We start from the raw sequence: 57,671 nt of genomic DNA on the forward strand, positions 1-57,671 counted from the left end.
CATCGCTGATAGGTTAAACTAGTTAGTATTAACAAAATAGATAGGTTGATGATTTATGGATTAAGAAAAGGAAAGTAATTTACCTTTCGGCAATGATTTATATTATTGATTTTGTAGAGATAGTTTAGATTTCTTTTGACTGCTGACTTGCGGGGGTAAACTGGTAGCGTTTGTTGGGAGAATCGGTTTAGGAAAGCCCCCGATTAAAGACGTCGGGGACGACATAGAGTTTTATATTAGGGTCTGTTGACCTTTTGCGATTAAATTTTGCACGACCAGAAGCCATTTAATCAAGGCGAGGGACTTGCCGCCTAGTCATCTAAGCAAGAGTCGCTCAACGAAGAGTAAATGGCTTCTGGACGAGCCCTTCTTGCCGAGCCCTTCGGGTAGCGCTTTGTTGGGCATTTCTACCGCGTTATTCACTTTTCATGTGGAACCACCACACCTAAAAGCGACTGCCTTGTATTAATACCCAACAAATCGCTACAAAAATAACCTCAAAAGGTCAACAGGCCCTAGTGTATATCACTGTGATTCAGGCTATCCCGCCGCAAACAAAAGCTCACGTAGATACTGTGCAACTGGCCCTCTGCTAGCACTTTCTTTCCAAACCAAGTCGACACCAAATGAACCACCGGTTTTCATGAATTCTGGGGTAAACTCAATTAATGTACCTAACGCTACCCTTTCCTCTAGCATGATTTTTGGCAACACGGCCCACCCTATTCCCTGTTCTACCATACGTATCATGTCATCTTGATCATGTGCCAACCAGATAGATTGAGACATGGTACTCACTGCTCCTAAAACTTTGTGTTCATAGAGACTGGTACAAATTATTTGCCTGTCTGTTGTTAGTAGCTCATTACTGACTACCCCTAAGTCAGCAAACTCACTATCCGGACTGCACACACTTGTCCACTCAAGCATATGGATACAAGCAAACTCATAATAATCTGGAATTGCTTCTTCTGTAAGGTAAAGCACAAAGTCGACATTATCCTCATCCAATTGCTCGAGCAAGGAGTTGCCTTTTTCTTTAACAATTTTGATCTGAGTAAACGGAAACTTCTGAGAGATTTTTTCTAAAGCGGTTTCAATCAATGAAAAGGGAACCAAAGGATCCAGTCCAATGACCAAGGAGTTTTCCACCTGGTCCCTGAGACCTGAAGTGTAATTCGTGATTCGATCGGCTTGCCTCATCAACACTTTAGCTTGTTGATATAGACGTTCGCCCTCTTGAGTCAAAACTGGATATTTGCCAGTACGATCAAATAAAGAAACACCAAGATCTAACTCTAAATTACTAACACTGACACTAATTGTACTTTGGCTTTTGCCTATATGCCTTCCTGCAGCAGAGAATGAGCCTTTATCGGCAGCAGTCACAAATGCAAGTAAGTAGTCAAGATTAATCATTTCTATAACCTATTATTTAATTCGATACTTACCAATTTAATCTATTTATGGCAAAGTGCAAAACTATCTCCGAAATAAACCTGATTCAAACCTTAATTTGGAGATATTGAAATGAAAAAGTTATTAATTGGACTGGCAATCGCCGGAGCATGCGGTGGCGCGATAGCCAATGAGCAAGATGCAGAACAAGTTAACTATGGCGATCCTACCGCGAGCTTTAGCTCTCTTGGTGTGAGTGCAAGTGAAGACAGCACCCAACTTAATGGTATGATTGGTCTCGGTAGCAACATATTCCAATTAGACCTCGGCGTTGATAACAAGTCCGGCGATATGAATTATCGTGGTCGATACTTCCATGTTACTGATGGATTAGGCTACTCAGTCGATGTTCTTGGAGATAAAGACAACACGACAGCTCTTGCTGGTGCTATCTATAAATTCCAAGTAACCGACAACATTATGCTATTTCCAATGGCTTCTGTAGGTTACACCACTTCCGACGCAGTAGAAGGAGAAGGAGAAAGAAAAGCCAAATCTGAATCTGCACTTGGCCAGCTTGGCCTCTACGGTATGTATGGGTTTGACGCTGGGCACTGGATTTATGCCAACCCTAAGGCGACCTACCACGAGCAAAGCAAAGAGTGGATACCACAAATAGAAGTTGGTGGTGGCTACATGATTCTCGACAACGCTTCAATTGGTGCAAAGGTTGAATATACCGGGGAATCTTCGAAAAAGAATTTGGTGAAGAAGGAAGACACCGTTGCCTGGCTACAAGCAAGCTACTATTTCTAAGACTATAGATTTAAAGCCAATACCACTGAGGGGATTGGCTTTTTAATTCAGATGAGTATTCACTCTTCCGACCTATTAAATGATTCTATACATCCTCATTTATCAGATTATCTTTCGTCATGCACAATGCCTATTTTTAGGTGATTAAATTATGAGAAAGATATTTAAAACTAGATTTTTTAACAAACTCAAAGCTGACAAGTTTCTTTTAGATTCAGGGTATCGCTACGATGGAAGCCATGGTTTTATAAAAACCTTTCATCGCTATATAGGTATTCAATCTTTGCCTGCCCTTAACAAAAACAACACTAAAACAAATAAAATAGTTTTGGAAAAATTTGAAGCACGGCTATTTGTTGATGGGACCTTATCTATACTTGTATCATCTCGCTCCCCACTGTTAGGTATCTCTCATATTCCCAGCCCAGTAAACACAAAAGCACCTGACTTCACAAAATGGAAGGTATGGTTACCTGTTAACAAGCTTTTACATCAATATAGTTGCTAACTGCTTTTGTCCTTGGTGGCTTTCGTGCCTACTTCAGCATAAAGCGAAGCCACCTAAAATGCTCCACTCTCATTCACTGCACCTGGTTTCCTGTATATCGAACATCATAGTCTTATCTAAGATTTCCAACATGATGGCAGTTTCGTATACCTACCTCATATAACTCCTCTTTCTAAGTGATACGGCGAAAAGCTCGAATCAAGTCTTCACATGGGGTATTACTTACCGACCTTCAAAGGTTCGAGGCCAGCATTATTATCTCTACTTCATAAAGGACATCTATAGCCGAAAAATCGTTGGCTATGAGGTATATGAACGTGAGTGTGGAGAGCGAGAGTCACAACGCCTGCAACGAACGTGAATACAAGAGCAGTGATTCAATCAACCGTGGTTCTTCATTCAGATAACGGTGCGCCTATGAAATCGCTGTGGTTCAAAGCGAAGATGGATGAGTTAGGTATTATCTCATCGTATCGCCGCCCGAGAGTCAGTGATGGTAACCCGTATGTTGAGTCACTGTTCCGCAGGGTCAAGTACATGCTTAGTTGGCCCATAAAGGGCTGTGAAGCTCTCGACAGTAGTCGAATTTAGGTTGAAGGCTTCGTACATTGGTACAACACCGAGCACAAGTATAATAAGCTCAATTGCATGACGCATTCAGAGCGTCACAATGGAAAAGATAGAGGGATATTGAAACGCCGTGCAGAGGTATTGCTCGCTGCAAAACAGCGAAAATCTGAGTGTTGGCCTGGTGATATCAGGAACTGAACCTATTGATGAAGTTCACTTAGTTCCAGAAAGAGAAGCAGCTTAATAAGCAAGCAAATGACGACAACTACCTTGAACAACGCCGATAGTACGATTTATCATTTCGTATCTAATGTGCAAGATTGACTTATTTTCAAAAAATAGAGGCGGAAATTCCGCCTTTATTTTGCTCACCCTAAGCAAAGTGGATTGTAATAAAGACTACTGGTTTGAGCACTGAGCTAAGGGTACGTTTTTCATTGTTTAACTTAATTATAATGGTTTCACTTTATCGCTTTATCATTCATCTTTCACTGGCGCTGCAAAGCGATTAGCTTCCTCAAACTTTTCATGAAATGCGTGAAAACCATAGTCACTCCACAATTGTGCAGTTTGTTCGTCATATGATGGATGATTGACATCGAACTCACCTTGTTCGTTAAATACCAGCATGCCTGAAACATCCACAACCGAACTACCACCACTGTCTTTACATTCTAGTCTACCTGTACCGCCACGTTTCTTATCTCGAAAACGCTCGAAATTCCCTTGGATTACCAAAGCTGTGAATTCTAGACTAGCCCGATAGCTGCATTCTGTCGCACCAAGTATTATTGCTGGCTCTGGGACAGGTGCGTGTTCAACAATGACAAACATGCTCATTGGCCATGTTTCTGCACCATCGTCATAGATCGCTTGGCGATAAGTGCTAAATACCGCGTGACCATCGAAATGTCTTGGATGTCCTTCCTCTGTATATTGGGTTACGCCACTGAAATATTGCAGCTCATATCCATTAGACTCATTAGGGTCTACACCTTCTTTTGGAATCGAAACGGATGAGTAAACAACGTTATTACAGTTATTAACCGTCATAGTCGAATAATATTTTTCGACAGATGGCATACCTTTATGCCAATCATGATATTTGTTCTTAGTACTACAATGCTCAACTGGCCCAACAGGAGGGTTTGGCTTTGTCGGTGGAGTTGGCTTTGATGGAATCAACGGAGTCAATGGTTTACCACCACTATCTGGCGCGGTCACACATTTCCCTTGTTGTGAATTCCAAGCTGTACCTGCCTTACATTGATTGGTTTTTGAATTGGATTTACCGCCACAGCCTACTAGCAGTACTGTCACTACGGCAACAGCAATCAATCTTTTCATTAGAGCTTCATCCATAGTTGGTGAGTTAAATTGTTTACTCGATCAGAGAAGCGGAAGTATCGGGGATTGATTGGCTGTGCAGCATTGCGCAGTCGAAGAATAAAAAACATGTGGATCACCTCAAGGTTATCAACCGTCCTTGGTCTATTAGCCATTACCTCAGTCCAAGGTAAAAGCAGTTATTTAATTTATATAATTTGGATAAAAACCACGCGTATTTATGCGCGTGGTTACACATAATCAATAAATGTTGGATAGTGTCTCCATTAACTCTTTCGAGTAATAAAAACTAAAAGCAAATTTTCTGGTATTCATTCCACTCAGATACGCCTGCAGCCATATCCATGCAACCTTCTACCGTATCCAAAACGACAGTATTTACTGTAATGAAATCACTTCCATATGCTGCAGTTTGAGCAATTGGCTTCTGACTGAATATGTACTTCATCGCATCCACACTCGACTCTGGGTTATGTTTTAAGAAGGTATCTGCTGCTTCCTGACGCCAAAAAGAAAATGCACCATTTTTGTTTTGTTCAACCAGAGTCTGACCTAGCTGTTTACGCATAGCTTCTTCGCCACCTTCTCTCAAACTATGATTTGCATGCGCAACGCCATTCTCACCACGCTTAATCAACAGACCATCATGGCTCATTTCAACTGAAGCGGCTGCGCCATATTTGTCCGCTATGGTGAGGTTAATACCTACGATGGTTCGATGCTCTTCAACCAACTTAAGTGCTGCTTCGACATTCTCTGTTTTCGCTACAGCATCGACTAAAGCTCCCATATCGGTTGCTAACGTACTTTGCTTATCAACACCTTCTGTATCGTGACCAATGAAGTTAATTACGACTCCAACATTTTTACCTAATGTCTGTCCTGCTGGCGCAAATCCCGTCATAGCGACAATGGAGTCCTCTTTTTTCAGCACGATTAGAGCACCACCGTCCAAACTGGCTAAATCGTTAGTCTGTCCAACAATACCTGTATCATTGAATGCCATTGACGTGCATCCGCCATTCTTAACATCGGTCTCACCACCTTTCTTAAGAAGTTGCACAACAGCGTAGTCTGTCTGTCCAAGCGCAAATAGCTCTTTGGGATCCATATCGACTTCTTGAGCGATTGATTCTAACGTACCAATGAATTCAGGGTTTAGTGCCTTTGAGTTGTTATAAGTAACCGTCAACTCCTGTGCCAGCACCTTACTGTCTAGGCCTATTACTTCGAATTTTCGACGCGCATTCTTAATAAATAATTCAATCTTATCGCTAGCAACGTCCATTATTGCCTTACCATGGTTTTTTGCATCAATACCCTGTAAGTCAATCACAGGAATGTTTTCTTGCTGAACAAAAACTTCTGGGGAGTAAAAAGGTTGTCCAGTATTAAGCCCCGGAACTGCCTCAATTGATGCAGCACTTGCACCCATAGTTGTGGCAAGTGATACCGCTATAGCGATTGCTTTAAGAGTGTTTTTCATAACGTCGACCTCTGAGTCTGGTTAGTTAAAAATATTTAAGTGTTTGTTTGAATCCTTTCCAGAAGGTCGTGTTCAACATACTTAAAGTGCATACCGTCATCACATACCTGCTAGCTAATAAGGTCCCTTCTTATTGAAATCAAGCTCATTATCTATCATTATTTAAATAGTGGTTAATAGGTTACCTATTGAAAAATGATAGGATTAATTGGTATAGGAACGATTATGATTAAGCCCGATCTCTTAAAATGCTTTATAGCAGCGGCTGACACTGGCTCGTTTAGCGCAGCTGGAAGATTGCTAGGCAAGCACCTAGCCACCGTTAGTGGAAACGTTGCTCGATTAGAGGACGAATTAGGCGTGCAACTTTTCAATAGAGAAGGAAAATACCCTCAGCTGACTGAAGCTGGGTTAAATCTTTATGACGGTGCAAAAGTCGTGGTTGACAGTGTGGAACGTTTTACGCGCAATGCCGTTCATTTATCCGAAGGAGTTCCTGCTCGCTTTACCTTTGCCGTTCACGAAGATATCGACTTTCAAGTGTTTGCCCCCTTAGTCAAACAGGCGCAACAACGATGGCCACACATGCGAATCCAGATTAGCCAACAAAGTGCTAGTGCTATTTTTAACGCAGTTCGAGAACATGAAGTTGATTTGGCGTTTACGCCAAGTTTGGAAGGAAATAGTCAGTTCTATGAGTTTCAAGCAATAGGGCACTGCGATGTGCATGTTGTTTGTGGAAAACAACACCCTCTCGCGCGCAAACAATCGGTGAGTAATGATGACTTAATGTCTCATACGCAGGTGCTAAGCGCCGACATGAATCAACAAGATGCCCTTTATAAATCTAGTGTTATGTCACCATCTTTGTGCTGCGTAAATGGCCACACAAATTTAGTGCAACTGGTGAAAGCAGGTGTTGGTTGGGCGATGGTGAGTTCGGTGAATCAAGAAGTTGATAGCAATTTGAAGATTCTATCTCCTGACTTTGTTCAAACGAGTCTAACCGTGCAATACGATTTAATTTGGCAGAAGAATCAGCCGCTCAATGAGGTCCAACAATTCTTCCAAAGCAATATCAAACGACTTATCAATAACTAGAAAAGTTAAGAGGTGGAACTTCACATAAAGAAACAACCGTTAAACTTCAAGTTTAAGACACTCTCGCTCTACAGTTAATCGATATAATGGTGATGGGAGACTAAATAGGCTATTTTGATAGGATATAAGCGCCCTCTTCCTGTATGACGCTACTTTGCAACTAAGGTTCTATATTCTAGCTATAACAGACGCCCCTATCAGCAACCATGACAACATGCTGGTAAAAAGTAGAGATCTCACATACCGAGATAGCTTTTTCATTACATTTCCTCTTTATAAATTTAGGTTAGTTAGATTGATATGCTATTTGCACATCAGGACTTTGGGTGCGAAATCGCTCCCTGATAGATTGAAAAATCACGAATAAAACACAAGCGGCAATACCACCTAGAAAAGTTGCAGTTACAATGCCACCAAATGACGCCCAACCTAAAGCTTGCTGAGCACCACTACCAATAGCGTTAGCCAGCATTAATGGCACTAAACCAACAGCAAACGAAAACGCCGTCATAAATACAGCTCGTGCTCGTAATCTCATCGCCTCTACCGCGGCTTTCTTAATTGGCATGGCATGTATTTCACGTAATTCCTTGGCATATTCCACAATTAGAATAGCATTGCGAACGGCCATCCCAACAAGCAGTACTCCAGCCAATTGCGTAAATATAGTGATCTCACCACCCAATAGCTCAACACCAGCAATGATGCCTATAACCGCCGTAGGAACCATGGTCATGATAGCAATAGGAATCAGCCAGCTTTCATATTGTGCTACGAGCACCAAATAAGTAATCAGCAGCGCTAACCCTAAAATAATTGTTGCTTGACTACCTGCTTCAATTTCTTCTTTTGCTGTTCCTGTAAATTCAATAGAGTACCCTTCAGGTAGGTTCAATTGTTGTAGTGTGGTAATTACAGCGCCCGTCGATTCAGACGGAAGCACATCTATAGAAACAGACTGCATACCATTGTAACGATTGAGGAAGTTAGGGACGTTAATCGGTTCCACACTAAACAGCTTACTTGCTGGCTGACTTCTTCCATTATCGTAATTAATGTGCACATTTCTGAGGGCATTTTCATCCAATCGATATTCAGGTGCATTTTGCATCATTACTTTATAGTTGCGACCATCTAAGTTAAATGTGTTCACATACTGACCACCAAAATGAGCCTGCATTCCATCAACAAGATCAGCGTAACTAATGCCGTATTCCAGCATTCTATTACGATTAATATTCAACTTTATAGAGGGCTTATTAACCGCAAATTGCGTCATTGCTATTGAGATAGACTCTTGGTCATTTAACTGGTTGATAATATCCTGAGTATCCTTACCTAGTTCAGTAGGAGAACGAGATAGATGGTCAATCAAAACAAAATTGACACCATCAACCATTCCAAGCTCGGGTATAACAGGTGGCTTAAAGGCAAACCCTTCTATTGCCATATCCTGCAGTATTTGATTTGCTTGTTCGGCAATCTGATCATCAGATAGATCTCGTTGAACAATATCTTCAAGGTTAAGCAAGATAAGAAAACTACTCATGTCTGCAGTGCTATTAAGAAGATTAAACCCAGAAGCTGCAATAGAGTTTTTGACACCTGGTATTTTTTGCAACTCACTAACCACCTCAAGAGCATGCCCGTCAGTAATATTTAGTGCCGTTCCCGGTTCAAAGCCGCCAACCACAAATACTGCACTGGTATCTTCGGCAGGAAGCATACCCTGAGGTAACTCTTTACCTTGTACCATGGCAAACCATACGGCACCTCCAAGTAAAACAATGGAGATAAGCGGAAAACGGACAAAACCCTTGGTTATACCTGTAAATGCACTAATTTTTAAACCAATAACACGCTCGACTTGACGGGCAATAACACCTTTTTTAGGTGGCTTCATAAATAATGCACAAAGTGCTGGAGTTAGACTAAGTGCGACAACGGTTGACACCAATACTGATACACTCAGTACAATACCGAATTCACTGTAGATAATGCCGGTCATTCCACTCATAAAAATGGTGGGAGCAAATACGGATAACAAAACCAAAGCTGAGGCAATTATTGGCGACACTACTTTATCTAGTGCGATACCCACCGCTTCGGGTACTGTGAGTTCAGGGTTGTGATGTAACTCATGCTCTGCCGCCTCAATCACTATAATGGCGGCATCAACGACAATACCTATCGCCATCACCAAACCCAGCATAGAGATAATATTGATATCTATACCTAGTGCATACATGAAGGCAAACGTTCCAATCAATGAGACTGGTATTGCTGTAACCGTAATTAAGGTCAAACGTAATGACTGCATAAAAATTAAGGTGACTAAGCCTACAATCACTACTGCGAGCAACAGAGTTTCAACAACATTATCTACGGCGCCACGCACAAAGTTTGTCGCATCATAGACATACTCGATCTGGTAGTCTGACTTCATGGTTTCTAGCAAATGGCTGACCGCTGAGCCAACTTCAACCGCATTTGCATCGGGCGATTTATAAATGAATACAACCGAACCACTGTTTACTCCAGCATAAGCATTAGCCGTATAGACTTCAGCCCCTAACTCTATTCTTGCGACATCTTTAAGAAACACTTTTCTATGCAGTGCTCCGCCACGAATAACTATATTTTCAAACTGTTGTTTGTTGGTTAACCCACCGTCTACGGTTATCGGATATTCCAACAACTCTCCAACTAAAGATCCTGCTGGGCTAATCTTATTTTGAGTTGCGATTGCATTTTGAATAGCAGCAACGTCAACAGAAAATTGGCGCATCTTATTTGGGTCTAGCCATACACGCATTGCATATTTCTTCTCCCCTAAGACATCAACTTTAGAAATGCCAGGAATACGCTGCAGAGCCTCTTTAAGCGAACCACCAGCAAAAGAGCTAATTTGTGTATCTTTAGCTTCACCACTAGGATCTTGGATAGATAAACCAATAAGCATGCCATTCGACATTTTCTCCACCTTGACACCATTTCGCATCACATCCCCTGGTAACTCAGGAAGCGCAAGGTTTACTCTATTTTGTACTAAGGTAACGGCACTATCCGCATCTGTATCATTGGCGAAAACCACCTCCAATGAATAAGAGCCATCAGAGCTAGAAGTCGACTTCATATACTGCATTCCTGCAACGCCATTAACTTGTTTTTCAAGTTCCGGAGCTATGGTCTTAGTAATGACCTCTGCCGTAGCTCCGTCCATCCAAGTGTCAACTGTAATCGTTAATGGTGCGACGTCTGGATAACGACCCATAGGCGATAAGTAGGCAGAAACAAGCCCTGCCACTGAAATGAATATAGATATTACGATTGCCAGTTTTGGTCTTTTGATAAAAAACTTAAACATTTGGACTTCCCACGATACACATTTAATGCGCGCACAATAAACAAAGACACACGACACACCAACTTAGTTACTATTAAGATTTCTAATAGGTCGACGGTGACTGTGATCAGATACTAAAAACGGTTCGCAACACTGAAGACTACGGATTGAGACTTAACATCAATTTTTTGGCTGTTCCAGTGAGCATCATTATGTTGATACTTCACACTGATATCCCATTCTTCGTTTAGGTCATATCGAACACCAGCCTCAGCTAAGAGCACATGGTCACGCTTTAGATGTTGATATTCCACATGAGCAAATGAATGAAGGTCTTCTACCATCTCATAATCAAGATGCGTATTGATTGCAGGCAACAAACGCAGTGCTGAAGATTTAACGTGTTGACCGCCCTCAGTTTTATCCAATTCAAACTCAAGCAGATAACCCGCTGCGCCAGCACCAATACTGGCGGTAAAATCATCGGTAAGCTCATATGTTTTATTGTAAGAGCCGCCAATAGACCATTGACGAAATGCTAAGTAAATGTCAGTTCCACTTCCATAACTCTCGCCCAAGTAAGAAGCACTCTCGTTCAACTCTCCGTAGCGGCGCGTTTCATTTGGTGAAACATAAAACTCTAGAAATGAATCTTCATCTAACTGGTAGCTATAATTCACCGAAGCAAAAGGTTGAGCTTCATCAACAAGTTTGTCTCCTGGTAGTCCCGCTTTGTTTAAGCTATCCGTCATATTAAAACCGATATCCAGCTCAAATCGATGGTTCAAGGGCTTTGATATGCGTTCCTCATAAGCACTTCTTGATTGCTTCGAGAAAAAATCATTAGCAAGACTGACACCAAATGAAACCCCGTCTTTAGTAGGAGTAGCGGAAAAAGCCATATTTTTAGGTTGATAAGGTGCGATTAAGTATTGGTTAACCAAGAATGAAATACCCGCTGCAGCCAGTACATCATCGGCAAAATGACGATTGCCATGCATACGACTTGCCCCAACAAACGCAGCCGCTGCGTACGCAGGTACCCCCCACGCTGCACCATATCGACTTTGCAAAAACGCAGCACCCGAAAAAGCAGCAGCTGTATGACCAGAAGGAAATGAGTTATAACTGTTACTGTTAGGACGAGCACGCCCAACTAGATTCTTTGTACCATGTACAATTACCTGTGTGGCGCCAACCGAAAGCGCTAATTGCTTTGCACCTTCAGGATCATCATGCAACCAAGTAGCAAACAAACCCGTTAAAGGAATCAAGATCTGTAGATTGTCACCAGCAACAACATAATCATCATTGACGGATGTGTTTATCGCGTTGTTTCCAGCAAACGCAGGAGCGATTGCTGATAGGCTAAGAAGTGTCGTGATTAATTTCGCTTTCATTTGATTGGCCTCAGAGTTTGTAACAAGTTATTTCTGAGGCAACAATAAAGGGATCGGATAAATAGGTTAAATTACTATCTATTTGATATATCGATAGGTGGGCGCAATCTGGGCTGTTAGAGGCGAAGCGAAAACGTGCTTGGGCTAGGTCATTGGGTCTTCTGTGCCATCATGGTTGAAGAAATCAATAGGTAAGTCATGAACAGAAAAACTAATACCTCAGGCAAGACCCAACCGGGTACTAAAAGAAGTGGCCCCAATGCGGCTCCGAACGTTTGCGCAGCTAAAGCAAAACGAATAACGACGTGACCATAACGACCACTCGCCATCGTTCCCATGACAAGAGGAACAATGAGATTCCATAGAAGCTGAAAGATACATGTCGCTACAATAAAGCTGTACATGTCATCGCCCGTCAACATAGTTGAGACCACTAAGCACTGAAGCACAAGAGCAATAGTGAGTATCAAGGCTTTCCTTTGATGAGCCACAGGGAATGTCGCCAACATAGCACCAGCAACACTAAACAAGGTGCCAACGGCAAACAACAAGCCTTGGTTCTGTATTTCTATATGATGCGTACTTGCATAGGCGGAAAGCGTGGACCAAACCGCTGAGTGCGTCAGCATGACCATAGCCATTGCACTCAAGCTGATAAACACCACACCAAAGTCGATATCACCCGATAATTTATCATTTTGTTGAAAAGGAGCAGATAAGGGCTTTAGCAATAAAGCCAAGCCAACGAGAATACCCAAAGTAATAAAAAAAACACTAGGGTCATAGAGGTTAACCATCGCAGGCAATACCATAAACAGGACCGCAGTGGTCAGCATCTGAATAGCAATAGCCTTACCAAAGGCCGCATCTGGGTTTTCTTCAGCCCCCAGAATTTCATAACAACGCACTATGACCAGTCCCGCACTGATTCCAGCCAATCCTCTGAGTACAAAAAATAAAGCAAGGTTTGAAGTGAATCCGCTCGCTAAGTGACAGAGGCACAGTAGGGCCAATCCAACTTTGTCATTAAACCTAAAACCACTCCTTGAGAAAAAGAAACTCAGTGCGCAAGCAATGGCAAACCCCATTAACTCTAAGGTCGCTAAATAACTCAACGATGTCGCGGATATCACTAAATGGTGCTCTACAGCGGTCAAATAGGATGGCAAAATTGAAAACACACTCACTGAAATCGCAAGCTTGATACTGGCTGACAGCCAAGTAGGAATATTACCCAAGATAAAAGTAACCTCAAAGATACATATCGTTAACAATACATCACTGCATGCTCTTTCGAAAGTAACTTTTCTTCTTGAAGATGAACTTAATTCAAGGCTTCAGAATTCAAGAATATTCATTACCCGTTAGGTTACAGCCCATGTTCAAATGGCGGGATATGCCTCAATAGAGCTAAGTACTAATCATCGCAAATCAAAGAGGCTGCATGGTCGGTTCATTAAAAATGATAGGCGGCACAAGAAATGATGTTCTCAACGGTATTGACGCATACTCGATCTCACACATTAACTTCAAAATCACGACTGGATCGTACTGGCCAACTGCTTGTTGATCACAGCTGGCTATACCCATATTAAGCTCAAGATTGGATCATAATGAGTTTCGAAAAATCGAATATGAGCGACTCATGGATAACTATAGGTATGGAAAGTCGCTTAGCTTAGTGTTCAGTTTTACTGGAGCAGATCAGAAGAGGAGTCGAGGTTAGATTGTACCGAGTAAATGGGGAGGGCTGTGCTATGTCAATACTCAAGGTGTCAATTTTCCGGTGTATCAGTAAAAAGAAAAAAAGTTCAAACTTTAATTCCTTTAAATATCAGGCAGTTGAAATATAGATGCCAATTAATTCGTAATTAGTACCAAAAAAACACTTGCATACCGTACGGCAGACGCTTAATATGCGCTCCAACGAACAGGGAGAAGGCAAACACCTGAACCTGTTTTTTTTTAACCTCAATTGGTACCCAGTATGAATTGAGAGCATATTCCCAACTTTGCAGGACTTGTCCTGCTTTTTAATAAAACTAAAAAGTACTAAGTACATATTTATAGGTAATGATATGAAATTTACTAAAACTGCTCTAACGTTGGCTCTAGTAGCTGCTTCTGGTTCTGTAATGGCTGAAAATGCTGAATTGCCAGTTCTTCCAAAAGGTCAACAAATTGTTGAAGCTTTCAATAACAACACTGAAACTACCGGTTACGAAATCGTAGTTACAGAAAATGGTTATATGCAAATCCAAAAAGATGGTGTGAATCAAGGTGCGATTGCTATGTTTGATGAAGCTACTGGCGAGTGGGTTCAAGGTACAAATCAAGAAGCTAATGCGTTGGTTATGAAGAAAGAGATTGTTAAGCACAAACTTGCTGGTGGCCCATCTGTACCAACTAATCCGAATAACCCTACCATGCCAATCGAAGAAGACGACACAATTATCATTGACCCAATTGATCCTGGTTTTGGTGTTGGTCCTGTGCCAACTGAGCGTATCTCTGAGGTAGCAAAGCGTGTCGATCATGCAGCGGATTCAGCTAAATCTCATGTCGAAGATATCATTGCGGACATGACTGGCGCGGATATGCTTGCTGAAGTAACTAAACGAGCCAATGAACATGGCTATGATGTTGCTTACAATGAAGAGTCTGGTGAACTAACGTTTTCTACTGTTACTACAGATGGTGGTAAAGAAGTAGTAATTGATAAAAATACATTTCACACAAAAGTAGATAATCGTCGTGAAGAAATGGCTGAGAAATCTGCAGAGCGTAATACTCGTCGTGAAGAAGCTAAGACTCCGGTAGGCGCCCCGACCCCAATCGAAGGTGAGAAGCCAGTTCCATCTGAAGGTCAAGAAATCGTTCAAGGTCTAAAAGAAGCTCGTGCAATCATCGCTCAAACTTACACCGGTGAGCAAGCAAATGACGCATACAATGCGACTCAAGCACAAATGGATGAAATCTACGCTCAGGGTCAAGCTAACAGTCAAGATATCGAGACTCTATTCGGTGAAGTAGACCGCCTAGACGAGCGTATCGACGGTGTTATGGCTTCTGCTCAAGCAGTAACAGCAGCGCGTCCTTACCTATCAACTAACCAAACTAACTCTGTAGGTGTTGGTGTAGGTTACGCTGGAGATGTAGCAGCAGTAGCAGTAGGTTACGCACACCGCATCAACCCGAACTGGACTGCAAACGCGAACGTTTCAGCAACAACGGGTAACGATGTAGATGTATCTGCAGGTGCTGGTGTTTCATACGCTTGGTAATCAATTACCTATAAAACTCTAAGTTTTAGCCCCTCCTCGGAGGGGTTTTTCCGTTTTAGCATGCAGAACTAGACTGGGTTTAATGAGCTAATTCAGGCTCCTCTAACCACAATTGATGTCCAGTACTTTAGTGACTGACTAATATTAGCCCTTCACTTAGAGTAATTGTCTGGCTACGTTTTTTTTAGTTACTTTAAGTAAGCCAAATTATGCTTCGTTAAACCTCAAGACCATCGGCTGCAATTCGTTTTGGGGCGTACCATCTAAATAATGAGTGAAAACAACCTACCCGATCTGATTAAACCTTGAATCGAAAAGTGACGGATTGCGTCCTAGCTAATCCATCTCAACATAGAATACAGATACTTTATCTCTCGATTTGTCTGGATTGCTATGGGGGGCCTCCCTTCCCTCCTAGCAAAATAGGATTTAGCCCCAGGCTTCTTCTGAAATTTCTTCTGCAATTACATCTTCGATTATGTCCTCGACGATAGCGTCATCTACGGCCCTATCGATTTCATCATCCCAGTAATCACTTTCAAGATCTTGCATGTCTCGTCGACAACGTTCACGCTTCTCTACGCCATCTACCAAACCATCCAATGCTCCTACAGCTGCGCCGATGGCTGCGCCACGCGTTGCCCCCTCTTTACCATCTGCAATAGCACCTATGCCGGCTCCGGCGACGCCACCAACAAGCCCCCCCTCAATACTGTCTTCAACCACTTCATCGCAGTAGTCATCGTAGTGACTATTGGCTTGAACTTGACAACCAAAAAGACCTAAGCAGGACACAAGAATAGGTACAACAGCCTTCATTACTCTCTCCAAAAACAAACGTCGATGATGTAATTTGTCAGTTAGTGAGTGAAAATGGTAATTAGCTTCTATTGGCTATATCGATAGGTAGCACCAAAACTATAATTCAAAGCTCATTTCCTTGATTGTTACTCACACTTTCCCTCCTGAAGCTAATAAATCGAAAGTAACTTAAGGCCTGAATATTTCACGCCTTTTTAATAATTGACGCACAGAGAACTCAGTCAAACTGATGTATAGTTAGTATTCATTTTCGCATTCCAAGGTAAACACGCATGGATTCAACTCTAATTACTATCGTCATATTCATTGCCCTCGCAGTCATTGTTATATTTGCCGGAATCAAAACAGTTCCTCAGGGTAGCAACTGGACAGTTGAACGTTTTGGTCGTTACACCAAAACCTTACACCCAGGTCTAAACTTAATTATTCCATTCATCGATACGGTTGGTAATAAAATCAACATGATGGAACGCGTTCTTGATATTCCAGCACAAGAAGTGATATCAAAAGACAACGCTAACGTAACTATTGATGCAGTCTGTTTTGTACAGGTGTTTGATGCACCAAAAGCAGCGTATGAAGTAACAGAGCTTGAGCATGCCATTCGCAACCTAACCCTAACCAATATTCGTACTGTTTTAGGGTCTATGGAATTGGACGAAATGCTGAGTCAACGAGACATGATCAATACACGCCTGCTTTCTATCGTTGACGAAGCGACCAACCCTTGGGGTGTTAAGGTAACTCGTATTGAAATCAAAGACGTTCAGCCACCAGCCGACCTAACGGCCGCCATGAACGCTCAGATGAAAGCGGAACGTAACAAGCGTGCAGATATTCTTGAAGCTGAAGGCGTGAAACAAGCTGAGATTTTACGAGCGCAGGGCCATAAACAATCTGAGATTCTAAAGGCTGAGGGGGAAAAGCAATCCGTTATTCTGCAAGCTGAAGCTCGCGAAAGAGCTGCTGAGGCTGAAGCGAAGGCAACTCAAATGGTATCGGATGCCATCGCTCAAGGCGACATGAAAGCCGTGAACTACTTTATAGCGCAAGGCTATACCGATGCGTTGAAATCCATAGGTCAGGCTGAGAACGGAAAAATCATTATGCTTCCTCTCGAAGCAACAGGCTTGATGGGTTCGGTTGCCGGTATCGCTGAAATGTTTAAAGAATCAGGTAACAAGGACAAGGTTTGATAGAACTTCTACAGCAAGTTAATCATTGGCACTGGCTGGCATTTGGTCTTGCACTGCTGTGCTTTGAGATATTAGGGACCGCAGGTTATTTTTTGTGGTTGGGTATCTCCGCCTTAATCGTCGGCGCCTTATTGAGTTTGCTCCCAATAGGTTGGCAAATGCAATGGATGAGCTTCGCTACTTTCAGTCTCATCACTACTTGGCTTTGGTGGCGATTTCAAAGAAACAAAGACCGCAAAGACGATAAGGTCACCACATTGAATAAGCGATCCAACCAACTCATTGGGCAATTTACGACTCTCGATAGTGATTTCCCTGTTGGACGTGGAAGGATCGCTCTAGGAGACACCACCTGGTCAGCGGTCAGTGAAGAAAGCTTCGAAATTGGCACTGTTGTAGAAGTGTATAAAGTGGAAGGTATCGTTTTATTCATCCGAGCTAAACAATAGAAACCACTTTTCATAAGCAGATGAAAGCTTATTGGGGCCTTGCTACGAGATAATGTTAGACGTAATCATTCGCCTAACCATCTAGAGACTAGGCTCCGAATATCATATTCAGAGCCTTTTATGTCTTACAAACCGTGCTGTTGCATCAACAAGATCAAGCCAGTCTCGTCTTGAATCTCAATGCCTAGGTCTTGCGCTTTTGCGAGCTTGGAGCCTGCCGCTTCACCAGCAAACAAGATGTCGGTCTTTTTCGACACACTTCCCGTTACCTTAGCGCCTAGGTTTTGCAGTGCAGCCTTAGCATCTGAGCGCGTGAGCTGGGATAGTGAGCCCGTTAGCACGACCGTTTTACCCGCTAAAGGTAATTCTTGAGCATTTGCCACTTCCTTAATCTCAGCCCAAGTAATGCCGCTTTCGATAAGCTCGGCAATCACCGCTTGATTTCGCTCTTGAGCAAAGAATGCCTTAATGTGCTCAGCCACAACGGCTCCAACATCAGGCACTTCCAGTAATGCCTCAACGCTTGCTTGTTCAATGTGCTCAAGGGTCTTAAAGTGCTGCGCTAAGTTGGCTGCGGTTGCCTCGCCTACTTCTCGAATGCCTAAAGAATATAAGAATCGAGGTAGGGTCGTTTGTTTTGATTTTTCTAGAGCGTCTACTACATTTTGCGCCGACTTGGGTCCCATCCGCTCAAGAACCGTAATTCGACCTGCACTGAGCTTGAAAAGATCGGCTGGTGTTTGCACCATCTCTTTTTCTACCAACTGCTCTACAACCTTATCACCTAGCCCATCCACATCCATCGCTTTGCGCGATACAAAGTGCTTTAATGCTTGCTTACGTTGCGCTGAGCATACTAGGCCCCCCGTACAACGAGTCACCGCTTCACCTTCGGTACGTTCAGCATCAGAGCCACACACTGGGCATACCACAGGGTAGATAATCACTTTTGCATCATCAGGGCGTCTATCTAGTACCACGCCAGTGATCTGAGGAATCACATCACCCGCACGGCGGATAATAACCGTATCTCCCACCATCACGCCTAAACGCTGGATCTCATCGGCGTTGTGCAAGGTGGCATTGCTGACCGTCACACCCCCAACAAATACCGGCTCAAGCTTAGCTACAGGAGTAATCGCGCCAGTGCGTCCGACCTGAAACTCAACATCATTCAGTGTCGTCAACTCTTCTTGTGCAGGAAACTTATAGGCAATAGCCCAACGCGGAGCACGTGCGACAAAGCCAAGCTGCTCTTGCTTTGCAATTTCATCAAGCTTGATCACTACGCCATCTATCTCGTAATCAAGGTCATCGCGCGTCTCAAGAATGTATTGGTAGTACGCAATCACATCATTCAGATTTTCAACCTTACGCACCACAGGGCACATAGGTAGCCCCCACTCTTTGAGCTGCAAGAAGCGTTGATAATGGCTGTTTGCCAGTTCACCCCCTTCAATGACGCCCACGCTATAGGCGTAAAAACCCAAAGGACGTTTTGCCGTAATGCGCGAATCTAACTGGCGTAAACTGCCCGCCGCTGCGTTTCGTGGATTGGCAAACGGCTTTTCGCCCTTCGCTATCGCCTGCTCGTTAAAACGGTCAAAACCCGCCTTTGGCATAAATACTTCACCGCGCACTTCTAGTCGGGTTGGGTATCCCTCGCCCTGCAGTTTTAAAGGGATAGCGCTAATGGTGCGAACGTTCTGAGTAATGTTTTCACCCGTCGTTCCATCACCACGAGTCGCAGCTTGAACTAACACACCATTTTCATACATCAAGCTCACCGCTAAGCCGTCTAGCTTAGGCTCGCAACTGAACGCACCAAGCTCACTGCTATTCAGTCTATCTTGCATGCGTTTATGAAACGCCTTGAGCTCCGAATCATCAAAGGCATTATCTAGAGATAACATTGGCACTTGATGGGTGACTTGGGTAAAGCCTGACAATGGCGCTCCGCCTACCCTTTGCGAGGGTGAATCCACCGTCACTAATTCAGGGTTACCTTCTTCTAATTCAATGAGTTGACGCATCAAGCGGTCGTATTCTGCATCAGGGATCTCAGGGCTATCCTCAACATAGTAGCGCACCGCATGATAATGCAGTGCTTCAGATAGCTTAGCGTGTTGTTGTTGAATAGAATCTGACATAGGGATTTCTCAAAAATAGGGAAAAGAAAAGGCTCTATGGAGAGCCCTTTAAGTAATCTTGTTTATAAACCAAAGAGTTAGACTATGTTGCTGGTCTCTTTTTGTTTTTGTCTTTGTACAAACTCCTGAATCTGACGCTTAAAGGCATCAATGCGATCGCGAGTCATCAATGAACGCTTGTCATCTAGTACATGTCCACCTAGGTCATCAGCAATCATTTGTGCGGTATGCAGCATGATCTTAAAGTTCTGCTCTGGGTCGCCGTAACTTGGCAAGGTCATAAAGAACGAAATACCCTCTGTAGTGAAGGTTGCAGGGTCATCATGAGATAATGTGCCCGGTTTCAGCATATTCGCCACACTGAATAGTACCTTGCCCGTGCCCGACATATCCGCATGGCGGTGATAAATGTCCATAGGTCCGAAGTGCAGACCGTTTTGTTCCATGCTGACAAACAAGTCACTACCGACAAAAATCTGGTTTGGCAAAGCCTTAACGTGCAAAACCAATACTTCTAGTTCTGGTTCTTCAGGCTCAGCGGCAGCAGCAACTGGCGTACTTTCCGAATCAACGGTTGTCACCTCAGGCTCAAGCTCCACACTCTGTTCTATCTGCGGCTCTTTAGCTACAAAGGCAGAGGATGACTCGTCTTCATGCTTAGAATAAGCATCAGAGCTAATAGTGATCGTTGGTAATTCATCCGTATTAACCGCGACGGTCGGTCTGATTGCCTCAACATCATTGTGGTCATGATCGTCTAACAGTGGATCACCGATATCATCATCGAAGCTAGAAAAGCTTGGCTCTTTCTTACCACTCTTTTTCTTCACTTTTACCACGTCGAAATCATCTTCAACCACCGGTGTCTCTGTTGCTGGACTCTTAGGAGCCACAACGTCAGACTCAGTTGAGAAATCACTTGAGAGATCTGTTGAAGACTCGTTGGCTAATTTACTTAATGGTTTATCCGAAAACTTACCACTTTGTTCGCGTTTATTCGTCCATAAACCATGAAAAAGTAGACCCGCTATCGCTAGCACACCTACAACTATCAGTACGATTCGCAATTCCTGCATTTTTTGCTCTCTGCTTTACCCTGGTGAGACACCGAGATTGAGTTACTTAAACTACTTTAACAAAACTCTCCTAGAGAGTTGAATCTTTTAATAAAATCTATTCACTTTATGCTGTGATTTTGAGCACGCTTTTCTTATATTAGGCATAATTCGCGACAATCTCCGTCATAGGAAGACAAAATGCATCATAATTTGAACCCAATGTCAGGCTTCGGTTACTTTTTCTCCGGATTTAAATTGGCATTGCAACCTGGTTTACGCCGCTATGTGTTTATGCCACTACTGATCAACATCCTTTTGGTCGGTGGCGCACTTTTCTATCTCTTTAGCAATCTCAATCAATGGATTGAGCAATGGCTTGGCGCTTTACCTGAGTTTTTAGATTGGCTTCGTTATCTACTATGGCCACTGCTTGCTATTACTATCCTAGCAACCTTTTCTTACTTCTTTAGTACTCTAGCAAACTTTATTGCCGCTCCGTTCAACGGATTATTAGCGGAGAAGGTAGAACAAAAGCTCAGTCCCGAAGGAATGATTGACCAAAGTGTGGCCGACCTTATTAAGGATGTACCTCGAATATTAGGGCGTGAATGGCGCAAGCTTGTTTATCTTATGCCGAAAGCACTAGGTTTGTTCTTGCTACTACTCATTCCAGCCTTTGGTCAAACTATTGCTCCCTTTGTATGGTTTATCTTTACCTCATGGATGCTGGCCATTCAGTATTGCGACTACCCATTTGATAATCATAAGGTCGACTTCAACGCTATGCGACTTGCGCTAAAACAAAAGCAAGGTAAAGCCTATGGTTACGGCTCCATGGTGGCGTTGTTTACCTCCATCCCTCTCTTAAACCTGGTTATCATGCCTGTTGCCGTGTGTGGTGCTACATTAATGTGGGTAACAGAATTCAAACAACATCAAAAAGTTAGCTATTAGTTATAACCTTTTATTCCTTTATAACAAGATAGTTGCATCTTATTCTAGGATTGTAGAAGCAATTTGCTCGAGTCATCAACAGTGTATGGCTCGACCTCAATGACATAGCGCGTCAACGCACAAGGAAGCAAGCATGAGCAAAATTTACGATGACAATTCACTAACTATAGGTAACACGCCTCTCGTTCGTTTAAATCGCGTCAGCAACGGCAACGTTCTCGCTAAAATTGAAGCACGCAACCCTAGCTTTAGTGTTAAGTGTCGTATTGGCGCCAATATGATTTGGGAAGCAGAAAAAGCAGGCACGCTAACCAAAGGCATTGAGCTTGTAGAGCCAACCAGTGGTAATACGGGTGTTGCACTTGCCTTTGTTGCAGCAGCACGTGGCTACAAATTGACGCTAACCATGCCGGAGTCAATGAGTCTTGAGCGTCGTAAGCTACTTAAAGCACTAGGTGCAAACCTTGTTCTTACGGAAGCGGCTAAAGGTATGAAGGGCGCTATCGCTAAAGCAGAAGAGATTGTGGCTGAAAGCCCAGAAACCACTCTGCTTCTTCAACAGTTCAACAACCCAGCAAACCCTGCAATTCATGAACAAACAACAGGCCCTGAGCTTTGGGAAGCCACTGATGGCGAGATTGATGTATTGGTTTCTGGTGTCGGTACTGGTGGTACAATTACAGGTACTAGCCGTTACATTAAGCAAACTAAAGGCAAAGCAATCACTTCTGTAGCCGTTGAGCCAGCGGAATCTCCGGTCATCAGCCAAGTGCTTGCAGGTGAAGATGTACAACCTGCTCCACACAAAATTCAAGGTATCGGTGCTGGTTTTATCCCTGGTAACCTAGATCTAGAGCTAGTAGACAAGGTTGTGACTGTCACTTCAGATGAAGCTATCGATATGGCACGTCGTTTGATGGAAGAAGAAGGTATTTTAGCCGGAATCTCTTCAGGCGCAGCGGTTGTTGCTGCTAACAAAATTGCGGAACTCCCTGAATTTGCTGGGAAAACTATCGTAACCGTACTACCAAGCTCTGGTGAACGTTACCTCAGTACTGCATTGTTTGCTGGTATATTCACAGAGAAAGAGAATCAGCAATAAGCACAAAAAAAGTGTGCCCAAATCAAGTTTTCAACCAAAAAAGCCCCTTTTAGGGGCTTTTTTATTGATTCGCGGTCAGCATTTGGTAATATTTCTAGGCTTTATTTTTCGCTTCAAAATAAAAGAAGCACGAATTTAGGCTACACATAAAAGTCATAAGAACTTACGTAGTCAAAGTCATGAGCCAGTTTAAACAATAAATAGGCGGCTCAGACTTCAAAACATAATCTAATATCAACGGGGTATATCACATGTATGAGAAGCAAGTAGAAATCACTGCAGAAAACGGTCTTCACACTCGTCCAGCGGCGCAGTTTGTTAAAGAAGCAAAATCATTTGATGCAGATATCACTGTGACTTCTAACGGCAAAAGCGCTAGCGCGAAAAGCCTATTCAAGCTTCAAACTCTAGGTCTAGTTAAAGGCACTATGGTTACTATCTCAGCTGAAGGTCCACAAGCTACTGAAGCTGTTGACCATCTAGTAGCTCTAATGGATGAGCTACACTAAGAGACTACTGTTTCAAAAACTAAAGCCACTTCGTTGTTAACAACCAAGTGGCTTTGTTGAAATAGCGTCTATGTAAGCTAAAAATTAGTAATCCGCCCACTTATAGACCAGTTTAAGGTAAAGCTATGATCTCAGGTATTCTAGCGTCTCCAGGTATTGCTTTTGGTAAAGCACTACTTCTTCAAGAAGATGAAATCGTTCTAAACACACAAAAAATTTCTGCCGACCAAGTCGATGCAGAAGTTCAGCGTTTTTATGACGCTCGCAACAAATCAGCAGCCCAACTTGAAATCATCAAGCAAAAAGCCCTTGAGACTTTTGGCGAAGAGAAAGAAGCGATCTTTGAAGGTCACATCATGCTTCTTGAAGATGAAGAACTAGAAGAAGAAATTCTTGCTCTTATTAAAGGCGAGAAACTGACTGCAGATCATGCGATCCATTCAATCATCGAAGAGCAAGCCGTTGCGCTTGAGTCTCTAGATGACGAATACCTAAAAGAGCGTGCTACGGACATCCGTGACATCGGCACTCGCTTTGTTAAAAACGCACTAGGTATCAACATCGTTTCACTAAGCGACATCGATGAAGAAGTTCTTCTTGTTGCTTACGACCTAACGCCATCAGAAACAGCACAAATCAACCTGGATTACGTTCTAGGCTTTGCTTGTGACATTGGCGGTCGTACGTCTCATACCTCTATCATGGCTCGCTCTCTTGAGCTTCCAGCGATTGTTGGTACTAACGACATCACGAAACAAGTGAAAAACGGCGACATGCTAATTCTGGACGCGATGAACAACAAGATCATCATTAATCCAACTGAAGCTCAGCTAAACGAAGCGAAACAGGTTCGTGATACTTTCCAAGCGGAAAAAGCTGAGTTAGCAAAACTAAAAGATCTACCAGCAATCACTCTTGATGGCCATCAAGTAGAAGTGTGCGGTAACATCGGTACAGTTAAAGACTGTGACGGCATCAACCGCAACGGCGGTGAAGGTGTTGGTCTGTACCGTACAGAATTCCTATTCATGGACCGTACTGCTCTTCCTACTGAAGACGAGCAATACCAAGCCTACAAAGAAGTTGCTGAAGCAGCGAACGGCCACTCTGTGATCATCCGTACTATGGATATCGGTGGTGACAAAGACCTACCGTACATGGATCTTCCTGAAGAAATGAACCCATTCTTAGGATGGCGTGCAATTCGTATCAGTCTAGACCGTCGTGAAATCCTTCGTGATCAAGTTCGCGGCATTTTACGTGCATCAGCACACGGTAAGCTTCGCATCATGTTCCCTATGATTATCTCTGTTGAGGAAATCCGTGAACTGAAAGCAGCGCTCGAAGAATACAAAGCAGAACTTCGCTCTGAAGGCCTAGCGTTTGACGAAAACATCGAGATTGGTGTTATGGTTGAAACTCCGGCTGCAGCGGCAATTGCTCACCACCTAGCGAAAGAAGTTTCTTTCTTTAGTATTGGTACAAACGATTTAACTCAGTATACTCTAGCAGTAGACCGTGGTAATGAGCTTATTTCTCACCTATACAACCCACTATCACCGGCTGTTCTAACTGTGATCAAGCAGGTGATTGACGCTTCTCACAAGGAAGGTAAGTGGACTGGAATGTGTGGCGAACTAGCAGGCGACGAGCGTGCAACACTTCTTCTACTAGGTATGGGCCTAGATGAGTTCTCTATGAGCGGCATCTCTATCCCTGCAGTGAAGAAAGTGATTCGCAACGCAAACTTTGCGGAAGTAAAAGCAATGGCAGAAGAAGCTCTTCAAATGCCAACTGCCGCAGAAATCGAAGCGCACGTTGAGAAATTTATCGCGGACAAAACAAACTAATAATATAATTTAATAGAAATTAATTGCTTAGGAGCATGTAATGGGTCTGTTTGACAAACTTAAGAAGCTGGTATCGGACGAAGGCAACGCTGCAGGTTCAATCGAAATCATTTCACCTCTTTCTGGTGAGATCGTTAACATTGAAGATGTGCCAGATGTAGTTTTCGCTGAAAAAATCGTTGGTGATGGCATCGCTATCAAACCAACTGGCAACAAAATCGTTGCACCAGTGAATGGTACTATCGGTAAGATCTTTGAGACAAACCATGCGTTCTCTATTGAATCAACTGACGGTATCGAGCTATTCGTTCACTTCGGTATCGACACTGTTGAACTGAAAGGTGAAGGCTTCACTCGCATCGGTTCAGAAGGTCAAGAAGTTAAAGCTGGTGATACTATCATCGAGTTTGACCTTGCATTCCTAGAAGAGAAAGCGAAATCTACTTTGACTCCAGTTGTTATCTCTAACATGGATGAAATCAAAGAGCTGAACAAGCTTTCTGGCGCTGTAACTGTGGGTGAAACTCCAGTTCTACGCGTAACTAAGTAACTTCTACTTAGATTCAAGTGAATAAAAACGCAGCCAATGGCTGCGTTTTTTTATGCTTATCAATCAGAAAACAGCCCAACTCGCGTTTGCGGTTAGGCATGAATCGGTTAAGACAAAACCAGTTGCTTCAGCATCGTCTGACTCGGCGCAAAGAAGTACGCACCTGTGACTGCTTTAGTATAATCCAGTAGCGCATCTGTCGTGCCATCGACTTGCCCATACATGCTCTCAAGCATATCTGTAAAGTTACTTAGCGTATTACAGTAAGCTATAAAGAGTAATCCGTGATCACCGGACACAGAGCCATACGGCAAGCTGTGACGGACTATCTTCAAGCCCTTACCTTCTTTTTTGATATCCACACGTCCTACGTGAGATTCAGCCGGCACATCTTCAAGCTCTATCGAATCTTCTTTCGTTCGACCAATCTTTTGTTCTTGTTGACTGACAGACAGGGCATTCCATGCGGGTAGGTTATGCTCAAAGCGTTGCACCATTACATAGCTGCCGCCTTCAAAAGGACCTTCGCCTAAAAGAGCCACTTCAGATCTTGCATCCCCTTTCGGGTTTTCAGTGCCATCAACAAAGTCGGTCATATCACGCGAATCTAGGTAACGGTAGCCGTAAGTTTCATCAACAATAGTGACGTCACTCGCGATCTCTTGCATTAACTTACGCAGTAAGAAAAAGTGCAGGTCGTGGCGATGAGAATGGCAATGCACCAGTACATCGACATCGGTTGTCGGTGCTTCAATATCACCACATTCTAGGCGAGGGAACGGAATCAGTTCGCTAGGTACATCTTTAGAGATACTCTCACTCCAAAATTGGTGAGAAAATGCAATGCTGCTGGTTAAATGTGCACCGGGTTGATTGAAATTGATATCCCCTACCCAGTCACCCATCTGTTGCAGTGCGTTCAATACTTTGCTTTTATCACCGGTCACCTTGATAAGCACATATAACGCAAATGGGCCCGGTTCTGGCACTATGGCCGCTTGAGGTTGAATCATTGTAATTCCTTAGACTAATTATCTGAAATGCTGTCAAAACAATCTTTTACTCGTCGGCTATTGAATAGATAAATAACAATCCAACTCAATCCAACGACTGATAGGGCTGCGCCCCAAGTAAACTGACCATGTTGTAAAGAAATATAGTGCAACTCGAGTGCCAACTGGACGATAGCGAGTAGGATTGTTGTTATTCGCCCTAAACCAATCAATTTATTAAGCCATCTTCTCTCTGGGTTTCTTAACCCAATCACCCACATCAACAGCAGGCTCGGCACTCCCATACACATCATAATATAGAGACTGAAAGAGTTAGGATAGATCATCGAAAGGATATCGCTTCCTTTATCGCGAGTGATTCCAGCCATCACAAACACTATCCAACCTCTGGCTAAGAACAACCAAGCAAACCAAAGCCAAATTGGCGCTTTTAGATAGCCATTCTTGTCGTATTCTTCAATTAAATAACGCACATTATCCACTTTCTATTGAAGAACTTATTTAAAATTAAAGGCATAATTAACTCTGGCACTTCACTTGCAAAAAACTTATGAAAAAGAACAATACGACAATCTCTTCAGAAACCCAACAACAAGCGATGCAGGTCGCTAAATCTACCCAAAAACCAGGGCAAACTAAAGAGCAAACCAAGCTCATTGCGTTGGGAATAGAAAAGGGTATCGCAGAATACAAAAAACGTCAGAAGCAAAAAGCGCGTGAAGCCGACAAGCTAAAAAAACGCAGCCAAAAGCAAAAACAAAGCGCTACTGAATCGGTAACCAGTGATGCAGCAGAAACAGAAGCCCCATCCAACTCAAGTAAATTACCATGGGCATTGTTGGTCGTCAGTTGGATAGGTTTTATTGCTTATACAGCGCTTACTGCTGCGTAGCGTATCAAGACAGGTGAGAGCGGATTTCGGTGGTATTGCCTGCCACCCATTGCTGGTCTAGCGGGCCCCAATCGGACACTTGGTAGTAACCGTCATTGTGACGGCAACCATCCTGAACAAATTTCAATGAAATGCCGATCCCCGGCAGAGCCTTCAAAACATCTTGGATCGTGCGACGTGGCCAACCTGTGCATTCTATTAATTTGGGAACATTTGGGCGCTCCATGCTTGCAACCAAATGAGCTAAATATATACGACGAGCAAAAACAGGATTCAATTCCATTGATACCTCCTACAACTGTTTTCACCAATTATTGCCAATATCGGCGATAACGACTTGAGTCTGATCAAACAACATTGACTCTTTATTCGCTTTTATGAATTTTTTTACACAATTAGTCACTTATGTGCGCTACTTCAAACCGAGTTAGGTATACAAGATGTTGGATTTGTTTGGTAGGATTCAAGTATCGATAAACGCACTAAGGACAGATGATGAGCGTAATCATGTATGGTATCCCAAACTGTGACACCATAAAAAAAGCCAAGAAGTGGCTTCAAGAACATCAAATAGAATTCACCTTTCACGACTATCGCAAGCAAGGCATCACTACCGAAATGGTCAGAGAGTTTTGTGACCACTTTGGTTGGGAACAAGTGCTCAATAAGCGCGGCACCACTTACCGACAACTGTCTGATGAACAAAAACAAACCCTAGACCGCGACAATGCCATTGCCCTTTTGCTTGAGCATCCCGCCATGGTCAAACGCCCTATCATACGCATTGGCGATCTTCTGCATATTGGCTTTAAAGCCGACCAATACGACAACATTTTTCATATTTAAGGAATTAGGATGAACTCTAGTCCTGTTTTAGACTTGGCTATCGACTTGATGAGCCGTCAATCCGTCACTCCAGAAGATGCTGGCTGCCAACCCCTCATGATTGAACGTCTTAAAGCGCTCGGCTTTGACATTGAGGTCATGCATTTCGAAGATACGCTCAATCTATGGGCTCGTAAGGGCTCAGAAGCGCCTTTGTTTGCCTTCGCTGGACACACTGATGTGGTGCCAGCAGGAAACCTCAATGACTGGCACACACCTCCGTTTGAACCAACAATAAAAGATGGCTACCTATACGGTCGTGGCGCAGCAGATATGAAAGGCTCATTGGCCTCAATGGTTGTTGCAGTAGAGCGCTTTATCGCTAAAAACCCAGACCATAAAGGCTCTATCGCCTTTTTGATCACATCAGACGAAGAAGGGCCTTTCATCAACGGTACGACTCGAGTCGTTGACACCCTTGTTGCTCGTGATGAAATCATCGATATGTGTATTGTGGGTGAACCTTCAAGCACAGAAAAGGTGGGTGATGTGGTCAAGAACGGTCGCCGAGGCTCATTTACGGGTGAGTTGACCGTTAAAGGTGTTCAAGGGCACGTAGCCTACCCACATATTGCGAAGAATCCGATTCACCATGCTCTTCCTGCACTGACTGAGTTAAGCCAAATAGAGTGGGATAATGGCAATGAATTCTTCCCGCCAACAAGCTTCCAAATTCCAAACCTCAACGGTGGTACCGGCGCGAGCAATGTCATTCCAGGCGAATTGCACGCGATGTTCAACCTAAGGTACAGCACTGAGATCCATCATGAGCAGATCAAAGAGCGCGTCTACGAGGTGCTGAACAAGTATGACTTTGACTATGACCTAAAGTGGACACTAAATGGCGAACCCTTCCTAACGGATACGGGTGACCTATTAACGGCTGTGGTTGATGCTGTCGCTAAAGTCAATGGCGTAGAACCTCAACTTCTTACTACAGGTGGAACCTCAGACGGTCGATTCATTGCCAAGATGGGAACTCAGGTCATTGAACTAGGGCCTGTGAATGCCACCATTCACAAGGTGAACGAATGCGTGAAAGCGGAAGACCTAGATCTACTGGCAGACATGTACCAAAACGTTCTGGTTAACCTACTGGGTCAATAATATGCAAAAGACTAGCGACTGGAATCACCAACAACTTACCGGACTGAGCCAATCACACCTTAGGACTCTGAGTATTAATGAGCGTGAGGTATTGGTTCACAAGGATGTTGAGTCGGCCCTTCTGTCGCTGGTTGCTCTTGCAAAAAAAGAGGGGTTCGAGGTTGCAATAGCCAGTGGCTATCGTGATTTTGAAAGGCAACGCCTGATATGGAACAACAAGTATCTGGGTCTGAGACCGATTCTAGGTAGTGATGGCCAAGTGCTTGATGCCAAGTCTCTCTCTGTAGAGGATCGCATTCATGCCATATTGCGCTGGTCTGCACTTCCCGGGGCAAGTCGCCATCATTGGGGGTGTGATTTTGATTTGTACGCCTATAACCTTCTGCCTTCCGAAACCAAGCTTCAATTAGAGCCGTGGGAGTACTTAGAGGGACATCAAGCCCCTTTTTATCAGTGGCTGCAAGCCAATGCGCAGCAACTAGGGTTCTTTTTTCCCTACTCTGCAGACAAGGGGGGCGTAGCAATCGAGCCTTGGCACCTTAGCCACCAGCAAACCTCTAGATTTGCCTTGGAGCAACTGACTCAACGCATGCTTGCTGAAACCCTAGAGCAAAACCCAATAGAGGGAAGCCACGAGGTATTAAAGCGCCTCAATAGCATCTACACTCAATATGTTACCAACATTTCAACTACGTAGGACATCTCGCGCATGTTTTTAGATTTATTGTTCAACCCTTGGGTAATCATTACCATCGTAGTTAGCGTTGTTGTCGGTAACATTGCAGCACTTAAATACACTGCAAATATGAAGGTAGGTACTATGTCTAGAGATCAGAAAGACGATATTGAGCGACTTAAAGAGTTGGATGAAGAGCGCCAGAAGAAAGTCAATGAGCACCTGAAAAAGAAAAGCCCTGGTCAATCTAATGATGATGGCGAGAGTGGCGGAGAATAACGCTGTAAGGTGAACAAAAAAAAGGAGCTATCACGTTATGTGAAGCTCCTTTTTTAATTTCAGTATCAGGGACTTAGTTCGATTCTGATTCTTTTGTTTCAGTACTTTGCTGCATCATAGTAGCCAACACTGGAATCATCTCTTCTAACATAGCCTCTGTAACAGGCTTACCAGAAGCATCGGTAATATTAATCGAGGTTCGGTTACCCAAATCACCCAACAGGAATGTGTAAGTTTCTCCGTTGTAGCTCAGTGGCTTAGTGCCTACACTCTCCCAAAAATCATCACTTGGTGGTGCATACAAGGCCTTAATTTCACCTTGAGACTGATTTCGCTCATCAATACTAAAGCCCATAACTGGCAGAAGTTCAGGGAAGCGCTGCCAGAACGCATCGTAAGGCGCACGAGCAATGATAATAGGCAGACCACTACGATCTTTACCCATGCTCAGAGGAATCACTTTAATCAGTTCTAGCGCCTGTTTTGCCGCTTCTTCACGAACAACTTGATCATAGCGAGACATCACCAAGTTAGTCATCAAGGTATTGTATCGTTCTTTATTGGTGTAGCTCACCGCTTTCTCTTGCCTACCTTCTTTCCAAGCAATCAAGCTAATGCGGAAGCCGTAGCGAGAGTTTTGCTCGAATCGTTCAATAAGGTAGCGACTGCTGATGGTTTCTTCTTCATCTTCCTCTTCCCAAACGATCCAATCGGTTTCGATGGTGCTGTCAGTCGATTCTATAAGCTTGATATCGCGCCCTGACATCATATCTTGTGCCGTCTGCCAGACCTTATCACGTTCATCTTCAGTTAGCAGCCAAAGGGTAACAACTCCATCACGCTGCTCTGTGCGTGCGCCAGGGATGAGCTCTAAAACTTGCTGAGGAGGTCGAATATCGACTTCTCTACCCGTGCCACCAATATATTCACCTTCAGGGATCTGATAATTCGGATACTCTTCGAGTTGCTGATCTGCAGGCGAGGCAAGTACATCAAGAGGCTTTACATCTAGATACTTAAAGTCGTCCTTTGCTTGACGACGCTCTGCTGCACTACCCGCACAACCACTTAAAATAGCGACAGCCAGTGAACTGAGCACTAGCTGATTAACAAACTTCATTAAAACTCCTGACTCTTCACGCCTACGTTGAGGCGTGAATCGTAGATTATAGATTTAGCTGATATTGGCTTGTGCCAATGCTGCCTTAACCACTTCTTGGCCGGCTTCTGACAACGGCGTCATCGGTAAACGTAGTCCGCCATTCTCAATCAAATGTAACTCATGGGCAGCCCATTTCACAGGGATTGGACTCGACTCAACAAACAGTCCAGTGTGCAGACCCATCAAACGCTGGTTAATGATTTCCGCTTCTGCATAGTTATTTTGCTCAGCTAGCTTAAACATGTCCGCCATATCGCGTGCGGCAATGTTATTGGTCACAGAGATAACACCGTGTCCGCCTAGTTTAACGAAATCTAGACCCGTAGCGTCATCACCACTGAGTAAGATAAAGTCTTCACCACAAAGTTCCCTATGTTTTTCAACACGAGAGAGATCGCCAGTGGCATCTTTAACTGCAACAATCTTGTCAATCTTAGCCAGGCGAGCAACAGTTTCAGGTTGCATATCGACACCGGTACGACCAGGGACATTGTACAAAATGATAGGTACAGCGCTTGCTTTGGCGATAGCTTTGAAATGCTGGTACAAGCCTTCTTGAGTAGGCTTATTGTAATATGGCGTGACACTTAAACAACCTGCAATACCAGAATTGTTAAGTAAACGACTAAAAGTGATAGCTTCGTGAGTGGCGTTTGCTCCAGTACCTGCAATGACGGGAATACGCCCATCAGCAAATTCTACTACCTTACTAACGACCTTCACATGTTCTTCAACGGTAAGCGTTGCCGACTCACCTGTAGTGCCCACTGCAACAATCGCAGAGGTGCCAGCATCAATATGATACTCAACCAAGTTCTTGAGGCTTTGGTAATCCACTTCACCATCGATATTGAAAGGCGTTAATAAAGCAACGATACTTCCTGAAAACATGATTCACTCCCTAAATTTCATTGATATCGCATGGTACTTGATAGAGATTAGATAACACAAGCGGATAAAGGCTTAGCCGTGAATTATTTACCATTTATTTGCATACAGTTTGACCCTGTCGACCTCTAAAAATCGGCAGATGTTAATCATGTTAGATTTTCTAACATTTACCAACACAACTGCAATTATTTCCGTGTATGCTAATAAGATTATTGTCAGTCGAAGGATCACTCTATGGCGCAGCACCTAGTCATTACTGCCGTCGGTACAGACCGCCCAGGTATTGGCAACAAAATCATTCATTTAGTCTCAGATCTTGGTTGTAACATCATTGACAGTAGAATAGCGCTATTTGGCAATGACTTTACCCTAATCATGTTGATCTCTGGCACGGCCTCACAGGTCACTCGTGTGGAGCATTCACTTCCGCAGTTAGGCCAAGAACACGATCTCATCACCATAGTTAAACGTACCTCACCTCACCAAGAGGTAGCACAAGGCTTCACTCTAGAGGTGAATGTTCAGGCAACGGATAAGGTTGGTCTAACAGAGAAAATCACCCACTTCTTTGCGGATAGAGAGATAGGCATTAGCTCGCTAAGCGCCCGTACTCTAAGTAAAGAAAAAACCAAACAAGGTGAGGACCAGTTTCAGATCTCGATAACGGCTTTTCTATCAAATGAATACAATTTGATGCAGTTGCAAGAAGACTTTACCTCTCTTTGCGACGACCTGAGCGTCAAAGGAACTCTCAACTTCATTAACAACGGATAATGTTTAAGGAACTTCAATGCAAACATTAACGGCTGGTACTCCGGCACCAGATGTGACTCTTTTAGACCAAGATGGCAATGCTGTCTCACTGAAAGACCTTAAGGGACAAAAAGTCCTGTTTTACTTCTACCCTAAAGCGATGACCCCTGGCTGTACAGTTCAGGCCCAAGGCCTTCGTGATGTAAAAGCAGAACTGGATGCACACAATGTGTTAGTGCTTGGCGTTAGCATCGATCCCGTGAAACGCCTAGGCAAGTTCATTGAACGTGACAACCTCAACTTCACTCTATTGTCAGATGAAGATCACTCCGCCGCAGAGGCTTTTGGGGTTTGGGGAGAGAAGAAGTTCATGGGCAAGACCTATGACGGCTTGCACCGTATTAGCTTCCTTATCAATGAGGAAGGTGTCATCGAGCATGTGTTTAACAAGTTCAAAACCAAAACTCACCATGACGTGGTGTTGGACTACTTAAACCAAGCCTAAAAGCAAAAAGCCAGTCCTAATGACTGGCTTTCTTTTACCTCGAATTTAACTCTACTCAACAGCATCCAAATTAGGATGAGTGAAGGCATTCACCACCGCTTTCACTAGGGTTGCCAAAGGTATTGCAAAGAAGATCCCCCAGAAGCCCCATAAGCCCCCGAACACCAATACCGAGATAATAATCGCAACGGGGTGCAGGTTTACCGCCTCTGAGAATAGAACTGGGACCAACACATTGCCATCTAAAGCCTGAATAATGCCGTAAGCAATCAATAGGTAATAAAACGGTGGCGTGAGTCCCCACTGGAACAAACCAACGATCGCAATCGGCACTGTCACTGCAGCTGCACCAATATACGGAATCAATACTGACAGACCTACCGCAACGGCGAGTAGTGCTGAGTAACGCAAGTCCAGAATCACAAAGGTCACGTAGCTTACGCCACCAACAATCAAAATCTCTAATACCTTCCCGCGAATGTAGTTTGAGATCTGGTCGTTCATTTCATGCCATACCTGATAAGCCAGGTTACGATTTTGAGGAAGCATTCCGCCCAACATGCTTAGCATTTCTTCTTTATCTTTTAACAAGAAGAAAATCAAAAGCGGTACCAAGATCAAGTAAACGCCTATCGTTGCTAGGCTGACTAAAGAGGCAAGCGATCCCTTTACTATGCTCTCGCCAAGACCAACGAATTTGTTTTTCATGTCAGCAAACACAAACTCAACATTGGTCACAGTAGCCAGTTCTGGATAACGCTCTGGAATACTGTTGATGTAATTCTGCAGTTCTAGATACATATTCGGTACATCATTCATTAGATTACCGATCTGCTGCCAAATGGTAGGAACAATGCCGATAAAGGCGATCAACACTAAGCCGACAAACAACAACAAGACTAAAATCACGGCAAAGGTTCTAGGAATACCAAACCGTATAAGCTGCACAACAGGCCATTCTAAGAGGTAAGCCAATACAATAGCGACCAATAAAGGTGCAATAAGGTGGCCAAAGAAATAGATGGTAATGAAACCAAATAAGATGATCGCAACTAGGCTAACAGCATGAGGGTCTGAGAATCGGCGTTTATACCATTGCTTCATCATATCAAGCATGGGGTCTACTCTTTAGTTATGGTTAAGTAATAATAGTGAGGGGTTTTCCTTACATCCACGAGCATATCGTGGCGTGAAAAATAGGCCTGCATATCATTTACAGAGCTCAGCTCCGTCACCAAAAAGGTAAGGGTCTGAGATGGTTTGAGGTCCCTGCTGGCGCGTTTCGCCAGTAACAAGCTCATTGGGCATCGCTCATCAGTAAGATCAATGACTTTCATCGACATATTAAAGCGACTTCTGTTTATTCTAAATACGTCTATTGTAAATCTTTTTTAGTTCAAAACCACTATTATCCCGTGCTAACCTAGTGTACAAATTGTTAATAGCTCTCGTTAATGCGCTTTCCAAGAAACCAAATGGGAATTGCAGAGTCTACAGTTGTATACCCTTTCAAAAACGGAACAGGACCTGACGTTAAACAAACAATGAATGCCTCTATTTTGAAACGTGCACCTTCAGTATTAGCTATGCTGTTGGGCGCAACGTTGAGCCTTAGCTCGTCCAGTCTAGCCAATACCTCTGACTTGCCTGATATAGGGACAACAGCGGGTGGCACCTTGACCATAGACCAAGAGCGAAACTATGGCGATGCCTATATGCGCATTCTTAGGGCGAGCCAACCTGTTATCAATGACCCTGTTTTAGCCGAGTATATTTCAAGCTTGGGGTATCGCCTTGTCGCAAACGCAGAAGACGTAAAGACACCGTTTGAGTTTTTCCTAATACGAGACCGCAACATTAATGCGTTTGCCTTTTTTGGCGGACACGTTGCTATCCATACTGGCCTTTTCTTACATGCTAACTCAGAGGGCGAACTGGCTTCAGTAGTGTCGCACGAAATCGCTCACGTTACCCAGCGACACTTAGCCCGTCGTATGGAAGATCAAGCCCGAAAAAACCCAGTCACCCTTGCCGCTCTTGCAGGTTCCATTCTCTTGGCAATAGCTGCGCCTGAAGCGGGTATCGCTGCTTTGACGGCAACCCAGGCTGGCGCAATGCAAAGTGCGATCAACTACACACGAAGCAACGAAAAAGAAGCAGACCGTGTGGGTATGAACACGCTGATCAAAGCGGGTTACGATCCGCATGCTATGCCTAGCTTTTTTGGCCGTCTAGCGGATCAATATCGCTACGCAAGTAAGCCGCCACCAATGCTACTGACTCACCCATTACCAGAAGATCGTATTACAGATTCTAGAGCTAGAGCAGATGCCTACCCTATCAACCCTCCGGCACCCTCTATAGAGTTTCATATGGCTAAGGCGCGCGTAGTGGCTCGATATGTGGGTATTAGCAGTGATGGCGCAATGGACTGGCTGGAACGAAAAGAAAAGTCAGCCTCCAAGGCCATCAAACCGACTTACGAATATGGTAAGGCATTGGTTTATCTCGATACCAAACAGCTAGATAAGGCTGAAGAGCTGTTACTGTCACTTCAAGAACGGTTCCCACACAGCAACTTTGTATTAGATGCCTTATCCGATCTCAACATTGAGAAGAAAACACCGGAAAAAGCAGAGGCACTTCTAGAGGAAGCGCTAAAGACCAAGCCTCGTAATCCAGTACTGCAGATTAACTTAGCCAATGTAATGATTGAAGCAGGGAAAAATGAGCAAGCGATTCGCATGCTGCAAAGATACACACACGATAACCCAAATGATACTAACGGCTGGCACCTACTTAGTAAGGCACACGCCAACTTAAGTGACCCTGCAAATGAATTAGCGGCACGGGGAGAACTGTACGCTCTAAACGCCAACTGGAACCGAGCAATTCAAAGCTTTACCCAGGCCGCTCAATTATCTGAATTAGGAAGTCTTCAACAAGCACGTTTTGATGCACGCATTGACCAACTTTTACAACAACGCGACCAATTTATGGCGCTACAAAATTAGAAAAGGAAACTTCATGTCTGTTGTTATTTATCACAACCCTCGCTGCTCAAAAAGCAGAGAAACACTCGCACTGTTGGAAGAAAATGGTATTGCTCCAGAGGTTGTGCTTTATCTAGATGCTGATTTCGACATTGAAACACTGCAAGGCCTATATGCTCAGCTTGAACTGCCTAACGTACGTGCAATGATGCGTACCAAGGAAGCGATTTATAAAGAGCTCAACCTTGGGGATGATTCTCTTACCGAGCAAGACCTGTTTAAGGCGATGCTTGACAATCGCAAGCTTATTGAGCGCCCAATTGTGATTGCCAATGGCAAGGCTCGACATGGCCGTCCACCACAACAGGTACTAGAGATCCTATAATGCCAACCACATCCCCTGCTGAAATGGCGCCAAAAACAAGGTTATGGTTACGAGTGGCTCAAGCGGGACACTTTGCGCTTTTGGCTTGGGTCATACTTTGGCATAGCCTTATATCTCCGCCACTGGAATTCAGCCCGTGGTTTTTGACCATTGCTTGGGCACTGCCTTTGCTCTTTCCAATTAAGGGAATATTGCAACAAAAGCCATATACCTTTGCTTGGGCAAACTTCGTGCTTCTGCTCTATTTCCTACACTCACTCACCTTGGTCTATGTTGATGAAGGCGAGAGAATGTTGGCTATTGTGGAAGTACTGCTAACCAGTATCGCGTTTATCGGCAATACCTTGTATAGCCGATTACGAGGAAGAGAATTAGGCTTAAAGCTGAAAAAGCTCTCTGAATACAAGCAAGAAGAGCAAGAGCGTTTTGGTCGCTAGCGTTAAGATCAAAAAGTACAACCAAGCCCCATCAATGGGGCTTTTTTATCAGAACGTCTCGCTAACTATCCGCCAGTGGGCTCATAGCTAAACTCTTCAAAGTCTGCATGACAGCCAAACCCACTAATATCAGCACAATGAAGTCCAACGAAGGCGCCCGTAAAGAACCCTCTCCCGTCAATGTAGTCATCCGATAAACGCCAAGCATCGAGCACTAAAGGTAGCTTTTGCCATTCTTCGCCATCAAATGAGTAACTGTATTGATAGGTTAAGCCCTGGACGTTCACACTAAGCCAAACACTACGCACATCGTCTGGGATCTCTATGGACTCATCATCATAAAAATGAAAACTGGCCGCCTGCTTGTCTACTTGCATCACTCGCAAACAGCGACGCTTGCGCTCTTCATCAAACTCAACCGCTAAGTACGTCCAATTACTGGTGTTGTAATAACAACATAAGCCTGCTGACTGCTGGAAGTTTACCGGCTCAAACTCAAGCTTGGTGGAAGCAACAAAATCATGATGACGCCAACGCGTCGCTACCGTTGACTGCTCAAATGTCGACAGCAAGCTATCCTTACCGCGCAAGCGTAAATAACTCTGTCTTTCATTCAAACTCCCCATAGATTCAGTAAAGGGGATCCTGAGAGTTTGCCAATGGCCAAGTAAGGACTCAGTAGAAAAGTCATCATAAATAGACTCACTCTCAGCAGGAGAAGTAACGGCAAGGTTCAATCCCGGAATTTCTAGCTTCGCATGTTTTCCTCCCACCACTGCAGGCCAGCCATCTATCCACTCAATACGATCAATACCCGTTTCTCTTCCTAGAGAACACGCACCGCGCCCCCACCTAGCAAGCCTTGGTCTGCCTGCAAATTTTAGCGGGCGACTCACTAGGTAAGTAATGAACCATTCACCATCAGGCGTTTCAACCAAGGAGCCGTGCCCTGCTTTTTGCAGTGCATTGTCAGGCGTATGCCAAGTGGATAGCAATGCACCGTGCTGAGAAACCTCATAAGGCCCCAATAGATGCTTTGAGCGAGCCACTGTCACATGGTGCTCAAAGCTTGTACCGCCTTCTGCGGTAAGGAGGTAGTAGTAGCCATCTTTCTTATACAGATGCGGGGCCTCTGTGTACTTTAGCTCCGTCCCATTAAATATTGGCTGTCTAACACTCACTAATTTTTGTGAAGCAACATCATACTCTTGCACCACTATCTCATTAATAGGATCGCTATGATTTCTCGGCCCCCAGGTGCGATAAACGTAGTACTTTTTGCCATCATCCGCATGAAATAACGATGGATCAAACCCGCCATTTCCCATCGGAATAGGGTCACTCCACGGGCCCTCTATATTCTCGGCTGTTACTAAGTAATTGCGACCGTTTTTCCAAGGTGCATCTATCACCTTTACATCGGTATAAAGTAACCAAAACTTGCCGTCAGCATAGCTAAGAGCCGGAGCCCAAATGCCACCAGAGTCAGGGTTACCCTTCATGTCGAGCTTTTCAACGCTATCCAAAGGCATTGAAGCCAGCTTCCAGTTTTTTAGGTCCTTAGAGTGAAATATTCGAACCCCAGGGAACCACTCAAAGGTAGAGGTGGCAATGTAGTAGTCCTCACCAGCACGACATACACATGGATCAGGATGAAACCCTTTTATTATTGGATTGCTAATCATTTCGAGTCCTTTTCATCTTCAGCATCACTCCACTCAAGTTACCGGTAACAGTTGGTACTTATAGTATTCGGTGTAAAAAGGTTTTGATGGGATGGTCGTTAGATAAGCAAAAAAACAGAAGTAAGAAATAAAAAAACGAAAAGCTTAGAAGCTTAGAAGCTTAGGGAAAGGATTAGCAATAGAAGCCGATGAATGTGGCCAATCTTACGCAAGGACAGAAGCAAGAAAAAAGCCAGTAGCAAGGGCTACTGGCTTATCAACAAACGCATAATTATTTGTTTATTCTATGACTGCCATTCATACATCAATACTTCAGGCTTAGATTCGATTGACTCTTCAGTAGTAGGCTTAACCGCTTCAGAAGTTTGAGATTCAGTGTTGTCAACGGTTGTCGATTCTGCACCTGATTGCGGTCCGTCTAGCGTAGATTCAGCCTGTGCTTCAGTTGTAGGTTCAACTGCAGCAGGCTCTGTTTCGACAGCTATTTCAACCTTGCTGACCTTATTGCTACGCAGAAGTTGGCGCTCAAAGTCTGCTGCGTCAGTAATTAGGTTCACACGAAAATCAACCGAGCTACCCATAACATGCATGAGCTCTACTGACGCTACGCTAGATAGATTTTCTAACATGCGCTCTATGTTAAAGAATGACTGAGCTTCAGCTACGCCTTTAAAGTTCACGACAACTGAAGAGGTAATCTCTCCACTGGCCTTGGCTGAACTCTTTTGAGCATAGTAGCGACCAAGATCCGCAACAAATGTTTCTGTTACCTGCTTGTTTGTGCCCGAGGCTTCGCCCGTTACCGGAGACAGAGATGCATCAACGATAAACTGAGGCTTGTCATCATATAAGGTCCAACGCAGGTTCTGCTGGCTACCATTGCGTGTAATTCGCGCAACAACTACGGCATCAACGTCGTAACGACGACTACTGTCTGAGATCTGCTTGGTAAAGTTACCCCACACCTCAGTTGGCTGAATGCTAGTCACATCATCAATATCACCCACTGGTACCGTAATAGGCAAACCTTTTTGGTTCGCTACATATCTTAGATTCTCAATGGAGGTTCTTTGAGACTGTTCCCAGCTTATAGTGCGATCATACCCATTATCTTCAACCACCCAAACTAGCAAACGAGCACGCTCATCAGGCCAATAAGGTAGGTCTGCTTGAGCAAGTAAAGCCTGAATTTGTTTAGGATTGAACGACATCTTTAGAGTAGGTTGTCCATCTTTCTCAGACGGTGTAATCGTTGAAAGAAAGCGGCTACTTTGGGTAATAGCTTTCTTTACTACCGCATTATCCAAAGAAGCAGCGTCGCCAGTTGCTCGAACGATTACATCTCTCATGCCCTCGCGACGAGCCAACTCTTCACCGCTATATCTTGCATCTTCTTTTTGTTCAATCACCACAGCTTCGGTATCAAACACATTGACCTTAGTGACTGCAAACGCAGAAAAAGACGTTAAAGCCGCTAGCATACAAGCCAAAAATCGCATAAATAACTCAATAATATGAAGTAGTTAGAAAATAATAAGCAAAGATTGCAAAACCAACAAGTAGAGTCACTAGAAAGCGCCCTACTCTTGTTGGTTTTGGGTATTATTTAGTACCGAAGATCTTGTCGCCTGCGTCGCCTAGACCAGGAACAATGTAGCCCTTATCATTCAAGCACTCATCGATCGCAGCAGTGTACAGCTCGATATCAGGATGAGCTTTTTCTAGCGCTTCAATACCTTCAGGTGCCGCTACAAGCACAAGTGCCTTAATCGTCTTACAGCCTTGCTCTTTAAGCAGGTCGATAGTAGCAATCATAGAGCCACCCGTTGCCAGCATTGGGTCAACAACAAGTGCAATACGCTCATCAATACATGACGCAAGCTTATTGAAGTATGGAACAGGCTCAAGGGTCTCTTCATCGCGGTACACACCAACCACACTGATTTTTGCACTAGGTACGTGCTCTAACACACCGTCCATCATGCCAAGACCCGCACGCAAAATTGGTACTACAGTAACCTTTTTGCCTTTAATTTGGTCAATTTCAACTGGGCCATCCCATCCATTGATCGTTACGCGCTCAGTTTCGAAGTCTGCCGTCGCTTCATATGTGAGTAGGCTCCCTACTTCTGTAGCTAACTCTCTAAAACGCTTAGTGCTAATGTCCCCTTCGCGCATCAAACCCAGCTTATGTTTCACAAGAGGGTGTCTTACCTCAACGACTTTCATGCCTTTCTCCAGTCTAAAATCAACAAACCTAGGAATTATATACCCAAACGACATCAAGTTACGAGTCGCACAGCCCTCTGAGGGCAATTAATCCCAAGTAAAGAATGCAATTTACGACTATCAAAAAAGTGAGCCTGTATCTCTAGGGTCTGTTGATCTTTTGAGTTTATTTTTGTAGCGATTTGTTGGGTATTTAAACAAGGCAGTCACTTTTAGGTGTGGTGGTTCCACATGAAAAGGGACTAACGCCGTAGAAATGCCCAACAAACGCTACCCGAAGGGCTCGGCTAGAAACCATTTACTCGTCGTTGAGCGTCTTTTGCTTAGATGACTAGGCGGCAAGCCCCTCGCCTTGATTAAATGGTTTCTAGTCGAGCAAAATTTAATCGAAAAAGGTCAACAGACCCTAGGTAACAGATTGCTTTAATTGCAAAATAAATCATCATCTAGGGGCTCAAATCAATAACAATCAGAAATAACCGCGCAAACGTTTGCTATTGTCGATTATCCCTTGTTAGAATAGCGCCGATTTTTCTTCCCTAACTTTTTCTAAACGAGGAATTTCCCGTGAGTAGTAACAAGGCTTCTCTTAGCTACAAAGATGCTGGTGTAGACATTGACGCTGGCAACGCACTGGTTGACAAAATTAAGGGTGCTGTAAAACGCACACGTCGTCCAGAGGTCATGGGTGGCATTGGTGGCTTTGGCGCATTATGCGAACTGCCAACCAAATATAAGCAACCAGTACTGGTTTCGGGTACAGACGGCGTTGGCACTAAATTACGCCTTGCACTAGATATGAAAAAGCACGACACCATCGGCATCGATTTAGTTGCTATGTGTGTGAACGACCTCATCGTTCAGGGTGCTGAGCCTCTATTTTTCCTAGATTACTACGCGACAGGGAAGCTCGACGTAGACACTGCTGCTGATGTAGTTGCTGGTATTGCTGAGGGCTGTGTACAGTCTGGCTGTGCACTTATCGGTGGTGAAACTGCAGAAATGCCTGGCATGTACGAAGGCGACGACTACGATGTTGCTGGATTCTGTGTTGGTGTTGTAGAAAAAGAAGACATTATCGATGGCACTAAAGTGGCAGCCGGTGATGCTTTGATTGCTGTAGGTTCAAGCGGTCCACACTCAAACGGTTACTCTCTAGTTCGTAAGATCCTTGAGGTTTCTAATGCAGATCTAAACCAAGATCTTGAAGGCAAGCCACTAGGTGAGCATCTACTAGAACCAACAAAGATTTACATCAAATCAGCACTTAAAATGATCGAGAAGCATGATATCCACGCTATCTCTCATATTACAGGTGGTGGTTTCTGGGAAAACATCCCTCGCGTTCTTCCAGAAGGTACTAAAGCAGTTATCGACGGCAACAGCTGGAACTGGCCTACTATCTTCAACTGGCTTCAAGAAAACGGCAACGTTACCACCCACGAAATGTACCGTACATTCAACTGTGGTGTCGGTCTAATCGTTGCTCTGCCTCAAGATCAAGCAGAACAAGCGGTTGCTCTTCTTAATGAAGAAGGCGAAAACGCTTGGGTTATTGGTCAGATCGCTGAAGCAAATGGCGAAGAAGAGCAAGTAGAGATCCGTTAATCATGACTAGAATCGTCGTCCTTGTTTCCGGAAATGGAAGTAACCTTCAGGCCATTATGGATGCCTGTGCAAACGGTGATATTCAAGGTCAAGTCTGTGCTGTCTTTAGTAATAAAGAGCAAGCCTATGGCCTTGAGCGAGCAAGAACCGCGGCGATTCCAGCCCATGCTTTATCTCACAAGCACTTTGCTGACCGTCTAAGTTTTGATATGACTCTGATGAAGCAAATCGACGAGTACCAACCAGATTTGGTGGTACTTGCTGGTTACATGAGAATTCTCAGTGATGAGTTTGTTGAGCACTACCTCGGTAAGATGATCAACATCCACCCCTCACTGCTTCCCAAGTATCCTGGGCTTCACACGCACCAGCGCGCGATTGATGCTGGGGATTCTGAGCACGGAAGTACCGTTCACTTTGTGACCCCAGAACTCGATAGTGGCCCGATCATTGGTCAAGTTAAAGTCTCTATCACTGCCCATGATGATGCCGATAGCCTTATGACTAAGGTACAAAAAGCGGAACATCAACTCTACCCGGACATAGTCCGACAGATAGTTTCTGGTGAGATAAACTGGAAAAGTTAACATCTAGAAAGCAGCCTTTGAGCTGCTTTTTTTTATGTCTAAACTGAATGAGTAACAAAAACAACAAAGGCACGTTTATCGTGCCTTTGGTTTATTCTTCTAGTACTTGTGTGGGTGCCTGACTCGCTGGCTTTGCAGCAGCGTAGGGTACATCAGCAAGCAAATCTGAATTCCCTGCAACAACCTCACCGTTTTGAAACAGCGTAAACTCGCCCGGTTTCAACCTGTGCCAAGTTTCGTTATCGGTGAGGGGTTGAGTTGCAATCACTGACACGACATCGTTGGGTGTTGTTTCTTCTTGGAAGTTGATGGTTACGTCTTCATCGATAAGGGTCGCCTTACCAAAAGGAGCGCGCCTGGTAATGTAATAAAGATGGTTGGTGCAATACGCCATCACATACTCACCATCGCTAAGCAACATGTTAAACACGCCAAACTCTCTTAAGCTATCACACAGGGTGACCATGTAAGCAAAGACGGGCTGCATGTCTTGAGGAGGCTCAGGGAAGCGTTCCTCTAATTTATGCATTATCCAGCAAAAAGACAGCTCACTGTCTGTTTTTCCTACCGGACGTTGTCGACCGGTCTGCATTTCATGATAATCAGATAATTGCCCATTGTGCGCAAACGTCCAATATCTGCCCCACAACTCACGAGTAAATGGGTGGGTATTTTCTAGATTCACTGCCCCTCGATTCGCTTGTCGAATATGGCTTACCACTGCGCAGCTCTTAATAGGATAGCTTTGTACTAGCTCTGCTATCTTTGAATCGCAGCTGGGATTAGGATCTTTAAAGGTGCGAAAACCCTTTCCTTCGTAGAAGGTAATGCCCCAGCCATCGGTGTGAGGTCCTGTGTTCCCCCCACGCTGAATCAAGCCAGTAAAGCTAAAACAGATATCTGTTGGCACATTAGCGCTCATGCCAAGCAGTTCACACATAGTTATCTCCTGCTAATAAATCCTCAGTTTCCTTACTGAGCTTCCATCTCTTTCTCAATCAATTGAATGATGATATGGATGATTTTAATATGTATCTCTTGTATACGATCGGCATAGCCAAAATGTGGTACTCGCACTTCAACATCAGCGGTACCCGCCATTTGACCGCCATCTTTACCGGTCAAAGCAATGGTTTTCATACCCTTTGCTTTGGCAGCTTCAATAGCTCTTAGTATATTGGCAGAGTTACCGGATGTGGACAGTCCAAACAGCACATCACCCTTCTGGCCTACGGCCTCTACATAGCGAGAGAACACCGCTTCATAGCCGAAGTCATTGCTCACGCAAGAAAGGTGACTAGGATCAGAAATTGCGATACCAGGGTATCCTGGGCGGTCTTCTCTGTATCGTCCTGTTAACTCTTCAGCAAAGTGCATAGCATCACAATGAGAACCGCCGTTACCACAAGACAAAACCTTACCGCCAAGCTTAAATGAATCCGCAATGGTTTTCGCTGCTTTCTCTATCTGAGCAATATTCTCATCGTCCGATAGAAATGCTTCTAATACTTTAGCCGCTTCATTTAGTTCACCCTTAATAAGTTCACGGTACATGGCTGATCTCTCCTGATTAATAACGCCATTGTTATAGCATCGAATGTAACAAGAAAAGTTTAGCAGTGTCGAGACTCTTACTCGCAGATTTCCAACTCAATAGGCTCAATGATTACTATTTCACCGACAAATCACTTTTGATGCCGCTCGCGACCCAACTCACAAAACACCATCAATAATACTTTACAAATAATTAACATTTGCGATACTAATTTGAACTGGTTAGACCTCTTACCTATTATTAAGGGGTGACACAGCTTAATGGAGATGCTTTTTACATGGAAATACTTGTTGCTCTACTTACCCTAATCGTGGTGTCAGGCATCTGCCTGTATCACCGTACATCACTGTTTTCTGGGTTTCTGGCCAATACAACTGCCTTGATTATCTGTTCCATCCTATCAGGATTCTCCTTCATTGCTTGGGCCATTTTACTGTCAGTCACTGCGTTTATGATGTTCGATGAGTGGCGAAAGAATACCATTACCAAAAAGGTTCTAGGCTTATTTAAAGGCATGTTGCCACCTATGTCCCAAACCGAAAAAGAAGCGCTAGATGCCGGCACGACTTGGTGGGAAGCAGAACTATTTCAAGGCAAGCCTAACTGGCAGTTCTTAAAAGACATTCCAAAATCTGAACTTTCTGCAGAGGAAAAAGCCTTTCTCGATGGCCCTGTTAATGAGCTCTGTTCAATGATCAATGATCATGAAATTACCCACGAGATGGCAGACATGCCTCCTGAGGTATGGCAGTACCTAAAAGACCATAAGTTCTTTGCCATGATCATCAAAAAGAAATACGGCGGTCTTGAATTTTCAGCCTACGCTCAGGCGCTAGTGCTACAAAGACTGGCCGGTACTTCTATCGTTGTTGCCTCGACCGTTGGCGTTCCCAACTCTCTCGGCCCAGGTGAGCTACTGCAAATGTACGGTACCAAAGAGCAACAAGACCATTACCTACCGCGTCTTGCAAAGGGTAAAGAGATCCCATGTTTTGCATTAACCAGTCCAGAAGCAGGCTCAGATGCAGGCGCTATCCCTGATTTTGGTGTGGTATGTGAAGGTGAATGGCAAGGTAAGAAAGTTCTGGGTATGCGCCTTACTTGGAACAAGCGCTATATCACGCTGGCGCCCGTTGCTACTGTTTTGGGCCTGGCCTTTAAGCTAAGAGACCCTGATGGCCTATTGGGTAACAAGGAAGATTTAGGTATCACCTGTGCCCTGATCCCAACCAACCTTGAAGGCGTCAAGATTGGTCGTAGACACTTCCCGTTAAACATTCCATTTCAAAACGGCCCCACTCAAGCTGAAGACCTATTTGTACCTCTAGATTTCATTATTGGTGGCCAAGAGATGGCCGGCCAAGGTTGGAAAATGTTGGTGGAGTGCTTATCGGTAGGGCGTGCAATTACGCTACCTTCAACTAATACCGGTGGCATCAAGACCAATGCCCTCGCCATTGGCGCATACGCTCGCATTCGTCGCCAATTTAAGCAACCTATCGGCCGAATGGAAGGTATCGAGGAGCCATTAGCTCGAATCGCAGGTAGTGCTTACTTACTCGAAGGGGCAAACCTATTAACTATGGGAGCGATTGACAATGGCGCTAAGCCTTCTGTTATCTCTGCCATTGTTAAATACCATTGTACTCACCTAGGTCAAAGAGCATCCATTGATGCAATGGACGTCGCCGGTGGCAAGGGCGTAATGCTAGGCCCCTCTAACTTCTTAGGGCGCGCTTATCAAGGTGCTCCAATATCAATCACCGTGGAAGGGGCAAACATACTGACTCGCTCATTGATGATATACGGGCAAGGCGCCATTCGCTGTCATCCTTATATCCTTAAAGAGATGGAAATGGCCTATTCTGATGCACCCAATGCTTTAGCGCAGTTTGATAAGGCTCTATTTAGCCATGTGGGCTTTGCTATGAGTAACCTATCTCGTAGTCTAGTTTTTGGTGTCACTGATGGCTTCGGCTCTGACGCGCCAACCAATGATGAAACCAAACGCTACTACCAAAAGCTTAACCGCTACAGTGCGAACCTCGCGTTTCTTTCTGACGTCTCTATGGCTTTCCTTGGAGGATCCTTGAAGCGTAAAGAACGCCTATCTGCACGCTTAGCCGATATGCTAGGACAGCTCTATCTATGCTCTGCAATGCTCAAGCGCTTTGAATTAGATGGAAGCCCTAAAGAAGACTTGGCGCTGGTGCATTGGACCGCTCAAGGCAGCCTATTTAAGATTGAGTCTGCGATGCATGACTTCTTAGTGAACTTCCCTGTGAAATGGATGGGGCTTAAGCTTCGTGTGCTGTTAATGCCGATAGGGCGCGTGCGCAAAGCACCATCAGATGCTCTGGATAGCGAGTTAGCTAAGATACTACAAACACCGAGTGCGACGCGCTCTCGACTTGGACGTAATCAATACCTAGAGCCATCGAAGTACTGTGTTCAAGGGCAATTAGAATTAGCGCTAACCGTCGTATTGCAGGCTGAGCCTATCTTCGACAAGGTGTGCAAAGCCCTTGAACAACGTAGGTCTTTCACCCGATTAGATCTTATTGCTAAGCAAGGACTCGAAGCTAACGTGATCAGTCAGGAAGAAGCAGAGATCTTAATAGAGGCAGAACAACATCGACTTCGCAGTATCAATGTCGATGACTTTGACCCGCAAGAACTGCCAGCCAACTCAGTACAGTCGCAACAAGTCTTAAGCGAAACTGAAGCATAACCCTATAAAAACAAAAGCCCTGCGATTCTCATTGAAATCGCAGGGCTTGTTTATTCTAACGTCTTACTACCAGCTTTGTTCACCTGCAAGCAGTGTCAATCTTTCCGCATGAGCCGTCAGCTCATCATCACTGGCCTTAATGACTCTAAGCGGGGCTCTTCCCGATGCAACACGCTGAATACTCTCTCCACCAGCCTCTCCACTGCCGTCACCGCCAAATTGAATCGCTGTCTGACCACCAGTCATAAACAGGAACACATCCGCCAATATTTCGGCATCGAGCAAAGCGCCGTGCAATACACGCGCGGAAATATCGATGGTGAAATGCTTAGCTAATGAGTCCAGGTTTTTGCGCGCTGGCATGTTTGGCATGCGCTTAGCCATCGCCAAGGAGTCAGTAATTTTACAGTAGTCTTGCGTTTTTCCGATAGAAGGGTCTAGCTTGCTAAATTCATTATCCATAAAGCCGACATCGAAGGGCGCGTTATGAGCAACAAGCTCAGCCCCATCGATAAACGCCAAGAACTCTTTATGAATATCTTCGTATTCTGGTTTATCACGCAAAAATTCATCGGTAATACCGTGGACTGCAATCGCATCCGGCTGAATCTCACGGTCTGGCTTGATATAGACATGGAAGTGTCGCCCCGTTAGCTTACGGTTCACTATCTCTACAGCACCGATCTCGATGATTCTGTGACCAAGGTAGGTAGGACCACCTTCACGGTTCATACCTGTGGTTTCTGTATCGAGCACCACTATGCGGCGCGAATTGTTACTAGTATTCATAATTAAAACTGTGTCAGACTAATAGGAAGGCCTCTATACAGACAATCATATCAAATCATGAATAAACAGGTTGAGATTTTCACAGATGGATCTTGCTTAGGCAATCCAGGTCCAGGTGGCTATGGCATCGTCATGCGCTACAAAGAGCACGAAAAACAGATAGCCAAAGGCTTCACACTGACGACCAACAACCGCATGGAAATGATGGCAGCCGTTGAAGGGCTTAAGCTTCTTAAGGAGCCATGCAACGTCGTGCTTACCACAGATAGCCAGTATGTGCGCCAAGGCATTACTCAGTGGATTCATAACTGGAAAAAGCGTGGCTGGAAAACTTCGGATAAAAAACCCGTAAAAAACGCAGACCTATGGCAAGCGTTGGACAAAGAAAATCAACGCCACCAAGTAGAATGGAAATGGGTAAAGGGTCATGCTGGGCATAGAGAAAACGAAATTTGTGACGAGATTGCTCGTCAAGCGGCAGAAACCCCTACCGATGAAGATACAGGTTATCAACCGTCTTAAGCTAAACAGTTAATACTAGGGTCTGTTGACCTTTTGAGGTTGTTTTCGTAGCGATTTGTTGGGTATTAATACAAGGCAGTCGCTTTTAGGTGTGGTGGTTCCACATGAAAAGTGACTAACGCGGTAGAAATGCCCAACAAAGCGCTACCCGAAGGGCTCGTCCAGAAGCCATTTACTCTTCGTTGAGCGACTTTTGCTTAGATGACTAGGCGGCAAGTCCCTCGCCTTGATTAAATGGCTTCTGGTCGAGCAAAATTTAATCGCAAAAGGTCAACAGACCCTAGGCTTCAGGATTAACTCGGCAATTTAACCTCACTGGAGACAGACGGCGCTTCAGTTTCCAATGGGGTTTTATCGGTTTAAGCGGGTATGTTCTCTTGCGAGCCACGATAAAGTATTGACTGCAAAACGGCGTACTCCAGCCCCCTATCCCATTTTCTATCCAAGTCCATATCGCACGTTGCTTTTTCGACGGTATCAATCCATAACTGTCCATATGCACCACTTGATAATTAAGTACACTGAGCCAGTCCTGAACCCGATACGGCGTAAACATTCGCCCGCTCCAAGGCAGGTTTTTCTTTCGCCATGGCATCAAGCTATTCAGTCCCGATAAACTTATCGGATTAAAGCCTGTTAGTATTAGATAGCCATCATCGATCATCACGCGGTCTACCTCTCTCAACAAGCGATGCGGATCCAAGCAATAATCAAGTTGATGCGCCATTAAAACAACGTCTATGCTCTTCTCTAGAAAGGGTAAATCATAAGCATCGGCTACGATGCTATGAATTGGGTTTACTATATCTAGGTTGATTTGGTGCTGAATGTTACAGTTGCAGCTGGTAATCTCACAACTTAAACCGCCAAGCTTAAGCATATGATAGCCAAATAGTTTTGGGCACCATTCATCCAAACGCATTTGAATCGCATCGCGCACCCAAGCATGTTTAGGTAAGTCGTCCCAAGAATGGGGCTGATTAATTTTCCGTGATACCCGAGCTGGTCGCATTCAGCAGTCATCCGTACAGAAACAATAGGAATATCTTAATGTTAGTCGTAAAAAGCATACCCGCATTTAATGATAATTACATCTGGCTTATTCACAATAAACAAGGTCAATGTGCGGTTGTTGATCCCGGTGATGCTACTCCAGTGCTGTCTTACCTAAAAGAACATCAATTGGAACTCACCACAATCTTAGTCACCCATCACCACGCTGACCATATTGGTGGAGTACCGGAACTCAAGCGCGCCTATCCAGACACCATGATTGTAGGTCCTAGAAATGACGCTGTGGCAGGTCTGACGCACTCGGTTGATGCAGGACAGCAGCTAGACCTATTTGGCGAGCGCTTCTTAGTTCTGGGCTTACCTGGGCATACTCTAGGGCACATAGGTTACGTAGGGGATGGCAAACTCTTCTGTGGTGATGTGCTGTTCTCTGCCGGTTGCGGCCGCGTGTTTGAGGGAACGCCAGCGCAAATGTGGCAATCTCTACAAAAACTGGCTGCCCTCCCAGTAGAAACAGAGGTATACAGTGCTCATGAATACACCTCAAGCAACCTCTCATTTGCCATGGCGATTGAGCCAGGTAACCCGCAGTTACAAATTTACAGAGAAAAAGTAAATCAGCTCAGAGCTCACCAAAAACCCACATTACCGACTACTATTGAACAGGAAAAATGGATTAACCCTTTTTTGAGGGTAGAAATCCCTGAGGTTGTCAATTCTGTGTCACATCGTACAGAAGATCTTAGCCCGCAAGGCGTGTTTACCGCCCTACGTAAATGGAAAGATAGCTTCTAATTCAGTAAACTCGGACAAATTTTTATATTCAGCACCAAAGGAAAGGCTTTTTAATGAGATTGAAATACAGCTGGATACTGGCTCTGCTACTTGCAGGTTGTCAGGCTCCACAGCAGCCCACGGATAAGGACGTCTCAGAGCTTCCTCCTACAACAGAAGAAAGCCAAGCTGAACAGACACAGCCCATCGATGGCTCTACGGACGCAGAAACGCTTCCAGTAGAAGAAACAGAAAAAGCACCAGAGCTCACCGCCCAGCAACAAGACGATCTTTGGAAACGTATTGGCATGCAATTAGAGCTGCCAGTCGCTGACGATAAGATGGTTGATTACTACCGCAACTGGTACATCAAACACCCAAGCCATTTAAGAACCGTCTCTAAAAGAGCCGAACCTTTTCTGTATCTAATCATCGAACAGATTGAAGAAAGAAACATGCCGCTAGAGTTGGCATTACTGCCTGTTGTTGAAAGCTCTTACGATGCCTTCGCCTACTCACATGGTAGCGCAGCGGGTCTATGGCAGTTCATTCCAGGTACAGGCAAGATGTATGGCCTAGAGCAAGACTATTGGTACGATGGTCGTCGCGATGTGGTTGCCTCAACCGATGCAGCTCTAAATTATCTGACCTACCTTAACGAAAGGTTCGACGGCAACTGGAACCACGCAATTGCGTCGTACAACAGCGGCAGCGGCCGTGTTAGCAGCGCCATTCGTAAAAACCGAAGACATGGCAAGCCAACCGACTTTTTCTCACTGCAACTGCCAAAAGAAACCAGTGCTTATGTTCCTAAGCTAATGGCGATTGCGGATATTGTGGCAAACCAAGAAAAGTACGGCGTGAAGATCCCACCGATTGCCAACAAACCAGTATTGGTTGAAGTGGATCCCAAAGAGCAACTTGACCTCGGTATTGCGGCGCAATATGCCGGTATACCTGTGAAGGAGCTTCAGAGCTACAACCCAGCTTACAATCAATGGGCTACTGCTCCTGAAGGGCCACAAAAGCTGTTGATCCCAGCTGAGCAGCAAGAGCAATTCTTAGCCAAGGTTGAAGAAAATCGAGGCAAGGGTGTCAAACTGGTTCGCTACAAAATTCAGTCAGGTGATAGCTTAGGTGTTATTGCACAAAAACATAACACCACCATAAAGGTCATTCAGAATGCCAATGGCATGTCGGACTCTAATATTAGAGCGGGACGTTACTTGTTGATTCCAACCTCTACCCAGTCAGACAGCACCTATGCCCTGAGTGCGGATAACCGTCTAAAACAGACCCAATCGCGTAGCAGAGGTGACTACAAGCTCTCTCATACGGTGAAATCGGGCGAGAGTTTCTGGACCATAGCTAAAGAACATAATGTATCAGTACAATCATTGGCAAAGTGGAACGGTATGGCACCGAAAGACACGCTACGTATTGGTCAGAAACTGGTGGTGTGGAAACAAGGTGAGCAAGGCGCGGTAATGCGCACCGTTTACTACAACGTGCGCAGTGGGGACAGCATTAGCACTATCGCCAACCGATTTAAAGTGCGCTCTAGTGACGTAGTCAAATGGAACAATCTGAATAAATCTGACTACCTACAGCCAGGGCAAAAGCTCAAGCTGTATGTCGATGTCACTAAGGTTAGCGTTTAACCTCTGTAATAGAAAAACTCGCTAGCATTGGATTATGATCGGAGGCGTCACTAGTGGGCGCCTCCGCTGTTTTTAGGTCTAAGCCACGATAGTAGATATGATCTAGCATATGCCCCCCCATAAACTCGGTTCGTTGGTCGGGCTCAAATTGTACTTCTTTAAGATTTGCCGATGACATGATTTTCGCCAATTGCTCAAGCCTTGCATCACTCCAGGTATTAAAATCCCCGCCCACAATGACAGGTCCATTATGTCGCTCAAGCTTACTTGCCAATAGTTTTAGCTGCTTTGAATACGCCTTAGTGCCAATGGTAAAATTGATTCCATGCAGGTTACCGACCGCAAGCACTTCCCCATTGGACAAAGGATAGGTGGCAAAGAGCGCTGACTTAGGGATCTGTATCCAAGGTTCTGCGTCTAACTGTGCACAGGCACGAATAGGATAGACCTGAGTGATATTAAAAACTCCAGCACTCACATCAAATGATTCAAAGGCTTTCACCTGCTGCCCCACCCAATCCAGTTGATATAACCAAGTCCTAAATTCATCGGTAAAGCTGACTTCTTGCAACAGACCCAGTTGTTTTCCTTTGAGTAGCTTGGTCAGTTCGGCTTGCCAATCGTCTTTATTTTGCTTGTAGATATTCCAAACCAACACATCAATGTGTCCATTATTATCAATAGCCTCACCACTTTGCTCAAATACCGAGCATTGAAATGCACTTTCCGTTTCGGTATCGGTGATCCCATCCGCCATAATCAAATGCTCAGAATCAGGCAAGCTAATTGGAAATTCAATCGCGAGCACTGCTGTGGTCAACAGCGCAGCGATAATAGGTGCAAGTAGCCACCTTTTAGAGGGTGCGATCATAGTATGAGATACCTAGCTAACAAGGTGTGAATGATTGAATTTTATAACCTTATACCAATCACAGTAATTAAGTGGTCAGAAATAGCGTAGGAAAAACGCTGGATAACAAGGCAGAACTTTTTGATAAGTCGTTATTCTACAATCAAAAATTCTAACGCCGTTATCGAGTGTTTTAACAAGCTAGGGTTACCCGTTACTTACTACGATTGGTATTATACTATTTCCTATCCCATAGAAAAGAAAAGCCCCCGCACAATGGCGAGGGCTTGCAGCAATTTTTCAGCGAGATTAAATCGCGTCTTCGTCTTCTTCGCCTGTACGGATGCGAACCACACGCTCTACATCAGTGACGAAGATTTTACCATCGCCAATCTTACCGGTTTGCGCGGTTTCAACGATTGTATCAATGCATTGCGCTGCAACGTCTTCTGATACAACAATTTCCAGCTTAACCTTAGGAAGAAAATCAACCATGTACTCAGCACCACGATAAAGCTCAGTGTGGCCCTTTTGACGACCGAAGCCTTTCACTTCAGAAACCGTCATCCCTGTAATTCCAACCTCAGCTAGCGCCTCACGCACATCATCAAGTTTAAAAGGTTTAATGATCGCTTCAATCTTTTTCATTCCTACTCCCTAATTCGGTCAAGCCTATGACAAGTCCAAGTATTATCAACGATTTCTAGCAAATTACCATATAGGAATTATGCATTCTTGAGCTTAAAAGAGTAAAAAGTGTTGCGATTATTTCATCGAAGAATAATAAGCCGCTAGATTCTCCATATCTTGATCACTGAGCATTGACGCTTGCGCCTGCATAACAGCCGCGAGGCCACCATTACGTTGCTTCGCCTTGTAGGACTTCAATGAACTCACGATATATTTGGCATTCTGCCCGTTCAAATTTGGATAGCCGTCAATAACGGCCTTACCGTCAGCGCCATGACACGCAGCACAAATTTTCGCTTTTGCTTTACCTGCTTCAATATCAGCAGCCTGTGCTGTTACTCCTACCAACGACGTTAATAGAGCCGCAACAATGAGAGACTTCTTCATAATTACTCCTTGTTAATTATGTTTTTTCCAATAAAAACGGTGACCTGAGCCCGAGTATCCTCTGCATACAAATGAATCGCCGACCGCAACTACCTCTTCGTTATACATCAAAATCGGGGTCTGCGATCGTTTCCATGACGGAATTTGATACTCCTGAAACAGTTTTTTTAGTTTTCGGCTCCCAGAGCGCTCATCTGGATGAGCCGTTAAGCCTCCAGGATTAAACTGAACCCACACTTTTTCGCCCTGCTCTGGTGCTCGGACAAGTAAGCCAATGTCACTATGACTACTAACTCCTACATAGCCTAAACCATTGGGTAACTCCAAGGTTGTATCAATAACAATAGTGGATTGCCAGTACGGCGCCTCCTTACTCTGCTCAACCAAGAATAGGCTTTTTTGAAAGCGCCTTACACTCACCTTGCCGATGATTAATTTAGGATTGGCATCTTGTGACGCGTTAATTACCTCACGATAAATCAACCCTAGTTGTTTCTTGCCGGGCATAGGCAAGCCATATTGAGCGAACCAACGTCTTAGCAGGCGATTACGTATGGCTTCTGACAGCTCGCATAGGCACTGCGCATTTAAACTATTATCAGCATTGCGAACGCTTTGATACTGCTGCTCTAGAAGCTCATCCAATAGCTGTTCTTGTTCAAAACAGAGCTGCGCACTTCGCAATGCACTGGCTTGTATTTCGGGCCATCGCTTTGATAAGGCAGGAATCACCCGGAGACGAAGAAAGTTTCGATCAAACTGTGTGTCTTGGTTACTTTCATCTTCTACCCAATCAAGATTCTGTTGCTTAGCAAAGTCTTCAAGCGCTTCTCTTTTCAGTGATAAAAATGGGCGCACCAACACTGCCTCACCAAAGACAGATTTCACACCCATGGCTGCCAATCCCTTAGGGCCACTACCACGCTTTAGTGCCAATAGCACAGTCTCTAACTGGTCATCTGCATGCTGAGCAGTGAGGAGTAAATCATTCTTGCGTAGGTGTTGAGACAATAGCGCATAGCGTGCCTCTCTCGCCTGAGCTTCAAGGCTTTGCTTACTGTGTATATCTAGATTGGCAAACTCCGCGTAAAAAGGGATTCTGGCCTCTTCACACCATGTTCTACATTGCTCCATCCAATGATCAGCATTGTCACTTAGTCCGTGATGAACATGGACTGCGCGCACCTCTAGCTGTGGATTCTGTAATTGATAATGAGATAAGCACTCCAGCATTACTCTAGAATCTAGGCCACCACTCAGCGCGAGCACCAATCGACTAGAATCCTCAATTAGGCAAGCATTTATCACATCTGAAAAAGTTTCAATAACAGACTTCACGGTGTTCCTTAGTAAGCAAAATCAAAATAAGCAGAATCAAAAAAGGTGAGCCAAGCTCACCTTTAACAATAAATCATTGGCTATCTAATTGCCTAGATTAGCAGTAGCCGTAGCTCATTAGACGGTCATAACGACGCTCTAAAAGCTCTTCGTTATTTTTACCTTCTAGTTCTTTAAGCTGAGCAATCAGCGTGCTCTTCACGTTCTCTGCAGTATGCACAGGATCGCGATGCGCACCGCCTAGAGGCTCAGAAATGATCTCATCAATCAGGCCAAGCTCTTTCAAACGAGGAGCAACTAGTCCCATAGCGTCAGCCGCTTGCGGAGCTTTATCTGAATCACGCCACAAGATTGAAGCACAGCCTTCTGGAGAAATTACCGAGTACGTCGAGTATTCCAGCATGTTGACATAGTCACCCACACCGATAGCAAGAGCGCCACCTGAGCCCCCTTCACCAACAACGTTACAGATAACAGGAACGGTTAATCCTGCCATCACTTTAAGGTTAGTTGCGATGGCTTCCGATTGACCACGCTCTTCTGCACCCACACCAGGGTAAGCACCAGCAGTATCGATAAAGGTAATGATTGGCATCTTAAAGCGTTCAGCCATTTCCATTAGGCGCAATGCCTTGCGGTAGCCTTCCGGCTTAGGCATACCAAAGTTACGAATCACTTTCTCTTTGGTTTCACGACCTTTTTGATGACCGATGATCATCACTGGGCGACCATCTAGACGAGCCATACCACCAACGATAGCCTTGTCATCAGCAAACGCACGGTCACCACACAATTCATCGAATTCAGTGAACACGTTCTCAATGTAGTCATACGTGTAAGGGCGCTGTGGATGACGAGCTAGCTGAGCTACCTGCCATGCACCTAAATCACCAAAGATCTTTTTCTTCAGCTCAAGGCTCTTCTTTTCAAGGGAAGCAATCTCCTTGTTCAGATCAACTCCCTCTTCTCCACCGTGTCGACTTACATCGCGCAGGGCTTCAATCTTTGCTTCTAGCTCTGCAATTGGCTTTTCAAACTCTAGAAAGTTCAAAGTCATCTAGCATTCCTTCATTCTTTTGAGCTGAAGACAGCGTGTTCTGTCATCAGTTAAATTCGAGTTCCACTTGGTCATTACCAAGCAACTGCTTTAAATCGTCTATCAACGTATCGGTTGGCGTCACTCGCCATTCCACTCCCAAAGAGAGCTTAGCTCTTGCGTCGCTACGTTGATAATAAATATTGACTGGGATAGTACCAGCGCGATGCGGTTCCAACACTCGACTAAAGCGTTCAAAGAACTGGGCATCGATTTGAGACTCAGAGATCGAAATACTGAGTCCTGAGGCGTATTTTTCACGGGCATGGCCAAGATCCATA

57 protein-coding genes (1 of these 57 only partly in view) are annotated in these 57,671 nt (G+C 44.4%); 28 read left to right on the forward strand and 29 right to left on the reverse strand.

The annotated features are described in order from the left end of the window. Positions 1 to 540: 540 nt before the first annotated feature. Complete coding sequence (locus D5I41_RS18390) at positions 541 to 1,419, reverse strand: LysR family transcriptional regulator (RefSeq protein ID WP_119011048.1); 879 nt, start codon at positions 1,417 to 1,419, stop codon at positions 541 to 543. A gap of 111 nt (positions 1,420 to 1,530) precedes the next feature. Here D5I41_RS18390 and D5I41_RS18395 point away from each other — a divergent pair, with 111 nt between their 5' ends. From D5I41_RS18395 to D5I41_RS21315, 3 genes are all read left to right on the forward strand, one after another. Next, entirely contained in the window at positions 1,531 to 2,214 is a 684-nt protein-coding gene (locus D5I41_RS18395; protein WP_119011049.1) for a hypothetical protein, read from the forward strand. A 151-nt stretch (positions 2,215 to 2,365) separates the two neighbouring features. Further along, positions 2,366 to 2,722 (forward strand): hypothetical protein, encoded by a 357-nt coding sequence (locus D5I41_RS18400; RefSeq protein ID WP_119011050.1) that lies wholly within the window; start codon positions 2,366 to 2,368, stop codon positions 2,720 to 2,722. Positions 2,723 to 3,139: 417 nt separating this feature from the next. Next, positions 3,140 to 3,313: a hypothetical protein gene (locus tag D5I41_RS21315; protein WP_162892863.1), complete on the forward strand. Its 174-nt coding sequence runs from the start codon at positions 3,140 to 3,142 to the stop codon at positions 3,311 to 3,313. A 456-nt stretch (positions 3,314 to 3,769) separates the two neighbouring features. On the opposite strand, the gene D5I41_RS18405 is transcribed toward D5I41_RS21315, so the two are convergent. Next, the gene (locus tag D5I41_RS18405) at positions 3,770 to 4,639 is read right to left on the reverse strand and encodes a hypothetical protein (protein WP_119011051.1); all 870 of its coding nucleotides are present in this window, start codon (positions 4,637 to 4,639) and stop codon (positions 3,770 to 3,772) included. Between the two features lie 289 nt (positions 4,640 to 4,928). Further along, positions 4,929 to 6,125 carry a C45 family autoproteolytic acyltransferase/hydrolase gene (locus D5I41_RS18410; protein WP_119011052.1) on the reverse strand — a complete coding sequence of 399 codons (1,197 nt, stop codon included), beginning with the start codon at positions 6,123 to 6,125 and terminating at the stop codon, positions 4,929 to 4,931. 225 nt (positions 6,126 to 6,350) lie between these two features. Here D5I41_RS18410 and D5I41_RS18415 point away from each other — a divergent pair, with 225 nt between their 5' ends. Beyond that, positions 6,351 to 7,226 (forward strand): LysR family transcriptional regulator, encoded by an 876-nt coding sequence (locus D5I41_RS18415; protein WP_162892864.1) that lies wholly within the window; start codon positions 6,351 to 6,353, stop codon positions 7,224 to 7,226. Positions 7,227 to 7,512: 286 nt separating this feature from the next. Here D5I41_RS18415 and D5I41_RS18420 read toward each other — a convergent pair whose 3' ends face one another. The 3 genes from D5I41_RS18420 to D5I41_RS18430 form a co-directional block, all read right to left on the reverse strand. Then, entirely contained in the window at positions 7,513 to 10,593 is a 3,081-nt protein-coding gene (locus D5I41_RS18420) for an efflux RND transporter permease subunit (RefSeq protein ID WP_119011054.1), read from the reverse strand. A 113-nt stretch (positions 10,594 to 10,706) separates the two neighbouring features. Next, positions 10,707 to 11,972, reverse strand: coding sequence for a phosphatase PAP2 family protein (locus D5I41_RS18425; protein ID WP_119011055.1), 1,266 nt, complete (start codon positions 11,970 to 11,972; stop codon positions 10,707 to 10,709). Between the two features lie 149 nt (positions 11,973 to 12,121). Next, positions 12,122 to 13,210 (reverse strand): MFS transporter, encoded by a 1,089-nt coding sequence (locus D5I41_RS18430; RefSeq protein WP_235868949.1) that lies wholly within the window; start codon positions 13,208 to 13,210, stop codon positions 12,122 to 12,124. A gap of 840 nt (positions 13,211 to 14,050) precedes the next feature. Between D5I41_RS18430 and D5I41_RS18435 the strand changes: the two genes are divergently transcribed. Next, positions 14,051 to 15,256: a YadA C-terminal domain-containing protein gene (locus D5I41_RS18435; RefSeq protein WP_119011056.1), complete on the forward strand. Its 1,206-nt coding sequence runs from the start codon at positions 14,051 to 14,053 to the stop codon at positions 15,254 to 15,256. A gap of 429 nt (positions 15,257 to 15,685) precedes the next feature. Here the strand turns inward: D5I41_RS18435 and D5I41_RS18440 are convergent, their stop codons facing one another. Beyond that, complete coding sequence (locus D5I41_RS18440) at positions 15,686 to 16,075, reverse strand: YMGG-like glycine zipper-containing protein (protein ID WP_119011057.1); 390 nt, start codon at positions 16,073 to 16,075, stop codon at positions 15,686 to 15,688. A 275-nt stretch (positions 16,076 to 16,350) separates the two neighbouring features. Between D5I41_RS18440 and D5I41_RS18445 the strand changes: the two genes are divergently transcribed. Beyond that, a complete protein-coding gene (locus D5I41_RS18445) occupies positions 16,351 to 17,274 on the forward strand; it encodes an SPFH domain-containing protein (RefSeq protein ID WP_119011058.1) in 924 nt (307 codons plus the stop codon). After that, positions 17,271 to 17,723, forward strand: coding sequence for an NfeD family protein (locus D5I41_RS18450; RefSeq protein WP_119011059.1), 453 nt, complete (start codon positions 17,271 to 17,273; stop codon positions 17,721 to 17,723). Before D5I41_RS18445 ends, D5I41_RS18450 begins: the two co-directional genes overlap by 4 nt. Before the next feature lie 125 nt (positions 17,724 to 17,848). Here D5I41_RS18450 and ligA read toward each other — a convergent pair whose 3' ends face one another. Continuing rightward, the gene (gene ligA, locus D5I41_RS18455) at positions 17,849 to 19,873 is read right to left on the reverse strand and encodes an NAD-dependent DNA ligase LigA (protein ID WP_119011060.1); all 2,025 of its coding nucleotides are present in this window, start codon (positions 19,871 to 19,873) and stop codon (positions 17,849 to 17,851) included. Between the two features lie 77 nt (positions 19,874 to 19,950). Further along, positions 19,951 to 20,949: a cell division protein ZipA gene (zipA, locus tag D5I41_RS18460; protein WP_119011061.1), complete on the reverse strand. Its 999-nt coding sequence runs from the start codon at positions 20,947 to 20,949 to the stop codon at positions 19,951 to 19,953. A gap of 180 nt (positions 20,950 to 21,129) precedes the next feature. Here zipA and cysZ point away from each other — a divergent pair, with 180 nt between their 5' ends. The 5 genes from cysZ (at position 21,130) to crr (ending at position 25,896) form a co-directional block, all read left to right on the forward strand. Further along, a complete protein-coding gene (gene cysZ, locus D5I41_RS18465) occupies positions 21,130 to 21,885 on the forward strand; it encodes a sulfate transporter CysZ (protein WP_119011062.1) in 756 nt (251 codons plus the stop codon). Between the two features lie 133 nt (positions 21,886 to 22,018). After that, complete coding sequence (cysK, locus tag D5I41_RS18470) at positions 22,019 to 22,987, forward strand: cysteine synthase A (RefSeq protein ID WP_017029256.1); 969 nt, start codon at positions 22,019 to 22,021, stop codon at positions 22,985 to 22,987. 251 nt (positions 22,988 to 23,238) lie between these two features. After that, the gene (locus tag D5I41_RS18475) at positions 23,239 to 23,496 is read left to right on the forward strand and encodes an HPr family phosphocarrier protein (protein WP_017029255.1); all 258 of its coding nucleotides are present in this window, start codon (positions 23,239 to 23,241) and stop codon (positions 23,494 to 23,496) included. Between the two features lie 125 nt (positions 23,497 to 23,621). Further along, complete coding sequence (ptsI, locus tag D5I41_RS18480; protein WP_119011063.1) at positions 23,622 to 25,346, forward strand: phosphoenolpyruvate-protein phosphotransferase PtsI; 1,725 nt, start codon at positions 23,622 to 23,624, stop codon at positions 25,344 to 25,346. A gap of 40 nt (positions 25,347 to 25,386) precedes the next feature. Further along, on the forward strand, positions 25,387 to 25,896 hold the full coding sequence (crr, locus tag D5I41_RS18485) for a PTS glucose transporter subunit IIA (protein ID WP_017029253.1): 510 nt from the start codon (positions 25,387 to 25,389) through the stop codon (positions 25,894 to 25,896). 107 nt (positions 25,897 to 26,003) lie between these two features. Here crr and D5I41_RS18490 read toward each other — a convergent pair whose 3' ends face one another. Beyond that, complete coding sequence (locus D5I41_RS18490; RefSeq protein WP_119011064.1) at positions 26,004 to 26,909, reverse strand: Dyp-type peroxidase; 906 nt, start codon at positions 26,907 to 26,909, stop codon at positions 26,004 to 26,006. 14 nt (positions 26,910 to 26,923) lie between these two features. After that, positions 26,924 to 27,382 (reverse strand): DUF2919 domain-containing protein, encoded by a 459-nt coding sequence (locus tag D5I41_RS18495; RefSeq protein WP_119011065.1) that lies wholly within the window; start codon positions 27,380 to 27,382, stop codon positions 26,924 to 26,926. A gap of 77 nt (positions 27,383 to 27,459) precedes the next feature. Here D5I41_RS18495 and D5I41_RS18500 point away from each other — a divergent pair, with 77 nt between their 5' ends. Continuing rightward, positions 27,460 to 27,801, forward strand: a complete 342-nt coding sequence (locus D5I41_RS18500; RefSeq protein ID WP_119011066.1) for a DUF2956 domain-containing protein — start codon at positions 27,460 to 27,462, stop codon at positions 27,799 to 27,801. Positions 27,802 to 27,805: 4 nt separating this feature from the next. Here the strand turns inward: D5I41_RS18500 and D5I41_RS18505 are convergent, their stop codons facing one another. Further along, entirely contained in the window at positions 27,806 to 28,084 is a 279-nt protein-coding gene (locus D5I41_RS18505; protein ID WP_017029249.1) for a winged helix-turn-helix domain-containing protein, read from the reverse strand. Positions 28,085 to 28,296: 212 nt separating this feature from the next. On the opposite strand from D5I41_RS18505, the gene D5I41_RS18510 reads away from it, so the two are divergent. From D5I41_RS18510 to D5I41_RS18525, 4 genes are read left to right on the forward strand one after another with little or no spacing between them, the layout of a single operon-like run. After that, positions 28,297 to 28,647, forward strand: coding sequence for an ArsC family reductase (locus D5I41_RS18510; protein ID WP_119011067.1), 351 nt, complete (start codon positions 28,297 to 28,299; stop codon positions 28,645 to 28,647). Positions 28,648 to 28,656: 9 nt separating this feature from the next. After that, on the forward strand, positions 28,657 to 29,793 hold the full coding sequence (dapE, locus tag D5I41_RS18515) for a succinyl-diaminopimelate desuccinylase (protein WP_119011068.1): 1,137 nt from the start codon (positions 28,657 to 28,659) through the stop codon (positions 29,791 to 29,793). 1 nt (position 29,794) lies between these two features. Then, positions 29,795 to 30,490, forward strand: coding sequence for a M15 family metallopeptidase (locus D5I41_RS18520; protein ID WP_119011069.1), 696 nt, complete (start codon positions 29,795 to 29,797; stop codon positions 30,488 to 30,490). Positions 30,491 to 30,502: 12 nt separating this feature from the next. Beyond that, positions 30,503 to 30,748: a DUF2897 family protein gene (locus tag D5I41_RS18525; protein ID WP_119011070.1), complete on the forward strand. Its 246-nt coding sequence runs from the start codon at positions 30,503 to 30,505 to the stop codon at positions 30,746 to 30,748. A 73-nt stretch (positions 30,749 to 30,821) separates the two neighbouring features. Here the strand turns inward: D5I41_RS18525 and bamC are convergent, their stop codons facing one another. Together bamC and dapA are read right to left on the reverse strand one after the other, a co-directional pair. Further along, the gene (gene bamC, locus D5I41_RS18530) at positions 30,822 to 31,868 is read right to left on the reverse strand and encodes an outer membrane protein assembly factor BamC (protein WP_119011071.1); all 1,047 of its coding nucleotides are present in this window, start codon (positions 31,866 to 31,868) and stop codon (positions 30,822 to 30,824) included. Between the two features lie 54 nt (positions 31,869 to 31,922). Continuing rightward, positions 31,923 to 32,801, reverse strand: coding sequence for a 4-hydroxy-tetrahydrodipicolinate synthase (dapA, locus tag D5I41_RS18535; RefSeq protein ID WP_102376413.1), 879 nt, complete (start codon positions 32,799 to 32,801; stop codon positions 31,923 to 31,925). Positions 32,802 to 33,035: 234 nt separating this feature from the next. Here dapA and D5I41_RS18540 point away from each other — a divergent pair, with 234 nt between their 5' ends. Beyond that, positions 33,036 to 33,575, forward strand: coding sequence for a glycine cleavage system transcriptional repressor (locus tag D5I41_RS18540; protein WP_119011072.1), 540 nt, complete (start codon positions 33,036 to 33,038; stop codon positions 33,573 to 33,575). Positions 33,576 to 33,591: 16 nt separating this feature from the next. Then, entirely contained in the window at positions 33,592 to 34,059 is a 468-nt protein-coding gene (gene bcp, locus D5I41_RS18545; protein WP_119011073.1) for a thioredoxin-dependent thiol peroxidase, read from the forward strand. Between the two features lie 51 nt (positions 34,060 to 34,110). Here the strand turns inward: bcp and D5I41_RS18550 are convergent, their stop codons facing one another. Beyond that, positions 34,111 to 35,175, reverse strand: coding sequence for an AI-2E family transporter (locus tag D5I41_RS18550; RefSeq protein ID WP_119011074.1), 1,065 nt, complete (start codon positions 35,173 to 35,175; stop codon positions 34,111 to 34,113). A gap of 5 nt (positions 35,176 to 35,180) precedes the next feature. Beyond that, the gene (locus D5I41_RS18555) at positions 35,181 to 35,402 is read right to left on the reverse strand and encodes a sulfurtransferase TusA family protein (RefSeq protein WP_119011075.1); all 222 of its coding nucleotides are present in this window, start codon (positions 35,400 to 35,402) and stop codon (positions 35,181 to 35,183) included. 213 nt (positions 35,403 to 35,615) lie between these two features. On the opposite strand from D5I41_RS18555, the gene bepA reads away from it, so the two are divergent. The 3 genes from bepA to D5I41_RS18570 are packed head-to-tail and all read left to right on the forward strand — an operon-like array spanning position 35,616 to position 37,874. Further along, positions 35,616 to 37,073, forward strand: coding sequence for a beta-barrel assembly-enhancing protease (gene bepA / locus D5I41_RS18560; protein WP_162892883.1), 1,458 nt, complete (start codon positions 35,616 to 35,618; stop codon positions 37,071 to 37,073). Positions 37,074 to 37,086: 13 nt separating this feature from the next. After that, positions 37,087 to 37,437, forward strand: a complete 351-nt coding sequence (arsC, locus tag D5I41_RS18565) for an arsenate reductase (glutaredoxin) (protein ID WP_119011077.1) — start codon at positions 37,087 to 37,089, stop codon at positions 37,435 to 37,437. Next, the gene (locus D5I41_RS18570) at positions 37,437 to 37,874 is read left to right on the forward strand and encodes a DUF2069 domain-containing protein (RefSeq protein WP_119011078.1); all 438 of its coding nucleotides are present in this window, start codon (positions 37,437 to 37,439) and stop codon (positions 37,872 to 37,874) included. The genes arsC and D5I41_RS18570 overlap by 1 nt, the downstream gene beginning before the upstream one ends. Before the next feature lie 65 nt (positions 37,875 to 37,939). On the opposite strand, the gene D5I41_RS18575 is transcribed toward D5I41_RS18570, so the two are convergent. The 3 genes from D5I41_RS18575 to upp form a co-directional block, all read right to left on the reverse strand. Next, positions 37,940 to 39,559 carry a glycoside hydrolase family 43 protein gene (locus D5I41_RS18575; RefSeq protein ID WP_119011079.1) on the reverse strand — a complete coding sequence of 540 codons (1,620 nt, stop codon included), beginning with the start codon at positions 39,557 to 39,559 and terminating at the stop codon, positions 37,940 to 37,942. Between the two features lie 284 nt (positions 39,560 to 39,843). Continuing rightward, the gene (locus tag D5I41_RS18580; RefSeq protein ID WP_119011080.1) at positions 39,844 to 41,058 is read right to left on the reverse strand and encodes a DUF2066 domain-containing protein; all 1,215 of its coding nucleotides are present in this window, start codon (positions 41,056 to 41,058) and stop codon (positions 39,844 to 39,846) included. 103 nt (positions 41,059 to 41,161) lie between these two features. Further along, on the reverse strand, positions 41,162 to 41,788 hold the full coding sequence (gene upp, locus D5I41_RS18585; RefSeq protein ID WP_017029233.1) for a uracil phosphoribosyltransferase: 627 nt from the start codon (positions 41,786 to 41,788) through the stop codon (positions 41,162 to 41,164). Between the two features lie 567 nt (positions 41,789 to 42,355). Between upp and purM the strand changes: the two genes are divergently transcribed. Further along, a complete protein-coding gene (purM, locus tag D5I41_RS18595; protein WP_017029232.1) occupies positions 42,356 to 43,396 on the forward strand; it encodes a phosphoribosylformylglycinamidine cyclo-ligase in 1,041 nt (346 codons plus the stop codon). Positions 43,397 to 43,398: 2 nt separating this feature from the next. Further along, positions 43,399 to 43,983 carry a phosphoribosylglycinamide formyltransferase gene (purN, locus tag D5I41_RS18600; RefSeq protein ID WP_119011081.1) on the forward strand — a complete coding sequence of 195 codons (585 nt, stop codon included), beginning with the start codon at positions 43,399 to 43,401 and terminating at the stop codon, positions 43,981 to 43,983. Between the two features lie 91 nt (positions 43,984 to 44,074). Here the strand turns inward: purN and D5I41_RS18605 are convergent, their stop codons facing one another. Both D5I41_RS18605 and lpcA read right to left on the reverse strand, forming a co-directional pair. Further along, positions 44,075 to 44,923 (reverse strand): class II glutamine amidotransferase, encoded by an 849-nt coding sequence (locus tag D5I41_RS18605; RefSeq protein WP_119011082.1) that lies wholly within the window; start codon positions 44,921 to 44,923, stop codon positions 44,075 to 44,077. 32 nt (positions 44,924 to 44,955) lie between these two features. Then, the gene (gene lpcA / locus D5I41_RS18610; RefSeq protein WP_119011083.1) at positions 44,956 to 45,537 is read right to left on the reverse strand and encodes a D-sedoheptulose 7-phosphate isomerase; all 582 of its coding nucleotides are present in this window, start codon (positions 45,535 to 45,537) and stop codon (positions 44,956 to 44,958) included. A 278-nt stretch (positions 45,538 to 45,815) separates the two neighbouring features. Between lpcA and fadE the strand changes: the two genes are divergently transcribed. Next, positions 45,816 to 48,269: an acyl-CoA dehydrogenase FadE gene (gene fadE / locus D5I41_RS18615; protein WP_119011084.1), complete on the forward strand. Its 2,454-nt coding sequence runs from the start codon at positions 45,816 to 45,818 to the stop codon at positions 48,267 to 48,269. Between the two features lie 66 nt (positions 48,270 to 48,335). Here fadE and dnaQ read toward each other — a convergent pair whose 3' ends face one another. Then, the gene (dnaQ, locus tag D5I41_RS18620; protein ID WP_119011085.1) at positions 48,336 to 49,058 is read right to left on the reverse strand and encodes a DNA polymerase III subunit epsilon; all 723 of its coding nucleotides are present in this window, start codon (positions 49,056 to 49,058) and stop codon (positions 48,336 to 48,338) included. 57 nt (positions 49,059 to 49,115) lie between these two features. On the opposite strand from dnaQ, the gene rnhA reads away from it, so the two are divergent. Then, complete coding sequence (gene rnhA, locus D5I41_RS18625; RefSeq protein ID WP_119011086.1) at positions 49,116 to 49,580, forward strand: ribonuclease HI; 465 nt, start codon at positions 49,116 to 49,118, stop codon at positions 49,578 to 49,580. A 280-nt stretch (positions 49,581 to 49,860) separates the two neighbouring features. Here rnhA and D5I41_RS18630 read toward each other — a convergent pair whose 3' ends face one another. Next, on the reverse strand, positions 49,861 to 50,592 hold the full coding sequence (locus tag D5I41_RS18630) for a class I SAM-dependent methyltransferase (RefSeq protein WP_119011087.1): 732 nt from the start codon (positions 50,590 to 50,592) through the stop codon (positions 49,861 to 49,863). 38 nt (positions 50,593 to 50,630) lie between these two features. Between D5I41_RS18630 and gloB the strand changes: the two genes are divergently transcribed. Beyond that, positions 50,631 to 51,389, forward strand: a complete 759-nt coding sequence (gene gloB, locus D5I41_RS18635; protein ID WP_119011088.1) for a hydroxyacylglutathione hydrolase — start codon at positions 50,631 to 50,633, stop codon at positions 51,387 to 51,389. 53 nt (positions 51,390 to 51,442) lie between these two features. Further along, a complete protein-coding gene (locus D5I41_RS18640) occupies positions 51,443 to 53,029 on the forward strand; it encodes a LysM peptidoglycan-binding domain-containing protein (RefSeq protein ID WP_119011089.1) in 1,587 nt (528 codons plus the stop codon). Here the strand turns inward: D5I41_RS18640 and D5I41_RS18645 are convergent. The 6 genes from D5I41_RS18645 to dnaE all read right to left on the reverse strand — a co-directional run. Next, complete coding sequence (locus D5I41_RS18645; RefSeq protein WP_119011090.1) at positions 53,019 to 53,900, reverse strand: endonuclease/exonuclease/phosphatase family protein; 882 nt, start codon at positions 53,898 to 53,900, stop codon at positions 53,019 to 53,021. The two genes, D5I41_RS18640 and D5I41_RS18645, sit on opposite strands and share 11 nt — an antisense overlap. Before the next feature lie 288 nt (positions 53,901 to 54,188). Then, the gene (gene glnB, locus D5I41_RS18650) at positions 54,189 to 54,527 is read right to left on the reverse strand and encodes a nitrogen regulatory protein P-II (protein ID WP_119011091.1); all 339 of its coding nucleotides are present in this window, start codon (positions 54,525 to 54,527) and stop codon (positions 54,189 to 54,191) included. Positions 54,528 to 54,644: 117 nt separating this feature from the next. Next, positions 54,645 to 54,956, reverse strand: coding sequence for a c-type cytochrome (locus D5I41_RS18655; RefSeq protein WP_017032643.1), 312 nt, complete (start codon positions 54,954 to 54,956; stop codon positions 54,645 to 54,647). Positions 54,957 to 54,968: 12 nt separating this feature from the next. After that, positions 54,969 to 56,294 (reverse strand): tRNA lysidine(34) synthetase TilS, encoded by a 1,326-nt coding sequence (tilS, locus tag D5I41_RS18660; RefSeq protein WP_119011092.1) that lies wholly within the window; start codon positions 56,292 to 56,294, stop codon positions 54,969 to 54,971. Between the two features lie 97 nt (positions 56,295 to 56,391). Continuing rightward, positions 56,392 to 57,351: an acetyl-CoA carboxylase carboxyl transferase subunit alpha gene (accA, locus tag D5I41_RS18665; protein WP_119011093.1), complete on the reverse strand. Its 960-nt coding sequence runs from the start codon at positions 57,349 to 57,351 to the stop codon at positions 56,392 to 56,394. Between the two features lie 46 nt (positions 57,352 to 57,397). Continuing rightward, positions 57,398 to 57,671: the 3' portion of a DNA polymerase III subunit alpha gene (dnaE, locus tag D5I41_RS18670; RefSeq protein ID WP_119011094.1), read on the reverse strand. It continues 3,206 nt past the right edge of the window; 274 of the gene's 3,480 nt are visible here — the last part of the coding sequence; the start codon falls outside the window, past its right edge; it ends in the stop codon at positions 57,398 to 57,400.

Origin of the sequence: Vibrio superstes (assembly GCF_003569005.1) — a bacterium.
GTDB lineage: Bacteria > Pseudomonadota > Gammaproteobacteria > Enterobacterales > Vibrionaceae > Vibrio > Vibrio superstes.

Bases quoted from the DNA above. Each gene is read 5' to 3' on its own strand.
- D5I41_RS18390 (WP_119011048.1), bottom strand. From the start codon at position 1,419: ATGATTAATCTTGACTACTTACTTGCATTTGTGACTGCTGCCGATAAA.
- D5I41_RS18395 (WP_119011049.1), top strand. From the start codon at position 1,531: ATGAAAAAGTTATTAATTGGACTGGCAATCGCCGGAGCATGCGGTGGC.
- D5I41_RS18400 (WP_119011050.1), top strand. From the start codon at position 2,366: ATGAGAAAGATATTTAAAACTAGATTTTTTAACAAACTCAAAGCTGAC.
- D5I41_RS21315 (WP_162892863.1), top strand. From the start codon at position 3,140: ATGAAATCGCTGTGGTTCAAAGCGAAGATGGATGAGTTAGGTATTATC.
- D5I41_RS18405 (WP_119011051.1), bottom strand. From the start codon at position 4,639: ATGAAAAGATTGATTGCTGTTGCCGTAGTGACAGTACTGCTAGTAGGC.
- D5I41_RS18410 (WP_119011052.1), bottom strand. From the start codon at position 6,125: ATGAAAAACACTCTTAAAGCAATCGCTATAGCGGTATCACTTGCCACA.
- D5I41_RS18415 (WP_162892864.1), top strand. From the start codon at position 6,351: ATGATTAAGCCCGATCTCTTAAAATGCTTTATAGCAGCGGCTGACACT.
- D5I41_RS18420 (WP_119011054.1), bottom strand. From the start codon at position 10,593: ATGTTTAAGTTTTTTATCAAAAGACCAAAACTGGCAATCGTAATATCT.
- D5I41_RS18425 (WP_119011055.1), bottom strand. From the start codon at position 11,972: ATGAAAGCGAAATTAATCACGACACTTCTTAGCCTATCAGCAATCGCT.
- D5I41_RS18435 (WP_119011056.1), top strand. From the start codon at position 14,051: ATGAAATTTACTAAAACTGCTCTAACGTTGGCTCTAGTAGCTGCTTCT.
- D5I41_RS18440 (WP_119011057.1), bottom strand. From the start codon at position 16,075: ATGAAGGCTGTTGTACCTATTCTTGTGTCCTGCTTAGGTCTTTTTGGT.
- D5I41_RS18445 (WP_119011058.1), top strand. From the start codon at position 16,351: ATGGATTCAACTCTAATTACTATCGTCATATTCATTGCCCTCGCAGTC.
- ligA (WP_119011060.1), bottom strand. From the start codon at position 19,873: ATGTCAGATTCTATTCAACAACAACACGCTAAGCTATCTGAAGCACTG.
- zipA (WP_119011061.1), bottom strand. From the start codon at position 20,949: ATGCAGGAATTGCGAATCGTACTGATAGTTGTAGGTGTGCTAGCGATA.
- cysZ (WP_119011062.1), top strand. From the start codon at position 21,130: ATGCATCATAATTTGAACCCAATGTCAGGCTTCGGTTACTTTTTCTCC.
- cysK (WP_017029256.1), top strand. From the start codon at position 22,019: ATGAGCAAAATTTACGATGACAATTCACTAACTATAGGTAACACGCCT.
- D5I41_RS18475 (WP_017029255.1), top strand. From the start codon at position 23,239: ATGTATGAGAAGCAAGTAGAAATCACTGCAGAAAACGGTCTTCACACT.
- ptsI (WP_119011063.1), top strand. From the start codon at position 23,622: ATGATCTCAGGTATTCTAGCGTCTCCAGGTATTGCTTTTGGTAAAGCA.
- crr (WP_017029253.1), top strand. From the start codon at position 25,387: ATGGGTCTGTTTGACAAACTTAAGAAGCTGGTATCGGACGAAGGCAAC.
- D5I41_RS18490 (WP_119011064.1), bottom strand. From the start codon at position 26,909: ATGATTCAACCTCAAGCGGCCATAGTGCCAGAACCGGGCCCATTTGCG.
- D5I41_RS18500 (WP_119011066.1), top strand. From the start codon at position 27,460: ATGAAAAAGAACAATACGACAATCTCTTCAGAAACCCAACAACAAGCG.
- D5I41_RS18505 (WP_017029249.1), bottom strand. From the start codon at position 28,084: ATGGAATTGAATCCTGTTTTTGCTCGTCGTATATATTTAGCTCATTTG.
- D5I41_RS18510 (WP_119011067.1), top strand. From the start codon at position 28,297: ATGAGCGTAATCATGTATGGTATCCCAAACTGTGACACCATAAAAAAA.
- dapE (WP_119011068.1), top strand. From the start codon at position 28,657: ATGAACTCTAGTCCTGTTTTAGACTTGGCTATCGACTTGATGAGCCGT.
- D5I41_RS18520 (WP_119011069.1), top strand. From the start codon at position 29,795: ATGCAAAAGACTAGCGACTGGAATCACCAACAACTTACCGGACTGAGC.
- D5I41_RS18525 (WP_119011070.1), top strand. From the start codon at position 30,503: ATGTTTTTAGATTTATTGTTCAACCCTTGGGTAATCATTACCATCGTA.
- bamC (WP_119011071.1), bottom strand. From the start codon at position 31,868: ATGAAGTTTGTTAATCAGCTAGTGCTCAGTTCACTGGCTGTCGCTATT.
- dapA (WP_102376413.1), bottom strand. From the start codon at position 32,801: ATGTTTTCAGGAAGTATCGTTGCTTTATTAACGCCTTTCAATATCGAT.
- D5I41_RS18540 (WP_119011072.1), top strand. From the start codon at position 33,036: ATGGCGCAGCACCTAGTCATTACTGCCGTCGGTACAGACCGCCCAGGT.
- bcp (WP_119011073.1), top strand. From the start codon at position 33,592: ATGCAAACATTAACGGCTGGTACTCCGGCACCAGATGTGACTCTTTTA.
- D5I41_RS18550 (WP_119011074.1), bottom strand. From the start codon at position 35,175: ATGCTTGATATGATGAAGCAATGGTATAAACGCCGATTCTCAGACCCT.
- D5I41_RS18555 (WP_119011075.1), bottom strand. From the start codon at position 35,402: ATGTCGATGAAAGTCATTGATCTTACTGATGAGCGATGCCCAATGAGC.
- arsC (WP_119011077.1), top strand. From the start codon at position 37,087: ATGTCTGTTGTTATTTATCACAACCCTCGCTGCTCAAAAAGCAGAGAA.
- D5I41_RS18570 (WP_119011078.1), top strand. From the start codon at position 37,437: ATGCCAACCACATCCCCTGCTGAAATGGCGCCAAAAACAAGGTTATGG.
- D5I41_RS18575 (WP_119011079.1), bottom strand. From the start codon at position 39,559: ATGATTAGCAATCCAATAATAAAAGGGTTTCATCCTGATCCATGTGTA.
- D5I41_RS18580 (WP_119011080.1), bottom strand. From the start codon at position 41,058: ATGCGATTTTTGGCTTGTATGCTAGCGGCTTTAACGTCTTTTTCTGCG.
- upp (WP_017029233.1), bottom strand. From the start codon at position 41,788: ATGAAAGTCGTTGAGGTAAGACACCCTCTTGTGAAACATAAGCTGGGT.
- purN (WP_119011081.1), top strand. From the start codon at position 43,399: ATGACTAGAATCGTCGTCCTTGTTTCCGGAAATGGAAGTAACCTTCAG.
- D5I41_RS18605 (WP_119011082.1), bottom strand. From the start codon at position 44,923: ATGTGTGAACTGCTTGGCATGAGCGCTAATGTGCCAACAGATATCTGT.
- lpcA (WP_119011083.1), bottom strand. From the start codon at position 45,537: ATGTACCGTGAACTTATTAAGGGTGAACTAAATGAAGCGGCTAAAGTA.
- fadE (WP_119011084.1), top strand. From the start codon at position 45,816: ATGGAAATACTTGTTGCTCTACTTACCCTAATCGTGGTGTCAGGCATC.
- dnaQ (WP_119011085.1), bottom strand. From the start codon at position 49,058: ATGAATACTAGTAACAATTCGCGCCGCATAGTGGTGCTCGATACAGAA.
- rnhA (WP_119011086.1), top strand. From the start codon at position 49,116: ATGAATAAACAGGTTGAGATTTTCACAGATGGATCTTGCTTAGGCAAT.
- D5I41_RS18630 (WP_119011087.1), bottom strand. From the start codon at position 50,592: ATGCGACCAGCTCGGGTATCACGGAAAATTAATCAGCCCCATTCTTGG.
- gloB (WP_119011088.1), top strand. From the start codon at position 50,631: ATGTTAGTCGTAAAAAGCATACCCGCATTTAATGATAATTACATCTGG.
- D5I41_RS18640 (WP_119011089.1), top strand. From the start codon at position 51,443: ATGAGATTGAAATACAGCTGGATACTGGCTCTGCTACTTGCAGGTTGT.
- D5I41_RS18645 (WP_119011090.1), bottom strand. From the start codon at position 53,900: ATGATCGCACCCTCTAAAAGGTGGCTACTTGCACCTATTATCGCTGCG.
- glnB (WP_119011091.1), bottom strand. From the start codon at position 54,527: ATGAAAAAGATTGAAGCGATCATTAAACCTTTTAAACTTGATGATGTG.
- D5I41_RS18655 (WP_017032643.1), bottom strand. From the start codon at position 54,956: ATGAAGAAGTCTCTCATTGTTGCGGCTCTATTAACGTCGTTGGTAGGA.
- accA (WP_119011093.1), bottom strand. From the start codon at position 57,351: ATGACTTTGAACTTTCTAGAGTTTGAAAAGCCAATTGCAGAGCTAGAA.